Here is a 57,671-nt window from a genome sequence, read left to right on the forward strand (position 1 = left end):
ACATGAGCCGTATACGAGGCCCGTATGTACGGTTCTGTGAGAGGGATGAGGCGGTGACGCCTCACCCTACTCGATGTCTCTAATGGTTGTTTGCTGCTCTTAAGCAATGGCTTAGTTAGTTGGAAATGGCGAATATGCTAATGACTAGGTTTTTTCGCCTTTTTGATGTGCAACAAAACTCAAGACCTTCTTATATTACTTGGTTAAATTATGTCCGGTTGGATTAGTGTGCTATTGTAAATAACGTTTGGCTAACAGTATGCATGAGGCAGGGAGGGAAACTAAGATGGCTTATAAATTTAAGTTTTTTGCACAACCTGTAATCAGTAACATCAGAACGTTCTGTGAAGCTGCGCTGGTTGAATTCACTATTGGTCTGATATGTGCAGTTTTCGCCTATGCAAGTTATGGTGTTTTTATTCACCTTTTTGTTGCTTGCGTTGTTATCTCGATAGCGTGTTTTTGCCTAAGTATCTATAACTTATATAGTCTTTTCTATTATTCATAAAGCAATTCGTTTTTTCGCTACTATTGAGACACACTCGAATACAGCATACATCCATAAAAAAGGGTTAACACAGTGTGTGTTAACCCTTTTTGATATGATTGCTTGTCTTAAATAGCGTTAGTATTTATTCATCAAACCAGCGATTAAGCCGAATCTATAGAATGCTTACGCTTTAAGCTGGTTACCAATAGGTAGCTGGCGAATACGCTTACCGCATGCAGCAAAAATGGCATTGCACAGCGCTGGCGCATACACGGGGGTTGCAGGTTCACCTACACCTGCTGGCGGCGCATCGCTTTCAATTACTTCAACTTCTACCTCTAGTGGTGAATCGCTCATGCGCGGTACACGGTAGTTGTGGAAGTTACTCTGCTGTACACGCCCTTTATCAAACGTTATACCGTCACTGATTGCTGTTGTGGTACCGTAAACCGAGCCGCCTTGGGTTTGGTTTTTAACCGTATCGGTGTTAACTACAGTACCTGCATCAATCGCTACCCATGATTTAATCACGCTAAGATCGCCAGCGTCAGACACCTCAACTTCAACCACAGTAGCAACGTAAGTTAAAAAGCTACGGTGCGCAGCAATACCCAGTCCGCGGCCTTTAGGCATGTTGCGGCCCCAGCCTGCCATGTCAGATACTTTCTCAATTACATTGCGAAGACGACCTGTATCCAAAGGATAAACCGACTTATCACCCCAATAGTTTTGATATTCGGCTTTTTGATCCGTCACATCAATAATTCTATCAGGACCAATTACTTCCAATAGGTAATCTTTAGCGTCTTTGCCTGCTTTGTGGGCTGCTTCATTAATAAACGACTGTACAGCAAACGCGTGAAAGATGTTCGATACTGAACGCATCCATCCAATACGGGCTTTGGCTGGCGCTTCACCGCGCTCTAACTTCATGTTGGGCGTAAGAATAGGGTTATCCGTAAAGCCCAAATCTAACTCAAAGCTAAAGGGTGCGTTCGCGCCCTCTTGGAACGTAGAGGCAATAGGTGAAAACGCGGTTCTGTGAAGATAAGCGTCAATTTTACCGTTTTCATCAAGTGCAGCTTCAACATGTTGAGCGGAAACCGCGTGATAGAAACCGTGCTGAATATCATCTTCACGTGTCCATTGAACGCGAATTGGTTTGCCCGTTTTCATTGATAGGAATGCTGCTTCCGCTGAAAAGTCAGGCTTAGACTTACGCCCGAAAGCACCACCTAGCATGGTAACGTGAACATTGATTTTTTCTTTGTCCATGCCAACCATAGCGCCCACGGTTTCCATATCAGCCTGCGGATTTTGTGTTGCTGCCCATACGTCAACGCGATCTTTATAGTACATGGCAGTAGCACATGGTGGCTCCATTGGGGCTTGTGCTAAATGCGGCACGTAATAGTCAGCAACCAGTTTGTCGCTGGCTTTTTCTAAAACGCTCAACGCATCGCCTTTTTCTCTAACAAGCGCTTGAGGTGCATTTACTGTGTTAAGCAACTGCTCTTTAAAGTTCGCTGAGTTATAGTCGCCATTTGCGCCATCGTCCCAGGTGACGTCTAATGCTTTGCGGCCTTGCCATGCTGCCCATGTGTTGTTAGCTATAATGGCTAGCCCACCTTTTGGTTGGAACTGAGGCGCACCTTTTGGCGCTGGAATTTCAATTACATCAACAACGCCATTAACCGCTTTTGCTTTATCTGCATTGAAGCTTTTCATCTTACCGCCCACTACAGGTGGGCGTTCGATTATAGCAACAAGTGCTTTTGGCTCGCGCACGTCGGCGGCGAAGGTTGCTTTACCGGTAACGATATCTTGAAGGTCGATATGCGCCATACCGGTATTGATGTAACGCCATTCTTTCCTTTCTTTAAGCTTAAGCTTATCTGCTTCTGGCGGCGTAATGGTTAATGCATCGTCTACTAAGTCTTTATAAGCAAGCGTTTTACCTGAAGTGTGTGTTACCACATGCTGCTCGGCAACACAGGTACTTGGCTCAACACCCCAACGCTTAGCTGCTGCATGTTGCATCATATAACGCACGCTTGCGCCCATTTCTCGAAGACGCTGCATATTGAAGCGGATACTACGCGAGCCATCGGTGTTTTGGTCACCGTATTTGGGGTCGCCTTTGCCTTGAATAACAATGACTTTGTCCCACGCAGCTTCCATCTCGTCAGCTACAATTTGCGCAATGGCGGTTCGGATCTGTTGACCCATTTCGCTGCGGTGACACGTTACTTCAACCATGCCGTCAGGGCGAAGTGCAATGAACAAGTTTGCGCGCTTTGCGTTTTCCGCTGGCTTTGCTAATACGCCAGCCATGGCGCGAGGTGCACCACCCATAAAATAGGTACCAAGAACCAGTGCACCCGCCGCTGCTGTCGATTTTAAGAAACTGCGGCGATTCATATCAAAATAGGTATTCTCACTCATGCTTCTTCTCCCGCTTGGGTTGGGTCAAAGTAGCTAACGCCAGCGTTGCTGCTTATTGATTTCGACGCAGACTTAATGGCCTTGTGAATGCGAGGGTACGTGCCGCAACGACAGATGTTGCCCGACATATTCTGAACAATTTCTTCGTCACTTGGCGTTGGGTTGGTTGATAATAGACTGGCAGCTTGCATGATTTGCCCACATTGACAGAAACCACATTGTGGTACTTTGTGTTCTACCCACGCTTTTTGGACAGGGTGATCGCCATTTTCGCTTAGCCCTTCAATAGTGGTAATTTTTCTGCCTTGAACGGCTGATACAGGCAATACGCAAGAGCGTTGTGCCATGCCATCAATGTGAACAGTACAAGCGCCACATTGCGCCATACCACAGCCAAACTTAGGTCCTGTAAGATTTAATTCGTCACGAAGGTACCACAACACTGGTGTTGATGGGTCACCAGAAAATTCGTGTTTGTTACCATTAACGGTAAACGTGATCATGGTCTTGTCTCCATAGGTAAGCGAAAGATATGACTTGGACCAGATTGTTTAAATCTGGCCTACCCAAGCAGCGCAATGCGGGGTCAACGCATTGCACAAAATCATATCGATACGGTTACATTGCCTGATGATACGAACTATCTAAGATGCTGAGCATGCTCAGATAATTGCCACTATTATTATTGTTAAAGGCTTCGCAATTTATACTTTAGTTTACGTTAACACGCATTGCATCATTACGCATTTACATAAGTTTAATTGCTAACACTTTGCGACAAAGTGGTGAGAGATGAAGAGGGGGGCGAAACGCACTATGCGTTATGGCGTGCTCAACTTTCTAAAAGCACACCTGTTAGAACAAAAACAATTAACGCAGCTTTCGCATAAGAAGAAAACGATCAATTCTACGGGCACCACTCGTCATTGTTTTTTGGCTGTATTTGAGCCAGCTTCGCGCTTTTGGCCAGTCGTAACTTAAGAGCACTAAACCGCCTATCACTAACAAGATAGAGCCCGGAAGTAATGTTAGAACAATACCGCCGATAAACAAGATTGCTCCAAGGGTAATTCTTACTATTCGCATGTATAAACACTCGGCTTGGTGAAGTTTTCATCTCACAGTTTCGCCCAAAGATGCACATTTGCCAATATGAAAAATGTAAATGTTTGTGCCCGATCTTTGAATAACTGGGTGTTGGGTATTCTTAAAGATTGTCGAATAAGTAAGCGGTTAACACCTTCGGTGGGCACAATGCCCTAATTGCGGTGGAAAGCAGGGATGAAATAAAGTACAAAGATAAAAAAGGCGTACGCTACGAACTAGTGGCAAAACTGCCTAGAAGGTAACTGAGACATGGGTATCAAGTAGCAGTACTAGTAAGAACAGATAACGATAATAATGAGAGTAAAAATGGCAGAACAACCAGAAAACCAACCAATCAGTGATGAAGAACGCGCAACGTGGGTACGAGAACAGTTTCAAAAGGCAAACAAATTTTTAGCGGAAAATGGCGTGTTGTTTGATTCTGTTATTACCGAAGAAAGTCGTTATTTAATGCCGTACCTTGCAGTTTGGAAAATTAGAGCAATGGACAGTAAACGCTATTGGGTTATTAGTGGTGATTTACCTTCTGATTACACATCAGTCGATAACGCCAAAGACGCCAAGGACGTACTGCGTCACTTTGCTATGCATTGGCAGTTGAAAGCAGAAAATCTCATTAATGCAGAGGGCGCAGACGATACTCAAAAGGCGTTTGGTGCTTTACTAATTAATCGTGCTGAAAGCTTGTTTGCCATGCAGAACGCGCCAGATCTTTGGAACTAATTCCAGGCAATAGCCTGTATTAGTGAGACGTTTTGTAAATACATAGCTTAATGAAGTTGAGTCACGTCCGGAAGAGGAAATCGCTCTGCCGGACATTTTAGGCGCTGTCTTGGAACGCCTGCGTCCATAAATACTTGCCCGTCGGGAATAAAACCAATGGATTGGTGATAGGACACGCTTTCTAAATTGCAGACTACTTTGATAATGGGGACGTTGTTTTGCTTTGCCGTGTTAATCAGCGCTTCAAACAAAGCGCGATAAACAGGCAATGTTCTGTGGCAGCGCTTAACAGCAATTCGGCCTAGTTCGCCTCGTTTGGTTAAGCGCCCAGTGGCAATGGGTTCGTTTTCATCATTGACGATAAGCACATGGCACGCCGAACTGTCGTGTTCGTCGAACTCGCTTGCCTCGGGGACGCGCCACTCTAAAACAAATACATGTTCCCTTAGTGCTTTCAGTCGATGTTTATCCTTTTCCCAATCGACGTTTTGTATCGTAAACGCCATACTTACCTGTTAACCTTCGAACCATTCCCAGTAACCATTATTGATAAGTGTAGTTAAGGTTTCTAAAAATGTAAAAGAAGGCGCGTCTTGGCAACACGTTGCGTTCAAAACGCCTCCTGATGCCAGCACTTCAAACCATTCTTGGTCACTTTTGCCAAATTCGAACTGACTGCCATTTACAAAGAGTGCGCGAGGAAGACCACGCTTACCGTCACATAGTAATGCACGCACACCCGGTGCAGGAACAAAGCTAATGCCTGCGGCAAACTCATTTGAAATTTGCTCTAGCGATACTTCGTCTTCTAGCGGATATTCAGGAATGCCTTGTTCACTCATGGCTTCTAGAAGTGCCAAAGTAAAGTCTTCACCGTTTATCGCATCTATGAGCTGCTGCTTAAGAATGGCAACATCGCTTGGATTTACCCAAGCACGATTGCCTTGCATAGAGCGGCTTGCATCGGTAAAGCGATAATTATGTGCGCCTTTATCCAACATCATCGCCAGGCTTTCCGCTAGTTGCAGATTGTCCGGAGCACGATAACCCACAGAGTAGGTGAGGCTATCTTCAATTGTCGCTCCATCATGAGGCCAGCCCGGTGGTACGTACACCACATCGCCAGGCTCAACCACAACATCTATAACAGGGTCGAAGCCTTCAATTTGTCTTAATTTTGGATGTGGAAAAACTTCTTTATAGTCCGCCGGCTTGCCCACACGCCAGCGTCTTCGGCCCTTACCTTGAACTAAAAATACATCATATTGGTCGATGTGAGCACCAACGCCTGCACCATTGGTGGCGAAGCTCACCATCAGGTCGTCCAATCGCCAATTAGGGATAAAAGAAAAGGGATCTAGTAGAGGGGTTACGTCGGGCACATATTTATCTACGCCTTGAACTAGTAATGTCCATTTGCCCTGACATGCTTTGTCAAAATCGGTAATTGGCCCTTGTTCAACATGCCAGCTGCCTTTCACGTTGCTAATAATACGTGCATCCACTTCCGACTCTTGTGCTAGACCGGCAAGATCGTTCTCATCGATAGGATCTACAAAGTTGTCAAAGAAGTGTTTGATGACTACCGGCTTTTGCTGCCAGTAGTTTTTTAGAAAGGTTTCTGCATTAAAGCCGTTTCCAGATTGTGCATCAATAATGTACGAATTGTCGTTAGTGGGCATAGTGTCTCTTATAGTAAGCCAATTAAATGGGTTTAATCTGTTGATTTAAGTATTGTGCGTGGCGTTACAAATATGCGGTAAGCGTTAGCACTTTGTCAAAAGCGAGGTTGAAGCTTATGCGCGGCATTATCGATTATTGAAACGTTTATTGCTACCTTGCATTTGCTTCACCTGATTCAGTAGGGAGAGCCGAATTCATAACGGTTCGCATAGATAATTACCCACTCAGCGAAACTTAACATGTTCGTACTCGCGGCGAGTTACTGCAGGTGTAATTCATCTAACTTAGAAATCACGTGCTTTTTAGCTCAATGTTTACATGACATGGGTGGTTATCAGATGCGCTAGACAGGAGTTAGCAAACGTATGCGCTCATTAGCATTGTTTTCGTGTGCAGCTGTTTTGGTAGGAATGTGGTTTCTTTGCGATTTTCGCCACACATTTTTGACTCACTGAGTTTCCGCTTGTCGTGTTCACGCGTTGAAAGCTCAGTGTTAGCGTTTATATTTGAACCACAAGTGAAGTACGTATTAAAGGAACAAGGGTTATTCGCACTCGCGCTAGAGCGATGAATAATCTGTCGTTTAACCAGGCTGTAAGACTTCTCACAAATAGCAATTGTATTAGGTGCTGTGTATTGCTCTAACATTGCAGCCCTATTTACCGTAGTCCCCCAAATATCAAAGCCTGCAAGCGGGCGAGAAGATTGGCCGGCAAGTAAAGAGCCTGTCGCAATGCCAACTCGCAGTTGGCTTGAAGATGAAGCTAAAAGGTCGTTGCTATTTACAAGCTCGCGAGCGCGAAATGCGAATTCGATGGCGTTCACCAGAGCGTTCAAAAGCGAGTGTGTTGTACTACTGTGTTCGCCGTTAAAACCAACCGCAATATATTGATCGCCGTTTGTTTTTAATGGCGAAAGGTGTAAATCAGCGGCAAGCACATCGAATTCAGAAAACAGGCTATCTACAAGTCTGGCGCATGTAATGTCGCCATATTTAACTGAGAGTTGTTGGAAGCCTGATAGGTCACAAAAAATGACGACGGCATTTTTTATACAGCTTTTTAAATTCGCGGCACTACTTTTGGTTTCCAGCGTTGTACTTAACACCTTCGAAACCGTGGGGGAAAGCACAACACAGTGTTTTTCCTGCAATGAGAAAGGAGTGTGGTTCGTGTTGCGTAAATCCATTTGCTTGCTCCCACGGGTATGTGAAAATTCAATGTAGAGAAATTTAGGAATAAAAAAAACGCGGTACTAATGACCGCGTTTTTCAGTGTAGTGGAAAGCGTAAGGGCTTATAACTGATCTACAAGCCTGATTGCATCGCCAATGTATGTAGCAGGCGTTAATGCCTTAAGCTCTGCTTTGGCCGCTTCTGGCATATCTAGGTTATCAATAAATTCAGCAATGACCTCAGCGTTTACTTTCTTACCACGGGTCAGTTCTTTTAGCTTCTCGTATGGCTTTTCAATACCGTAACGACGCATAACAGTTTGAATAGGCTCTGCAAGCAGTTCCCAATTGTTGTTTAGCTCGTTAAGTAAGCTTTGCTCATTAACTTCTAACTTGCTGATACCTTTCAAAGTAGCCTGATACGCAATAACCGCATAACCTACACCGACGCCAAGGTTACGTAGTACGGTTGAGTCAGTAAGGTCACGTTGCCAGCGAGAGATAGGAAGCTTAGCTGCTAAATGGTCAAAAATAGCGTTCGCCAGACCTAAGTTACCTTCTGAATTTTCGAAATCGATAGGGTTAACTTTGTGTGGCATGGTAGAAGAGCCGATTTCGCCAGCTACCGTTTTTTGCTTGAAGTGACCCAGTGCAATGTAACCCCAAACGTCACGGTCGAAATCGATAAGAATGGTGTTAAAGCGCGCAATGGCATCAAACATTTCTGCAATATAGTCATGCGGCTCTATTTGCGTAGTGAACGGGTTCCAGGTTAGACCTAGTGAGGTAACAAACTTCTCTGAAACTTCGTGCCAATCTACATCTTTATACGCTGACAAGTGTGCATTGTAGTTACCCACTGCACCGTTAATCTTACCAAGTAACTCAACACCTGCGATTTGGCTACGCTGACGCTTTAGGCGAATAGCCACGTTTGCCATTTCTTTACCCATGGTGGTAGGTGAAGCAGGCTGACCGTGAGTACGTGCCATCATAGGCACGTTCTGGTAGCGCTTAGCAAGCTCTACTAGCGCTTCAATTAATTTGTCACAGTAAGGAAGAATAACGGTCTCGCGGGCTTCGCGAAGCATTAAGCCATGTGAAAGGTTGTTGATGTCTTCAGACGTACACGCAAAGTGGATAAACTCATTTACTGCTGAAAGCTCACTATTGTCGGCAACCTTCTCTTTAAGAAAGTATTCAACCGCTTTCACATCGTGGTTTGTTGTGCGCTCGATTTCTTTGATGCGCATGGCATCTTCAACACTAAATTCAGCTACTATTTTGTCTAGTAGTGCATTTGACGTGTCTGTAAAAGCAGGAACTTCTTCAATTTGTGGGTTAGTAGACAGCATTTGTAACCAACGTACTTCTACTTCTACACGGTATTTTAATAAGCCGTACTCACTGAAAATACTGCGTAATTCTACGCTTTTGCCAGCATATCGACCATCGACAGGGGAAATTGCAGTTAACTGACTCAGTTCCACCTTAAGCTCCTCACTAGTTTATTAATCGTAGTGCTTTAACAGCACTGTTAAGAATGTGTTTGCGTTTAAATAAAATGTTTCTTCGTTTTCCACCCATCTGACGCCACATTACTGCAGCCCTAACACCTGCAAGCAAAAGCGCACGCACTTTATGCTGAGTAGCAGGTTGGCTTAAATAATCTGGGTTACCAGCTACCTGAATACGCGGTGCTAGCGGACTGATGATATCGCTGTAAATGCTCGCTAAAGAGGAGACTATTTGTGGGTTTTGGAAATCGATGTGAGCAAGCTGGCGCTGAACATGGGAAATACGTTCGCCCAGTTCCTGCATTGCTTTAGACTTTCTCGCTAGCTTTCTTTCAAGGCCTAGAATACTAGCTATATAGCGGGTTAATTCCGTATCTTTTGTTGCTTGTTTGTCAGATAGCTGTGCTGCGAGTGTGGTGTAACCGGTTTTTAAGTTAGCGAGCTGGCCGAAAACCTGTTGAGGTGTTTCTGGGTCAGTAACCAGTATGCTCGATAAGCTGGCCTCTATAGCCTCGTTATCGGCAGAACCTCGTCTGGCAAGCTGTTGAACCAGCGCAGCAGCTTGACATACACCTGCAAGTGCTAGGTTATTTTCTATGTCGGTATCTAACATCAGCGAATATAACTCTCAATAATACCGCCGCCAAGGCAAACTTCGTCACTATAGAACACCGCTGACTGCCCCGGCGTTACCGCCTTCTGCGGCTCATCAAACATCACTTCAATGGTGTCGTCTTGAGTTGGCGTTATTGTACATGGGATATCGGCCTGACGATAACGGGTTTTAACTACCGCGCGCACAGGTTCTGTAATTGTTTTTCTATCCACCCAGTGTAGCTGCTTTGCTACCAAGCCTTTCGAGTATAGGCGAGGATGGTCGGCACCTTGGCCCACAATAAGTACGTTGCGTGCAACATCTTTATCTACCACATACCAAGGGTCGTCACCGTATTTGGCTAATCCACCAATGTGTAAGCCTTTACGTTGACCTAGCGTGTGGTACATCAAGCCTTCGTGTTGGCCAATTTCTTCGCCTTCTGCTGTTTCAATAACGCCAGGCTGAGCTGGAAGGTAACGAGCAAGGAAGTCTTTAAATTTGCGTTCACCAATAAAGCAAATCCCGGTAGAGTCTTTCTTATCGTGAGTGATAAGACCTTGCTCCTCGGCAATTTTGCGAACTAATGGCTTTTCGATGTCACCCACAGGGAAGAGCGTTTTAGCAACGTGCTCTTCGCCCAATGTGTAAAGAAAGTAGCTCTGGTCTTTATTGTTATCAAGACCGCGTAGCATTTGCCATTTACCGTCAACTTCTCGGCGACGAACATAGTGACCAGTTGCAATGTAGTCAGCGCCAAGGTCTTCTGCTGCAAATTCAAGAAACGCTTTAAACTTAATTTCTTTGTTGCACATAATATCTGGGTTTGGCGTACGGCCCGCTTTGTATTCCTCTAAGAAATACTCAAACACGTTATCCCAGTACTCTGCTGCAAAGTTAATGGTGTGCAGTTCAATGCCAAGTTTGTCAGCAACCGCTTGAGCATCTTTTAAATCTTCTGCAGCGGCACAGTATTCATCGTTGTCGTCTTCTTCCCAGTTTTTCATGAAAAGACCTTCAACCTGATAACCCTGTTGTTGGAGTAGGTAGGCTGAAACAGACGAATCGACACCGCCGGACATTCCGACGATCACTTTTTTGCTGGCGTTAGATTCAATATCACTCACTATGGATTGCACACTCATTTGATTAATAAAAAAGAAACCGTATTTGTTAAATCAGTCACCAATTAACATGTTGATAAATATGCTAAGGCGCTTACCCACTCAGTGGGCTATACCACTAATCAGCCACTTACAAATCGGCCCGTTTTCGAGGTCGCGGATTTTATCAGATTCCGATAGCTAATTCACATTTAATCCTTATCTGATTAAGTAATTAAATATGTGCCAAGCGGCGGTTGGCCTTTGCTGTAAAAAATTGTCTATATGCAAAGATGAACAGCAACCTTTAACAGCGCTAAAAATCCGTAACGTTTCGGTGCCTCTTTTAGTGTGGCCAAGGAAGGTGATTTCAAGTATTAGAAATTGAATTGCCTTTAAAAGTGAACGTAGCTGCCATTATCAATACCATCAATGGTCCAATTACCCACGCGATATCTGATGAGCCGAAGGGTGGGGTAGCCGACGTGCGCTGTCATACGTCGCACTTGTCTGTTTCTGCCTTCTGTAATGGTAATTTCTACCCAGCTAGTAGGGATCGACTGTCTAAAGCGTACGGGCGGATTCCGCGGCCACACGCTAGGTGCTTCCATGGCCTTTACTTTAGCGGGGCGAGTCATTCCATCTTTTAATTCCACGCCGTCACGCAGCGCCTGCATTGCTTTTTCGTCCATAATACCTTCAACTTGCACCCAATAGGTTTTGCTGGTTTTAGCTTTTGGGTTAGCAAGTTTATGCTGAAGCTTTCCGTCATTGGTGAGTACGAGAAGACCTTCCGAATCTCTGTCGAGTCGTCCTGCGGCATACACACCGGGAACATCAATATAGTCCTTTAGGGTTTCTCTACCGTCTGCATCAGTAAATTGAGAAAGAACTTGAAAGGGCTTATTAAAAAGCACCACTTTAGCGTTTGAAGACATATTACTTCCGCTTGTTTAAATTCAAAATTTCGGGGGGGATTTTACGACAAATGACGATGCTTCGCATGGGAAAATCAACCGCAAATAGTGGTTTGCTCAATGAAGTTTGTCGATAAATTCGGTGATCTTATGAGTTAAGACAATGGTATGACTTGTAACTCAAACTTTCGACCCTATACTAATGGTCGCTCCCATTTTTATAAGAGAGCGCATCTGCATAATTATTAGACAGTTTTAGCAGTGATAAGCGGGCTTGCTTATACATCGTATCTCGAAATTGCGTACGACTAGGTAGTCGAGTGCAAAGCCATGAGATGCATATTGCTAACATAGGGAATTGAATAATATGTAGGGAAGAAAACAGCAAGTGACCTAGTGCTTAATAAAAGCAAAAGGTGGAAAACATCAAATACGTTTCGCAATGACTGTGGGCGTGACATGAACATGTTGCGGGTTGTTGCGACCTAATGGACTAAAGACGACAGTACCCTGTCGAGAAAATTGAGGTATATAATGACCAAGTCTAAGATCATCTACACGAAGACTGATGAAGCGCCAATGCTGGCGACTTACTCACTTCTTCCTATCATCCAGAAGTTTGCTGCGGCTGCAGATATCGACGTTGAGCTAAGCGATATTTCACTTGCTGCACGTGTTTTGGCAAATTTCCCTGAGTATCTTTCTGAAGAGCAAAGAGTGCCAGACGCGCTAGCTGAACTGGGTGAGATGACCCAAGACCCGAACGCTAACATCATCAAGCTTCCAAACATCAGTGCCTCAATTCCACAGCTTCGTGCAACTATCAAAGAATTAAACGCAAAAGGCTTTAACGTACCAGCGTTCCCTGATTCACCTAAAACAGCTGAAGACGAAGAAATTCGCGAGCGTTACGGTAAAGTATTAGGTAGTGCGGTAAACCCTGTGCTACGTGAAGGTAACTCGGACCGTCGTGCACCGACAGCGGTGAAGAACTATGCCCGTAAGCACCCGCATTCAATGGGTGAGTGGTCTCAAGCTTCTCGTTCGCACGTAGCGCACATGCGCGGTGGTGATTTCTACTCTGGTGAGAAATCAGTGACAGTTGAGAAAGACGGTCACGTTAGCATCGAATTTACGGGTAAAGATGGCAGCAAGAAAACCCTTAAACCGCGTGTAGATTTGCTAGCTGGCGAAGTTATCGACGGCATGTTTATGAGCAAAAAAGCGCTGTGTGAATTCTTCGAAGAGCAAATTGAAGATGCGAAAAACACAGGCATTCTTTTCTCACTACACGTAAAAGCGACCATGATGAAGGTGTCTCACCCAATCGTATTCGGTCACTGTGTAAAAGTATTTTACAAAGATCTATTCAACAAATGGGGTGACCTGTTTGAAGAGCTAGGGGTTAACCCTAACAATGGTCTTGGTAGCGTTTACGACAAAATTGCAAGCCTACCTGAGAGCCAACGCTCTGAAATTCAAAAAGATATCAACGCATGTTATGCCGACCGTCCGCCAATTGCGATGGTTAACTCTGACAAAGGTATCTCGAACCTTCACGTACCTAGTGACGTAATTGTTGATGCCTCTATGCCTGCAATGATCCGTAACTCGGGTCAAATGTGGGGACCAGATGGAAAGGCGCACGACACTAAAGCAGTTATTCCAGAAAGTACTTATGCAACCATTTACCAAGAAGTTATCAACTTCTGTAAAACGCATGGTGCATTCGACCCTACAACGATGGGTACGGTTCCTAACGTTGGCTTAATGGCACAAAAAGCCGAAGAGTACGGTTCACATGACAAAACGTTTGAGCTAGAAGCAGACGGTACTGTTTCAATTGTTGACCAAGACGGCAATGTTCTTATTTCTCACGATGTTGAAGAAGGTGATATCTGGCGTATGTGTCAGGTGAAAGACGCACCTATTCAAGATTGGGTTAAGCTAGCGGTAACGCGTTCACGTCAATCTGGTATGCCTGCGGTATTCTGGCTAGATGACGAACGTGCTCACGATGCGCAACTTATCAAGAAAGTTGAAAAGTACCTACAAGACCATGATACCAACGGTCTAGATATTCAAATTATGTCTCCTGTACGCGCTATTCGCTACAGCATGGAACGTGCAATTCGCGGTCTGGATACCATTTCAGTGACGGGTAACGTACTTCGTGATTACCTTACTGATTTGTTCCCAATCCTAGAGCTTGGTACCAGTGCTAAAATGCTATCAATTGTTCCGTTGATGGCTGGTGGCGGCCTTTATGAAACGGGCGCGGGCGGTAGTGCACCTAAGCACGTGCAACAGTTCGTTGAAGAAGGTCACTTGCGTTGGGACTCACTCGGTGAATTCCTGGCACTTGCTGTATCGCTAGAAGATGTTGCTATTAAGCACAGCAACACCAAAGCAAAAGTTATTGCTACTGCACTTGATAAAGCAACGGAAAAACTACTAAACAACGGTAAGTCTCCGCTTCGTAAAGCAGGTCAGTTGGACAACCGTGGTAGCCATGTTTACCTAGGTCTATACTGGGCTGAAGAAGTAGCGAACCAAACGGAAGACGCAGATCTAGCTGCGCAATTTAAGCCAGTGTATGAAGAGTTGTCTGCGAAAATTGACGACATCTTGGCTGAGATTGATGCAACGCAAGGTAGCGCGCAAGAAATTGGTGGTTACTACTACCCTGACGAAGACAAGCTTTTCGCAACCATGTCTCCAAGTAAGACATTAAAAGCTATCTTAGGCGCATAGTATTTTGTGTATATGCGTTAGGCTTATAGGTCTAGCGCATAGAATAGTACTCTCAAACCTGAGAAGCTATTTCAAAACAAGGTTTAAAAGCCCTCTCTTCAAACGAGAGGGCTTTTTTTATGTAGAACCACTATACCTGCGCTAACACGCGGCGATTACGAACATTTTAAGCCTAGCTGAGTAGGCAATGGTCTACGCGGACTGGTATAAGGGGTAATAAGGGGTAGGGCGATATACCTTATGTTTTGGAAACGAATGTATAAGCGGGAGATAAAAGGAACAGGAAAAAAGCTCGTTGATTGTCTAATTTGAACTAGTACGCAACTTTAATACACAACGTTAAGATAACGTAATGCTTATTTTTGTGGGGAAAATTTAAACGCACTTATCCGCACAGGCGCTTTACTGCACCTACACATTTTGAATGGCAAGAAAAGCAAAAGCCCGACGTAAAAGGTCAGGCTTTAAAAATTCTTTTCTTAACGCTCTGGTTCTTCTTTGAAGCCAATGTTCTCAGCGTGAAGACCTTTAGGCCCTTGCTGAACTTCGAACGTTACTTCTTGACCCGCTTTTAGCGAACGGTAGCCTTCCATTTGAATCGTAGAGTAATGCGCGAAAATATCTTCGCCGCCGTCCTCAGGAACGATAAATCCAAAACCCTTTGCGTTGTTAAACCATTTAACTTTGCCAACCGCCATACTTCGACTTCCTCTTAATCCTTGAACTCACGAGTATATGCCCCCATTATAGATCCGGAGACACGGTGGAAAGAGTATTGATTGTAGCTGCTACGCAGTAAGTTATGTCGTAGCTAACGTGCAATACTCAAAACCACTATACAAAATGTAGATTTTTTAACCATATTATGTCAAGGGCAAATGTGAATAAATTTATCCAAAAGTTTGTACACATATGTGCCATTAAACCACTATTATTAAGTTATGAGTAAAGACAACGCTATTAGTATCGAAAAGGAAAAACAGAAAGACGCGCAGCGACAGAAGCCGCAGCCGCCTCCCATGTATAAAGTGTTGTTGAACAATGACGACTATACACCGATGGATTTTGTCATTGAGGTACTCATGCAGTTTTTCAATATGGACGCTGAGAAAGCCAACCAACTTATGCTGACCGTTCATTATCAAGGAAAAGCCGTGTGTGGCATTTTTACTGCTGAGATAGCAGAGACAAAAGTGATGCAGGTTAATCAGTACGCACGCAAACATCAGCACCCGTTGATGTGCACGATGGAGCAGGCATAAGGTTTTTTGTAGAGGGCGAGCAATATGTTAAATAAAGAATTAGAACAAACGTTAAATAACGCGTTTGTATTTGCCAGAGAGCATCGTCATGAGTTTATGACGGTTGAGCACTTGTTGTTGGCATTGCTTGATAACTCAGCTGCTCGCGATGCGCTCAAAGCATGTGGTGCCGATATTGAGGCAATTAAAAGCGAACTGTTAGCTTTTGTTAAAGATACTACGCCTCTCATTTTAGATGACCAGTTAAACGAACGCGAAACTCAGCCCACGCTCGGTTTCCAGCGCGTGCTGCAGCGTGCGGTATTCCACGTTCAGTCGTCTGGTAAGGACGAAGTCACTGGCGCCAACGTACTTGTTGCTATATTCAGCGAGCAAGAGTCTCAGGCCGTTTATATTCTCAAGAAGGCGGATGTAACGCGCTTGGATGTGGTGAACTTCATTAGCCATGGCGTAAGCAAAGCGGATGATGATGAGCCTGTAAACCCTGAAGCGTCGGAAGAGGCTGAAGCAGGCGAAGAAGGTGGCTCAGCATTAAGCAAATACGCAACTGATCTAAATCGTCATGCGAAAGACGGCAAAATAGACCCGTTGATTGGCCGCGATTCGGAAGTAGAGCGCACTATTCAAATTCTATGTCGTCGTCGCAAAAACAACCCGCTGCTTGTGGGTGAAGCGGGCGTAGGTAAAACGGCGATCGCAGAAGGTCTTGCATACAGAATCGTTAACGAAGACGTGCCTGATGTTATTGCTGAAAGTACCGTTTATTCACTGGATTTAGGTGGCCTTCTTGCTGGTACCAAATACCGTGGTGACTTTGAGAAGCGTTTGAAAGCAATTCTGAAAGAGCTTGGCAAAGACAAGAACGCCATTTTGTTTATTGATGAAATCCATACCATTATTGGTGCTGGCGCTGCGTCGGGCGGTGTAATGGATGCGTCAAATTTACTTAAGCCTAAGCTATCAAGCGGTGAACTACGCTGTATCGGCTCAACTACATATCAAGAATATCAAGGTATTTTTGAGAAAGACCGCGCCCTTGCACGTCGTTTCCAGAAAGTTGACGTTACTGAGCCTAGCGTCAGCGATACCACAAAGATATTGCTTGGCCTTAAGAGTCGCTACGAAGAGCACCACAATGTGCGTTTCACTCAAAAGGCGATTCAAGCTGCGGCGGAATTGTCGGCTAAATACATCAACGAGCGTCATCTTCCAGATAAAGCCATTGATGTAATGGATGAGGCAGGCGCAAGCCAGCGCTTGTTGCCGCCTTCTAAGCGCAAAAAAACGATAGGTGTGGGCGACATTGAGCAAATTATTGCAAAAATGGCGCGTATCCCTGAGAAGTCTGTATCAGCTTCTGACAAAGAGGTGCTTAAGAACCTTGGCCGCAACCTTAAAATGGTTGTGTTTGGTCAGGATAAGGCTATAGAGACGCTTAATGACGCTATATTGCTATCACGTTCTGGACTTGGAGCTGAAGCAAAACCAATTGGTAGCTTCTTATTTGCCGGTCCAACCGGTGTTGGTAAAACAGAAGTAACCCAACAGCTGGCTAAAATCATGGGTGTTGAGCTTGTACGTTTTGATATGTCTGAGTACATGGAACGTCATGCAGTTAGCCGCCTCATTGGTGCGCCTCCTGGTTACGTTGGTTTTGATCAAGGCGGTCTGTTAACAGATGCGGTAATCAAAAACCCGTACTCAGTAGTGCTGTTAGATGAAATTGAGAAGGCGCATAGCGATATCTACAATATTCTTCTTCAGGTTATGGACCACGGTACGCTCACTGATAACAATGGACGTAAGGTTGACTTTAGAAACGTGGTGTTAGTGATGACCACCAACGCAGGTGTTCAAGAAACCGTACGTAAATCTATTGGCTTTAAGCAGCAAGATCACAGTCACGATGCGATGTCTGAAATCAATAAGGTGTTTACACCTGAATTCAGAAATCGCCTGGACGGTATTATTTGGTTTAACCATCTTGATCCTGAAATTATCTTGCAGGTGGTAGATAAGTTCATTATTGAGCTTCAGGCACAGCTTGACGTTAAAGGCGTGTCGCTAGAGGTCACCAGTGCAGCCCGCGCTTACATGGCTGAGAAAGGCTATGATAAGGCAATGGGAGCACGTCCTATGGCGCGCGTCATTAAAGATGACCTGAAGAAAGAGTTAGCGAACGAGCTATTGTTTGGCGAGTTATCTAAAGGCGGAAACGTTAAAGTAGACTGCGTTGATGACAAACTTACCTTTGAGTACACAGGTGTAGGTGCAACGTCTGAAGAAGCAGAGCCAACCTAATGTAATAAAGCATGTAGCGCTAGGTAGAAAGACTAATGTCGTCTATCAAGCGCTATATCTTCGTTAGTAACTTTGTTTTTAGCGATAGTGCTTCGAGGATGAAATAGGTAAAACTCAGATACGAAAAAGCCCGATCTTAATCGGGCTTTTTTTATGCGTTACCGCTTAAATGGCTCATTATCTTGCGCGATAAACGATACGACCTTTGGTCAAATCGTAAGGAGTCATCTCAACGGTGACCTTATCGCCAGTAAGAATACGGATATAGTTCTTACGCATTTTACCAGAGATGTGTGCAGTCACTACGTGACCGTTTTCTAGTTCAACGCGGAACATAGTGTTAGGTAGCGTGTCTAACACAGTACCTTCCATTTCAATACAATCTTCTTTTGCCATGTAAAGCAGTTACCTCAGTAATTCAAAATTTTTGCCGCGCAGACCTTACCCAATCTTGGGTTCGGTGTAAAGCAATTAAGTGGGTATTTTACTATTTTTGCTAAATAGATGCCATTCATTGTCACTAAACTGCTCAAATGGCAAAAATTTGTGTTTATAAGACATTTTTTGACAACCCTCTACGTAATAGCCCAAATAAACATAGTGGTGGCCTAAACGCCTCGCTTCCTCAATTTGCATGAGTATCATCCATGTACCTAAAGATGCAGAGCTATACTCAGGGTCGAAAAACGTGTAGAGCGCAGAGAGTGCACCCATATGTTCGTTAGCATCGACAACGTCAGTGACAGCCACTGCAATGAGCTTGTCGCCATCATAGGCCTCTAGGTAATGGGTTGTCATCCAATCACACAAAACGAAATTGTCGAACTGGGTTCGTGACGGCGGATACATACTACCGTCGGCATGTCGCTCCGTAATGTAGCGTTCATACAACGGGTAGTATGTGCTTTTAGTTTCACTAACTAGCTGAACGCGAAACCCTTGGTTGGCCTTTAACAGCCTTTTTTGACTGCGAGAGGGGGTATAAGCATTCACCGGAATTCGCACCGACTTACACGCCTTGCAGGCTGGGCAGTGTGGACGGTAAATTTGTTCACCGCTTCGTCGAAATCCCACTTGAATAAGTTGCGAGTATCGCCACGCCTGAAAATCATTGTTTTCGGCGTATACTAATAATTGCTCTTGCTCATCGGGCAAATAGCTACATGAAAATGATTGGGTTATACCAAACTTCACGGAGTAATCACTCTTGGCTTCCAACTATTAAGGTAGTCTTCTGACAGCCTACCGTCTTCAGTTAAAGTGTGGTTGTTGTTTTCCAGTTTTTCAATAAAGTTTTCACGGGATAACACATTCGCACCAAGGGATGCCAAATGATCGGTAGGAAGCTGGCAATCAATAAAGGCCATATCGTGAGACTTCATGTGCTCAACCAACGCCATCATAGCAAGTTTTGACGTATTACTTTCCCGGTGAAACATCGATTCACCGCAATATACCTTGCCAATTCCAACGCCATATAGTCCACCCACCAATGTTTCGCCGTCCCAAACTTCCACAGAGTGTGCTAAACCCAAACCATTGAGCTGCCGGTAAGCCGCAATCATGTCATCGGTAATCCATGTTTCGCTATTGAGTTCACCTGTGTTTGGGTTTTTACGAGGGGTTGATGAACAGGCTTCAATGACACGGTCGAACGCGTAATTTAGCGTTACCGTGTATTTTTGTTTTCGAGCAAGCTTCTTAAGGCTTTTCGATGCGACAAAATTGTCGAGATCAATAATGGCTCTGGGGTCGGGAGACCACCACAACAGGGGTTCGTCATCACTGAACCAAGGAAAAATGCCCTGTGAGTAGGCAGAAAATAAACGTGCAGGGCTGAGGTCGCCACCAAATGCTAGCAGGCCGTTAGGTTCGTCTAATGCAGTGTCGACTGGAGGGAAGGGCGCGCCTTCTTCGATGTAATGTAACGCTATCATAATCGGGCCAGAAAAAAGCCCCACTGAACAGCAGGGCTTGGGAAACAGTATTAACCTTGTTCAGGCATCGTACCATCTAAGTATTTTTCAGCATCTAGCGCCGCCATACACCCTGTACCTGCTGATGTAATGGCCTGACGATAAATATGATCGCTCACGTCACCTGCAGCAAACACACCTTCAACGCTTGTTTGCGTCGCATTGCCGTTTGTACCGCTGTTTACAACGATATAGCCATCTTTCATTTCAAGCTGCCCATCAAAGATATCGGTATTCGGTTTGTGACCGATAGCAACGAATAGACCCATAACATCAAGCTCTTCAGTGGCATCACTGTTCGTATCTTTAATACGGACTTTGGTTACACCCATTTCGTCACCGAGCACTTCATCTAGTGTACGGTTTAAGTGTAATACCACGTTACCGTTTTCTGCTTTATCACGAAGGCGTTGCTCAAGAATTTTTTCACTTCTAAAGCTATCTCTTCTGTGAATAACATGTACTTCTGATGCAATGTTTGAAAGGTAAAGCGCCTCTTCAACAGCGGTGTTACCACCACCAATTACCGCTACTTTTTGATTGCGGTAGAAGAAACCGTCACAGGTTGCACAAGCAGATACACCTTTACCCATAAACGCTTGCTCTGATTCAAGACCAAGGTATTTAGCCGAAGCACCTGTAGCAATAATTAGTGCGTCACACGTATAAGTACCGCTATCTCCGTAAAGCGTGAAAGGGCGCTTCGAAAAGTCGGTCTTATTGATGTGATCGAAAATAATTTCAGTATCGAACTTTTCAGCATGCTTTTGCATACGAACCATTAGATCAGGACCAGTAAGGCCTTCAGGATCGCCCGGCCAGTTTTCTACTTCTGTCGTGGTAGTAAGCTGTCCGCCTTGTTGAATACCAGTTAACAGTACAGGTTTAAGGTTTGCACGTGCAGCATAAACCGCTGCTGAATAACCTGCAGGGCCTGAACCCAAGATAAGTAGACGGACGTGTCTGCTTTCTGCCATTTTCCTCTCCAAATAATTCACCCAATAGGGTTACTTATAAAATTTCTCTTAGAAAGCTAGGTAGGGGCGAAAATCTGTAAATCAAGCTCAACACCTAGTTACTTTTATTATAGTAATTTGCCAGCGCAACATCTGCAGGTCGTTATTCACTTGCTTTAACAAAAGTAACAACAAAGCCATGCAGGACAATGTTTAGGCTTAAGCGCTATATGATGCCTTTAAGCGAGAAAAATGTCACTTAAAGATAGATTGAACTTATACCTTTTAATTATTAACGTACGGTGTGTTAGTTACACAACGCCGATCTTCACAGCAGACCATAAGGCAGCCGCCACATCAACGAAACTTAATTAACTACAGTGCAATCGTATTTGATAAGATCGATGTTGATAGTTTATTGCTGTAATTACGTACTGATTTAGAAGAACCAGTTTGTATTAGCCAAAAAGCGGATTACAATTTAGTTATAACTATCGAATAATGACGTGAGTGATATCAGTATTAATGCTGATAGTAAGGTTTATCAAAGAGGTGAGGCATGTCTCAATCAATAATGACAATGTTGAAAAACGGTCAGCAGTACATGAAGACATGGCCTGTAAGAAAAGAACTCTATGCCTTTTTCCCAGAGTGTAGAGTTGTAGCAGCGACTAAGTTTGCAATTAAAACCATGCCGCCAGTGGCAATGGTTTCATGCGCGCTGCTCTATCAGAATTTAGGCGCCGATTATCTACCTCAAACCATTACCATAGGTGCTTTCTTCTTAAGTCTGCCTATGCAAGGTTTGCTTTGGCTAGGACATCGCTCTGACCAATACCTTCCACCACAACTGAAAAGCTGGTACCAAGAAATCCACTCAAAAATGCGCTCGCAAGGTGTGGCTATGACCAATGCTAAATCAAAACCAAAATATAAAGAGCTAGCGCAACTTCTTAAGACAGCGTTTAACGATTTAGACAACGCATTTACTAAACACTGGTTTAATTAACAGCACGTATCCTGTAAATACCGCTCGCCAGACAGCGTCTTGGGTCAATTGGCTTTTAGGCTGCCAACGTCTGGTGCGCGAAGCAAGGCCTGACACTTCCTACATTTGTATTGTGCCCCTTTTAAAATATTATTGTGTCTGCGTGTACTTAGCGCATAAGTGTCACAGTCACACACATAATGAAAAGTGCGGGCTACCCGTTTCACGTCAAATTGATGGGTAGCATTAGGCGTGCAGTTAAATACGCTGCGCATTATCGACTGCCATTCTTTGCCGTGGGGCTGAACTCTGCCAAACAGAACCCATACCAACAAATGGCTGACTTCGTGTGGTACCACGTCACTTAAAAAGGCATCGATATTATCTTTAAACAGAAGTGGGTGAAAATTCACGCGGTTTTGCTGTAAAAACGCAGTGCCCGCATTTTTCCCCGACCGTCTAAAAGTGATGGTAGGGCGCTTGAACGTTTGCTTGAAGTATTGCTCTGCTTGCTCATAGCAATAAAAAACAGCGTCGGTAATAACGCGACGCTGTTCTTGAGTTAAGTCATTTGAAGCGATGTTGCTGCCTCTGTCTTTTTACTGTTTCTACTTATTTGCTGCGCGTATTATTTAACGTCACAAGGTAAACATAGCACGTAGGTACCCTTAGGGTCGTTTAGTTGGTTTACTAAACTGAACTCTTTAAGTACGCGCTTAAATTCATTTACCAGTGCAGAGTCGGCATGGGCAAATTGCCATTTGCCCACAAACGTCATTGCCTGGCCAAAGAATTCCTTCCAGAAAATTTCCTGGGCACTCAGCGTACGTTGTACGTAGAACGTATCATAATTCTCTAGCTCGGCGAGCTCGGCCGCAGCAACTACAGCATCGTCAACCGTACCAAGCTGGTCTACCAAGCCAAGTTCAATGGCATCTTCGCCAATCCACACGCGTCCTTGGGCAACACTATCCACTTCTTCTACCGACATACCACGAGCATTTGAAACCAACGACAAGAAGTTTCCGTAAGTGTTTTCAACGTTGCGCTGAAGAATTTGACCGAATTCTGGTGCTAGTGGACGCACAGTAGAGAAGCCTGCAAGCTCTGTAGAGCCCACACCGTCACTGTGAATACCTAAATAATCCAGTGAATTCTCGTAGGTCATAAACATACCAAACACGCCAATCGAGCCTGTAATTGTGCTAGGGCTTGCAATTATTCTATCGGTACTTGCTGCAATCCAATAACCGCCTGAAGCTGCATAGGTGCTCATAGAAGCAATAACGGGCTTACCTGCTTGTTGTAGCTGCAACACTTCCTGACGGATAATTTCAGAGGCGAATGCGCTGCCTCCAGGAGAATCAATCTGAAGAACCACTGCTTTTACGTTGTCGTCTAGACGTGCCTTTCTTAAAAGACGAGCGGTGCTGTCTCCACCTATAGTACCGGCTTTTTGATTACCGTCTAAGATGGTGCCCTTGGCAACTACAATCGCCACTTTATCCATATCTGACTCGATAACCGGCATAGGCGGGTTAACAACTTTAAGATAGGTATTGAACGAAGTGAGGTTAACGCCGTGATTGTTTTCATCTTCACCGACTAACTCAGTAAGCTCCAACCTTACTTCTTCGCGGGTCTTCAATGCGTCTACCCAATTATTCTCAAGCGCATACTGTGCGAAATCGCCGCCTGCCGCTTCAAACTTTGCTAATAAACCTTCAAGGGTCTCGTCAAAGTTTGCTTCATCGATACCGCGAGCTGCTGCTACATCCGCTTTGTATTGTGCCCAGTAACCATCTAACCACTGTTTCTCCGCTTCTTTTGCTTCTTCAGACATATCATTTCGCATGATAGGCTCAACAGCAGATTTATAAGTACCAACCCGGAAGATATGTGTGGTTACTTTTAACTTTTCTAGCATGTCTTTGAAGTACATGCCATAACGGCCGTAGCCTTCAAACATTAACCCGCCCATTGGGTTCAGATAGATGCTATCAGCGTGTGCTGCCAAGTAATATTGGTCTTGGGAAAAGTAATCGCCAATGGCATAAACGGGCTTTTCAGACTCTTTAAATGCGTCAATAGCATTAGCTACGGTGCGCAACTTGTCTAAACCACCGCCGGTAAGACCTTGAAGGTCAAGAACCAAAGCTTTAATACGGCGATCCTTTTGCGCATTTTCAAGCACTTTCACTACATCGCGTACCAATACTTCTGGGTTTTCAGGTTCACTGCCTAGCGATTCTTGTAAGAACTGTTCGAAAGGATCAATGCTTTCTTTTTCTATAACTAGCTTGCCGTTAAGCGTAAGAAACAAAGCACTGTCTTTGTTTACGGTAAACTGTTCATCGTCCTGACCAGTTATTGCGATTATCAATCCAACAAAAATAACAATGAATATCAAATTAAAGAAAAGTTTGCGGGTGAAGTTAAGCACCGTCCACAAGCCAATAAACAAGGATTTAGTCCAATTTCCTTTGGCTGCCATTTTAATCACTACCTTTTTTTGAATTAACTAACCAGAGCAAGATAGATCAGGCATATCTTACTCACGTACTGCATTCTATTATGTTACCTAAATCGAGTAAGATCGCGAACTTAATTGTAATTTTTTGTGAGTGTCTTTGTTTTCGGCGACTTACGATGACTTTTATTCTGCGTTCTTTTTTTCGTCTTGTTCCAGCCACTTTCGAATGAGGGAGGCAATACGTTTGTGACTATCCTCGCTCATCGTCATAAGAAATTTTCCATTCTTTGCTTTATAGCCGGTTTTTCCATGGCCCTTTTTCATTAGTCGTAAAAACGGTGAGGGCTTATTTTCGCGCGATGAAATTTTTTTCATAAAGTGCCGTTCTTATTTCTTAATCACACAAAGTAGGCAAAACAATGAACCACATTTACCAACAAATCGTAGCCCGACTGCAAGTGGCAGATGGCATTCCTTTACTTTTATTACGCTTGTATTTAGCACCAGTGATGATACAGGCTGGCTGGAATAAAGCATCCAGTTTCGACAGTATTGTAGATTGGTTTGGTAACGATGATTATGGGCTTGGTTTACCAATGCCTTTGGTAATGGCGTTCTTAGCTACAGCCGCAGAACTCGTGGGCGGTGTTCTATTGTTATTGGGTGCATTGACGCGCTTGGTGAGTATTCCATTAATGGTAACCATGATAGTCGCTATGATGAGTGTTCACGCTAAGAATGGATGGCTCGCTATTGCTGATGCGTCTTCATGGTTAGCCGACGGTACAATATTACTGAATGAAAGCATTATGGCTGCGCCAGAAAAGCTTGCGGCAGCTAAATCATTGTTACAAGAGCATGGCCATTATGACTGGCTTACATCCAGCGGTAACTTTGTGGTACTTAACAACGGCATCGAATTCGCTGCGACCTATTTTATTATGCTTTTAGTTTTGTTTATCTATGGTGGTGGACGCTTCTTTAGTGTCGATTACTATGTGAATAAAGCCATGCGTTCTAAAAGTAATTAGGGACGCTCCATTTCCTGTACAAAAGGCCGGAATTTTCTGGTCTTTTTCGTTTATGAACCGTAGGATCTAGCAATCAGGTTAGGTAAATTATTGTTGTTGGCACGCTTTTCTCGATTATGAAAATCGAAGCGTGATAACAGCAACGCGAAAAAATAAAGTAGGGACGTAAATGGACGCATTAACATTGTTACTCAACAGAAGTTCTCAGCCTCGATTGGAAGCGCCAGCACCTAGTGGAGATGCCTTAGAGAATATTATGCAGGCTGCACTACGTGCCCCAGATCATGCTTGTCTTACTCCGTGGCGTTTTATCGTGTGCACAGGAAAAGGGCTTGATAAGCTAGGTGCACTCTATGAGCAATCCGCTATTGAAAATGAAAAGTCGCAGAAAGAAATTGAACGTGCCGTGCAGCTTCCTCACCGCGCACCTATGGTTATCGTAGCCATCGCAAAGCATGTGGAACATGAAAAGGTACCGCGTGTTGAGCAGATAGCGTCGGCAAGCTGTGGCGTTATGGCGATGCAAATGGCAGCAGTAGCACAAGGGTTTAACGGCATGTGGCGCACCGGTGGCTACGCACACTGTGAGACGGTAAGAAACGGATTAGGTTTAAGTGAAGAAGACGAGCTGGTAGGTTTCTTATATTTAGGAACACCAGCGTTTGAGCCTGCACCTAAACCGCAAAGAAATAGTAACGACTACTTTGAATTCTGGCAGTAGTTGATACCTATTCGAATAAACTGCCGTATTAGATAGCTAGCGACGGGTAAGAAGGGTCTTATTTTTATAAGTAAGCTAAAATAAGACCCTAACATTTAGCCTAGAAAGATAGGTCTACATTATAACCAGCGAACTTCCTGATATTAATAACGCGATCGCCATCTAGCATCCAGTATTGCCCTTTGATACCTTGCAATACACCAGTAAATGACGGTGTCTTATCTAAGTTTAAAGATTTTATCTTTACCGGATAATCTTCAACAGGGTAATGAATATCATGGATAGGCGTAGTCACTTCTGATACTGCTTGAAGCCCTTTTTCTTGCTTCAGCGCTTCTAGCTCACTTTCAATTTTATCCATTAATTCGGTTTTGACCTGTTCTAAATCAACCTCGTCAGGTTTGCCCTTTAACATTGTTCGCCAATTGGTTTTATCTGCAATGTGATCTTTGCATAACGTTTCAACCAAACCACTGGTAAGCCTGTCAGGAACTCGCAGCATTACGGTAGCTTGCGTAGCTCCTTGATCCATCCACCGCGTAGACACGCCTTCGGTGACTTGACGAGTGATGCCCACTTTTACCGTACCTGTGTTAGCCAAATAAACAAAATGCTCACTAAAGCAATGTTCTTCACCCCACTGAGGTTCTCTGCACGTCCCTTCGTGGTAATGGCACTTTTCTGGCTTAATAATGCAGCTATCGCATTGTGCCAGCGATATCAAACACGGGTAGCAGTATCCTTGGTTGAAGCTTTTTTTGGTTTTGCGGTTGCAGTGAACACAGTTGATTTCACCAGAGTAGGTTACCGTTACTTCCTTGCCGATAAGAGAATTGATATCTACCAACTCATCACCAATTGGAAGCGAGTAGTGCACGGTATTGTTTTCATCGGCGGAGGTACGCATTTTTTTAAGCATACCCGAATATGTTGTTGTCACTTGTTGAAACCTTTTTCTTAAAAACTTTATTTGTAACGCTGTTAGTCGCTTAATTCGCCGCGCAAGTTTTGCGTTAATAGATGGCTTATTTCCTCAAAAGGAAGCCCTTTACTTAATAAGTAGTGCAGTTTCGCGAGGGCAGCCTCGGGCGTCATATCGCTACCCGATAAAACTCCTACTTCTTGTAGGCCATGGCCAGTGGCATAACCACCCATGTTTACGCGACCGCGCATACACTGGGTACAATTCAAAACAGGAATTTCTCTGGCTTTTGCGTATTTTAACTGTGCAATAAGCTCAGGGTTCTGAGGTGCATTGCCCACACCATAACTCAGTAAAATCAGTGCATTCACCGGTTGCTGCAGCGTGTTTTTAATGACCTCTGGCGCAATACCGGGATACAAACTAACCATGCCGATCGGTTGGGCTTTGACGTTCGATACCGTTAAGGTGTTATTTGGTGTCTTCGCTAATTCACCGGCTTTCAGACGAATATTAATGCCAGCTTCTAACAGTGGAGGAAAGTTAGGGGAGTCAAAGGCACTGAATCCATCTGCATCTACTTTGCGGCTGCGGTTGCCACGAAGTAGTCTGTTGTTGAAGAACAGTCCGACTTCGGCAATGGGGAAGTTCGCGGCAACATATAACGCGTTTAGAAGGTTGACTTGACCATCTGAGCGAAGCTCTGCCAGTGGAATTTGAGAACCGGTAACAATGACAGGTTTTGACAAATCCTCAAGCATGAAACTCAACGCCGAGGCGGTGTATGCCATGGTGTCTGTACCGTGCAAAATAATGAAGCCATCGTACTTGTCGTAGTTGTTGGCGATATCATCGGCAATACGCTGCCAGTCAGACGGATCCATGTCTGATGAATCGATAAGATTGTCGTATTCATGCAGTGTAAAAAGGGGCATTTCAGAGCGGTGAAACTCCGGCATCTTTTTCAGTGTGTCTGACAAGAAGCCTGCAGCGGGTACGTAGCCTTGCTTAGACGGCTTCATACCAATAGTTCCACCTGTATAGGCAATGTATATATGTTTGCGCATGAAATGACCTTACCCTTAATTTGGGAATACTTTTCAAAAGGGGATAGCGTAATTTGACGGGCATTCTAACAATACCCACGGGTTTGTCACCCTGAAATACGAAGGCACAAAAAAGCGGTGAAGATCACCGCTTTTATTCTGTATCAACTTTTTAGCAACGTTAGGCTGAGCCCTATGCTGAGGTTCGGTACTACTTAACTTCTTTACCCGCTGCTTGTTGGTCTGCATGGTAGCTCGAGCGGACCATAGGGCCACATGCTGCATGCGTGAAGCCAATTTCTTTTGCGTAGTCACCAAGGGCGTCGAATTCCTTAGGGTGTACGTAGCGCTTAACCGGGTAGTGGTGACGGCTTGGCTGAAGGTATTGACCCAGCGTAAGCATGTCCACATTGTGAGCGCGCAGATCATCAAGTACGCCTTGAATTTCTTCGTTCTCTTCGCCCATACCCATCATCAGACCAGATTTGGTCATCACGTCAGGGTGTTGCGCTTTAAACTTTTTAAGCAAATCTAACGACCATTGGTAATTCGCACCAGGGCGACATTCACGGTATAAACGCGGGATCGTCTCTAAGTTGTGGTTGAACACATCAGGCACGCCGTTTTTGAAAATCTCAAGTGCACGATCCATACGTCCACGAAAATCGGGTACTAATACTTCGATTGTCGTTGTTGGACTGTGTTCGCGAATGGAGTTAATACAATCTACGAAATGCTGAGCGCCACCGTCGCGAAGGTCATCGCGGTCAACAGAAGTAATAACCACATAGCGCAAATTCATTTCTGCAATGGTTTTAGCCAGCTTCTCTGGCTCTTCTGCGCTCGGAGGCAGTGGCTTACCGTGGGCTACGTCACAGAAAGGACAACGACGGGTACAAATATCACCAAGAATCATAAAGGTGGCTGTACCGTGGTTGAAACACTCGGCAAGGTTAGGACAACTCGCTTCTTCACACACAGAGTGAAGGTTGTTTTTGCGAAGTGTCTGTTTGATGTGATCAATTTTCTCGGTAGTACGAGGAAGCTTGATTTTAATCCACTCCGGCTTGCGCAGCATTTCTTCCTTTTCAGTAGGAATAATAGTGACGGGAATGTGTTTTACTTTTTCATCATCACGGAGTTTTATCCCCGCTTGAGGTCGTGCATTACTCATCAAAACCTTCTTTGTATGTTGGCTGTGCAATGGAAAGCGCTTCTAGCAACAAATGCGTTAATTCATTACCAGCGGTCTCAAGCGTAGTTGGACCATTGAGGCGCGCGGTATCGATCATTTCCATACCGGCATAACCGCAAGGATTAATACGCTGAAACGGTGATAAGTCCATATTAACATTTAAAGCTAAGCCATGAAACGAGCAGCCATTACGTATTCTTAAACCTAATGAACAAACTTTCTTCTCATCGACGTATACGCCAGGCGCATCGGGCTTTGGATACGCGGTTACGCCGTATTTTCCAAGTAGTCCGACCACTGCTTCTTCCATAGCAGTGACTAAATGGCGAACACCTAGCTTTCTGCGCTTTATGTTTAGCATCAGATAAATTACTTGTTGGCCTGGACCGTGATAGGTCACTTGGCCACCTCGGTCAACCTGAACAACAGGAATATCACCAGGCATAAGTATGTGTTCAGCTTTGCCTGCTTGTCCTTGCGTAAAGACGGCATCGTGTTCAACAAGCCAAATTTCATCTTGGGTGTTTTGGTCTCGCTCATCGGTGAAGCGTTTCATTGCCTCGAAGATAGGCTCATACGGCTGACGCCCTAACTGACGCACTATAACGCCGTTTGCGTCAGACGCTATCGACTGCTCATTCACTTAAAGTACAACCCTAACCAGCTCTAATTTGGCAAGTTCAGTGTAAATGGTTTCCATGTGCTCTTTACTGGTTACACGCACACTGATAGACACCGAGTGGTAAGTACCTTTACTACTTGGTTTTACGTTAGGCGAGTAATCACCTGGCGCGTGTTGCTGAAGGCAGCTCACTACCTGTTGAGGTAGGTCTTCATGAGCAACGCCCATGACTTTAAACGTTTGGTTTGTTGGAAAATCTAGTAATTCGTCGAAACGGGTATCCATGCGATATCCTTGGTACTTAAAATATCATATAAAAAAACGGCCAGATTGTAACAAATCTGGCCGCTTCACAACTAGCTTTTTAACGTATTCAGTAAAGGTGTTTACTCGTCGTCAAATCCTAGCTGAAGCATAATGTAGTCTTTCATGCGATTAAAGAAGCTGCCTTCTTTTACTTCTTGAAGGGTAACTAGGGGATAACTAGCCACATCTTCACCGTCTAGTTGTAGATAAAGTTTTCCAACAACCTGACCTTTTGCAAGTGGTGCTTCAAGCTTGTCATCAAGTTCGAAGTTAGCTTCTAAATTAGCCGCCTGACCGCGTGGAATAGTAATGGGGGTAGATTGATTAATTCCAAGGTCTACTGTCTCTCTATCACCCATATAGATGCGGTGAGCAACGAAACTATGACCGGCTTGGTATGGCGTAAGTGTCTCGTAAAAACGGAAGCCATACTTAAGTAGCTTTTTGTTTTCAACTTTACGTGCACGTTCGCTATCAGTCCCCATGACTACAGAGATTAGACGCATACCGCCTTGCTCTGCAGAAGTGATTAGGCTGTAGCCCGCATCAGACGTGTGGCCAGTTTTAATGCCATCAACGTTTAAGCTTTTGTCCCACAACAGGCTATTGCGGTTGTATTGCTTAATGCCGTTGTAGGTGAATTCCTTCTCGCTATAAATCTTGTACATTTCTGGCGTTTCTGCGATAAGCGCGCGAGACAGAATCGCCATGTCACGAGGGGTAGTGTAGTGGTCAGGGTCGTGAAGACCGTGAGCATTAACCCAGTGAGAACCACTCATGCCAAGTGATGCCGTGTGTGCATTCATCATGCTGGCAAAAGCAGATTCTGAACCTGCTACGTGTTCTGCCATAGCAACACAGGCGTCGTTACCTGACTGCACAACAATGCCACGTAGTAAGTCACGTACTGAAACTTGTGTACCTACTTCAATAAACATTTTTGACGAGTCAGGGAATTTCTTCGCCCATGCGTTTTCCGAGATAGTCACTTCGTCGTCTAAGCTGATGTTACCGGCCTGTAGTTCTTTGCCAATAACATAAATAGTCATTATTTTCGTTAAGCTCGCAGGAGCAAGCTGCATGTCCGCATTTTTAGATGCAATCACATGACCCGTTTCAAAGTCGGTTAGAAGAAAACCTTCTGCGGCAACTGAAGGAGCAGGCGGAGTGACTACGGCAGCATTTGCTGTGTGTAGTAAAGTGCCTATAACCAAAAAGGCAAATGAAAGTAATGACGGTTTAGCGCGTTGAATTATTCTGAGCATGGTTCTAATTTCTTTGACCGTTTTATCCGTGTGAGTTAAAGCTTACCCTATTGTTGCGATGACCGCGAAACGATGACCGCAAAACATGGCTACCCAATTTTAGCTTTTGTCCAGTTCGTAACCGAATTCTGTTGTTTCACCTACTTATTAGCTGAGGTGACGAGAGATCTTAACGAAAGGCTGCTTATAAGACTAGGTTTTATCAAAAAAGTTTACGTGATTGTAGGTATTAGGCGAAGAAACCGTTATATTGCCTGCTGAATGACACAATGCTGCCACAATGTCGTTGTTTTTATGAGCGTGCGACAACCCAACTAACTACATGGTCTGCGTAATCGCGTAAGCGTTGGGATAGCCATTTTGCTTTAGTTGTTCGAGAACCTCCGCGACGACTGCTTCATCGTGGATAGGGCCTAACTGTAGTTTATAAATGTTATCTGCTACTGGCAGGTGAGCGGGAATTTGATATAACGCCGATAGCACGTTAGAGATAGATTTTGCTTTCTCGGCGTTTGAAAGCGCAGCAACTTGAATATAAATCGCATCACTTACCGCGTTGCTACTTTTCTCACTGCCGCTTGAGTTGGTATTCGCGGTGTTCGAAGAGGGGGCTAATGGCGGGGTGGGTGAAGTTGCTGCCAAGGCCGGTGCGGGTACTACCGCAATACCCAAGTATTCATCGTAAGTAACAGTTGGACTGTTTCCCACCGTCACATTGTTTTGTTCGTCAAAGTGGATAACTTCAAGTTTGACTCGCGCTGTGCCTTTGCTGTGGTAGCCTAGTTTTACTGCGGCTGCATACGACAAATCGATAATTCTATCATCGTGAAAAGGGCCGCGGTCGTTAACGCGGACGATCGCTTGTTTGTTATTTTCCAAGTTAGTAACACGCACGTAAGAGGGCAGTGGCAATGTTTTGTGAGCCGCGCTCATGGCAAACATATTGTACGTTTCGCCATTTGAGGTTAAGTGACCGTGAAACTTCTGGCCATACCAACTGGCGTAGCCGACCTCTTCATAGCCCTTACCACTATCCATTGGCGTGTATTGCTTGCCCAGTACCTTGTAGGGCCTGCTGTTAAACATGCGGTAGGCTTCGTATTTTGGCACAGCATCAAGTGTTTCTGGTTTCTTGGCAACGTGCTTAGGCGCTGAGTCTTGCTTTTGAGTATAGCGACCAGATTGTGTAGGTGCACTTTGGCATCCCACTAATGCCAAAACTATAAAAACAGCTGAGCCATAGCGAAAGAACTGTCCGTTTGCCAGATTCTGGTTAACAAGACCCGCATTAACTAAACCCGCTTTTACAAAATCAAGTACCGAAAAAAGGCGCTGCAACATACAAGTTATCTAGACATTAAACGTTTCTGAGTGGCAATGGCCATAAGAATGCCAAAACCTGCCATTAAAGTCACCATAGATGTTCCTCCAAAGCTCACTAGAGGAAGGGGAACACCCACCACGGGAAGTAATCCGGACACCATGCCCATGTTTACAAATACATAAACAAAAAAGGTAAGGGTAATACTGCCACCAAGCAATTTTGCATAGGCGTCTTGTGCCCGGCTAGAAATTATAAGGCCGCGCATAATTATAAAAATGTATATTGCCATTAAACACATTACACCGGTAAGACCAAACTCTTCACTGAATACTGAAAAGATAAAATCGGTGTGACGTTCGGGTAAAAACTCGAGTTGTGACTGCGTACCCTGTAACCAGCCTTTGCCGTCTACACCACCGGAACCAATGGCAATTTTAGATTGGATTATGTGGTAGCCAGAACCTAGCGGGTCGCTTTCCGGGTTCAAAAAAGTAAGAACCCGCTGCTTTTGGTAATCCTTCATTAAAAAGAACCACATCACAGGCGCAAACGCGCCAATGAGGCCGCCCACTACTGAAATAAGACGCCAGCTCATACCTGCCAGGAATATGGCAAAGATACCTGAACTGGCGATGAGTAACGAGGTCCCTAAATCAGGCTGCTTTGCAATGAGAATGGTGGGCACGACCACCAAACCAAACCCAACGATAATGTGGGTCGTGCGTGGCGGCATAGTGAATTTACTGATATACCATGCAACCATCATAGGCACGGCAAGCTTCATCAGTTCAGAGGGCTGAAAACGGATAAAGCCCAGGTCTAGCCAGCGCTGTGCGCCTTTGCCCATATCACCAAATAATAAAACGGCAATTAGCATGAGCAGGCCTGCACCATAGGCATAGGTTGAGAAAAACCTAAACACGCCCAAAGGGGCTTGGGCTAATCCGAACATAACGATAAAGCTAAATCCCAGCCTGATAAACTGGCGCTCCATTTGCTCCATATCCTGACCTGACGCCGAGTACAGAGTAAATAGCCCAACACAACTTAGCACGAGTAGCCCGACTAACAGCCAGCCATCGATATGAATGCGCTGAAGAAAACTTACTTTATTAGGGTTTATGGTGGTTCTCTTCACTAGTTTGTCCCTAATTCATTGTCAGTGTTTGCCGAGTCAGCTTCGGCAGTTTCAAAAACTCGGTCTCTGAAATAGAAATCCATGATTTGACGGGCGACAGGTGCTGCGTTCTTACTACCACCGCCTACGTTTTCAAGGACCACGGTTACCGATATCTCTGGATCATTGAAAGGGGCAAAGCCAACATACATGGCATTGTCTCGAAGACGCTCATCAATTTTAGTAGCGTCATATTTTTCATTTTGGCCAACGGTAAACAACTGCGCTGTTCCTGTCTTACCCGCAGAGTCGTAAGGGGTATCTGCAAATGCATGACGCGCGCCGCCTTCTTCGCCACTCACAACATCGCGCATGGCGTTTAACACCACATCCAAATTGTTACGGTTCTTAATCTCTATAGGCCGCAGCGACTTAAGCGGGATAAGGTCGACAGAACTATCGGTGTTCATATAACCGCGAATGATTTGTGGAATATAGCGTTCGCCAGCATTGATCAGCGTGTTAACCGATGTATTTAACTGTACCGGCGTGGTAGTCCAATAGCTCTGTCCTATACCAACGGGGATGGTGTCACCAATATACCAAGGTTGATTAAAGCGAGCGCGTTTCCAGCCTCGGCTAGGCATGTTGGCATCTGATTCTTCATAAAGATCGATACCCGTGAAATCTCCGAATCCGAATTCGTACATAGATTCACTGATTTTATCGATACCCAATTTATACGCTAGCTCGTAATAATAAGTATCGCACGACACTTCTATTGCTTTTGATACGTTAACTTTGCCATGTCCCCATCGACGCCAATCGCGCCACACGTGCGACACATTTGGCAATTGATAGCGACCTGTATCGTTAATGGTGTAGTCTTTGGTGATAATGCCTTCTTCTAGTCCAACAAAACCAAGGTGCGGTTTAATGGTAGAAGCGGGAGGGTATTGTCCTTGTGTCGCTCTGTTAATTAGCGGGCGGTCTGGCGAATTCAGTAGCGCAGAGTAATTCTTGCTGCTGATACCGTGCACGAATAAATTGGGGTCGTAACTAGGGTTAGAATATAGTGCCAGTACGCCACCTGTTTTAACATCGGTAACCACTACAGCGCCGCGCATGCCTTCTATTATTCGCTGGGCTTCCAACTGAAGCTCTAAATCCAGGTTAAGTACGATATCTTTGCCCGGTGTTGGTGGCTCAACACTGAGTACACGAATAATTCGGCCTTGGTTGTTTACTTCGACCTGCTGATAACCCACTTTTCCATGAAGCAGCTCTTCGTGATATTTCTCTATGCCTAGCTTACCGATATCGTGGGTTGCGGCGTAATTATCTTCTTGGCCTGCTTCAACGAGTTTTTGTAAGTCTCGCTTGTTAATGCGTGCAACATAACCCAGTGCATGGGTAAGCGTTTCTTTATAAGGGTAATGACGAGCTAAACGCGCTTCAATTTGAACACCCGGAAACTTGTGTTTGCTGGCAGAGAACAGAGCAACTTCTTCTTCGCTTAGCTGAGTGCGAAGCGCAACGGGTTTAAATCTCCGCGTTCCTTTTAGCGTAGATTGAAAGCGTTCAATTTCATCGCTGGTGATGCTCATTAATTCGGTCAGATCTGCAAGGGTTTGTTCAATATCATCCACTTGCTCTGGAATAACTTCCAAACTGAAAACCGGACGGTTCTCGGCTAAAAGCACGCCGTTACGGTCATAAATGAGACCGCGGTTAGGCGCTACGGGCAGCACTTTAATTCGGTTACCGTTAGACCGGGTTTGATAATCTTCAAATTGGGTGACCTGCAAAGAATAGAGGTTGTTAAGTACAATGCCCAACATGGCCACAACAATAATAAAAGCAATGGTCGCTCGGCGCGCGAACAAGTTCGCTTCAGCGGAGTGGTCCCGTATTGCTTGACGTTTTCGTTGCATTGACTTCCTTTGCATTAATAAAGCGACCAATTACTCACGGTGATAAGGGTGATTTTGCGTCACCGACCACGCGCGGTATAAGCTTTCTGTAAGAATGATCCTAACAAGTGGATGGGGTAGAGTTAAGGCTGATAAGGACCACTTTTGTTCCGACGCAGCAATACATTCTGGTGCTAACCCTTCTGGACCACCAATAAGCAGGCTTACGTCGCGCCCGTCCATTTTCCAATTGTCGAGTTGTTTAGCAAGCGTGGGAGTGTCCCAGGGTTTACCTGTTACTTCTAACGTAACAATGCGATTTCCTTTGGGAATAGCGGCTAGCATTTGCTCGCCTTCTTTTTCCAAAATGCGCTTAATATCCGCGTTTTTGCCTCGCTTTCCGGCGGGTATTTCAGTAAAGGACACTGGCATGTCGCTAGGGAAACGACGAATAAACTCATCCACGCCTGTACTTACCCAGCTTGGCATTTTTGTTCCGACCGCGACGATTTGTATACGCACTTCTTTTACCCTTACCGCAGGAATTAGTATTTCACTTATACAATAAAGGCCATACGCATTTGAGTATGGCCTTTATTGACCGTGTTACTGCATGTTTATAGCAAGCATTTACGCCACTACGACCACAGTTTCTCTAGCTGGTAGAAATCACGGGTTTCATCTTGCATAACGTGCAAAATAACATCACCAAAATCAACCAGAACCCATTCGCCGGTTTCCTTACCTTCCACACTTCCAGGTGCGTGGCCCGCTTTCTTCGCTTCTACCATGACATTTTCTGCAATAGATGAAACGTGGCGCTTTGAGTTACCTGAACAAATGATCATGGTATCTGTAATACTTGATTTGCCGCGAACGTCTAGTTCAATAACATCACGGCCTTTCATATCGTCAATTTTGTCTTTAACAAACTGTTTGAGCTGTTGACTCTTCAAGAGTTTTCCTCACTTACTTAACTTTTATATAACTGATGTTCGTTTATGTAATCTAAAACGCTTTCTTCTAACCATAAGTTAGATAGGTCAGCATTTGAACTGTTTGGCGTACCCGATTTCTCGGACGTGGCAGCACTTGCTAGTACGTCACGAATTTCAGTAGATGAAACATTAAAAAGCGGTGTGTTGGTTAACACTACATGGCCTGCAGGCTTTGCGTGAATAACATTTTTATCGTTAGTCACATGACAATCTAACCAAGCTTGTATTGCGGGAGGAGGCGAAAATCTCTCATCGTCTCTGCGCATAACCACTAAGTGACAATAATCGAGCAGGTGTTCCCACTCGTACCATTTGTCCAGATTATACAGTGAATCTGCGCCAATGAAAAAACAGATTGTGTCATCGCTTTTCTCTTTAAGTGCACGCAGTGTTTTAACTGTATAAGAGGGGGACGGAAGCGTCAGTTCAATTAACTCTGGAATAAGTCTGTCATTGTTTTGGGCGCAAAGTTCAATCATTTTTACCCGATGGATTTCTGACACACCTACTGACTTATGCGGCGCTAATTTACAAGGCATGAGATGAACGTGGTTTACGCCAATTTCATCTGCCGCTTTTAGTGCCGCACCAATATGGCCTTTATGCGGCGGATTAAACGTACCACCAAAAATGGCTTTCACCGTTGAATTTGCTCGAGAAGCGCCGGAAAGACTCACTTAGACTTGCCCATTATGCCTGTAACAGAGGAATGTCGCGAAGGTCCATACCCATGAACATCATGCACAAGTGACACATTTCGACGTAAGGGCGGGCAATGACATTTTGTTTGAATGCGTGATCTGACTGAGTCAACGCTTTTTGGATGTCTTCTAGCTGCGCGACGCTCAGACGATTCAAGGCACTTTGATAAAAACCTTGTCTATTACGCCAAATACCGAATTTTTGCCACTGAATGGGGGCGCCGCTTTGCTGCGCTAGTTTTAGTTTCCATAACTGCTCCCACTCTCGAATCAGCGCCCAAATAATGATGTTAGGCTCCAGACCCTCACTCTCTAATCGATATAGCATTTTTATGCAGCGGGTACTGTCGCCGTTAAGCATAACGTCAACCAGTTGAAACACGTTGAAGCGCGACTGATCGACCATCGCCTTTTCAATTTGTTCGTCTGAAATAGACTGGTGTGGATAGAGTAGGGCGAGCTTGTCAATTTCTTGCTTAGCAGCAAGCATGTTGCCTTCGCAGAAATCAGCAATCATCTTAGCACCCGATGCTGATACGGAGAGTTGGTGAGCATTTAACTGCTGGTTTAGCCATGCATTGAGCTGCTTGCCTTCCAGCGGGTAACACAATACCGACGCGCCCATATCATCAAGCACTTTAAACCATTTGCCGCGCTGCACGTCTTTGCCAATTTTGGGGCCGTGAACCAGCAACAAAATATCGGGGTTTAATGATGCCGCGACTTCTTGCAGCATTTTACTGCCTTCAGTGCCCGGTTTTCCCGTAGGTAGCTCTAATTCAATAAACTGTTGGCTTGAGAAAAGCGACATGCTTTGTGTGGCTTCAATCAACTGATTCCAGTTAAAGCCCGTTTCAGCGACTAGTACTGTACGCTCTTCAAAGCCATTGGCTTTTGCTTTAGCGCGTATTTGCTCAATGACATCAAACTTCTGCTGGGGTTCATCTCCAAACACCAGATAGCACGGGCGAAGTGCCTTGGTGATATCTTGGCTAAATTGGTTTGGATAAATCTGCATGAAAAATTCTGATGTTTACTGACTAATGGAAGTCGATGCATTTGGTGCAGCGGCTGCCTGACTGGAAAGGCGTCTGATCATGATATCAGCGGCTTCATCGCGCATTTCACTTAGCATCAATTCAAGTTCGCGAGACTTTGCCAACACTTGGTCAGGGTCGTCTTGATAGTCACGTACTACTTCAAATTGCACCATTACCGCTTCCTTACCAGGAAACTGCACGCGGTAACGCACAACATAAATCAGTTCATATTCAGCAACTTGACCCGAAGGGTAAACCGACAGCAGCTGACGTTCTAATTTTTCTGGAAGCAAATAGATGTTTATGTTTTGGTTAGAGCGCGATGTTTTATCTACGCTAACACTGGATAAACCGTAAACGTTTAAGCGTTTATCAAGCGCACGCGCTAACGGCGCGTGTGCTCGGGCACTTTCAATAGCAACGGTGTTTATGTCGTCAGGTAGGCTAGGGCTACTTCGCAAATGAAAGCCACAGCCAGTAACCAATACGGTTCCCAACACAGCGACTGCGAATTGTAAGTGCTTTTTCATCAGTATCTGACCTAGTTAGCTACAATGTTTACAAGCTTGCCAGGCACAACAATCACTTTACGAATGGTTTTACCTTCGATGAATTGCTGAACGTTAGGCTGTTCTTTCGCAGATGCTTCAATGCTCTCTTTGCTAGCATCAGCAGCAATTGTCATCTTAGCGCGAACCTTGCCGTTAACCTGAACAATGATAAGCTTCTCGTCTTCAACCAATGCGGCTTTATCAGCCTGTGGCCATGGCGCTAAATCGATATCTTCACTGTGACCCAACACTTTCCATAGCTCGTGAGCGATGTGCGGCGTAATAGGGTTTAGAAGCAACAAGATAGATTCACAGGCTTCGCGCATAATTGCGATGTCCTGCGCGTTGTCTTGTGGCGCTTTTTGAAGGTGGTTTAACAATTCCATCACCGCTGCAACCGCAGTATTAAAGGTTTGACGACGGCCTAAGTCATCAGACACCTTTTCAATGGTCTTATGTACTTCACGGCGAAGAGCCTGTTGGTCTTTCGACAGTGCCTTAACATCAATCGCTTCTGGCGTGCCTTTTTCAACGTGTTCGGTCACTAATTTCCAGATACGACGTAAGAAACGGTTTGCGCCTTCAACACCAGAGTCTACCCACTCAAGGGTTTGCTCCGGTGGCGCAGCAAACATGGTAAATAAACGCACTGTATCGGCACCGTATTGGTCAATAACTTCTTGCGGGTCGATACCGTTATTCTTCGACTTAGACATTTTCGTCATACCGCCGTGAATAACTTCTTCACCGTCAGCGGTTAGCCATGCTTTAACAATACGGCCTTTATCGTCTTTTTCAGTGCTTACTTCGGTAGGCGAGAACCAGGTTTTCTTACCCGACGCGTCTTCACGATAGTAAGAGTCGGCTAATACCATGCCTTGACACAGCAAACGCTTGAACGGCTCATCAGAGTTTACCAAGCCTTCATCGCGTAACAACTTGTGGAAGAAACGCGAGTAAAGTAAGTGCAAGATAGCGTGCTCGATACCACCAATGTACTGATCTACTGGTAACCAGTAGTTAGCTGATGTTGGATCAAGCATGGCGTCGTTGTTAGTAGCACAGGTATAGCGCGCGTAGTACCACGATGACTCCATAAAGGTGTCGAAGGTATCCGTTTCACGTAACGCGGCTTCGCCATTGTATGTGGTTTTTGCCCACTCAGGGTCAGCTTTAATTGGCGAGGTTACGCCATTCATTTCTACGTCTTCAGGCAAAACAACCGGTAGTTGATCAGCAGGAACCGGAACAGATTCACCGTTTTCCAAATTTAGCATTGGAATAGGTGCGCCCCAGTAGCGCTGACGGCTTACGCCCCAGTCACGAAGACGGTAATTTACTTTGCGCTTTCCACAGCCTTTGCTTTCAAGTTCATCAGCAATACCATTAAATGCGGCATCGAACTCAAGACCGTCGAACTTAGCTGAATTGATCAAGCTACCTTTTTCAGTAAATGCAGAGGCGGTAAGGTCGCACTTGTCTTCATCACCTGCGTTTGGCGCAATGACTTGTTGAATAGGTAGGTTGTATGTAGTCGCAAATTCCCAATCGCGCTGGTCGTGGCCAGGAACGGCCATTACCGCGCCTGAACCGTAGTCCATCAACACGAAGTTAGCGACCCAAATTGGAAGCTTTTCACCGGTTAGTGGGTGAACAACCTCAAAGCCCGTGGCGAAACCTTTCTTCTCCATGGTTGCTAATTCAGCTTCAGCAACTTTGGTGTTTTTACATTCGTCGATAAAGGCCGCTAAATCTGGGTTCGATTTTGCTGCGAATTCGGCAAGAGGGTGCTGCGCAGCCACTGCAACGTAAGTAACGCCGTAGAAGGTATCTGGACGCGTGGTATATACCGTCAAATCGACAATGTCGTTAACCGCTGACGCTAAATCGAAGGTAATTTCAACACCTTCAGAGCGGCCAATCCAGTTTGCCTGCATTGCGCGTACTTGGTCTGGCCATTCTTCAAGCTGTTCTAAGTCTTGTAAAAGTTCTTCGGCGTAGTCAGTAATTTTAATAAACCACTGAGGGATCTCTTTTTGCTCAACCAGCGCACCAGAGCGCCATCCGCGACCGTCGATTACCTGCTCATTAGCCAAAACAGTTTGGTCTACAGGGTCCCAGTTCACAGTAGAGTTTTTCTTGTAAACAAGACCTTTTTCGTAAAGGCGTGTGAAGAACCACTGTTCCCAGCGATAGTAATCTGATTTACATGTGGTTACTTCGCGATCCCAGTCGTAACCGAAACCCAACGAGCGAAGTTGGTTTTTCATGTAATCAATATTTGAGTATGTCCATTTCGCAGGTGCAGTGTTGTTGTTAATTGCTGCATTTTCAGCCGGAAGACCAAAAGCATCCCAACCCATAGGCTGCAATACATTTTTACCCTGCATGCGCTGGAAACGGCTGATCACGTCACCAATGGTGTAGTTGCGCACGTGGCCCATGTGAAGTCGGCCACTAGGGTATGGGAACATAGACAGGCAGTAGAACTTTTCTTTTTCTACGTCGTCATTTGCTTTAAACGATTGGTTTTCTTCCCAGTATTGCTGAACGCGTTGTTCAATGTCTTTCGGATTGTACTGATTATCGGCCATGAAACTTAGGCTTCCGCATTAAAAGTTAAAACGTTTATGGGGCGGCATAAGGCGAGTTTGTAGCAACGCCAACTAACCGCGCGTGGGATTCACCCACTTAACATACATATAGCCCAATAGAATAACCCAGCGCTAAGCCATGCCTCAATAGCTTAACACCGAACTTGGCAATATTTATTGTTGCTTGCTTGAAAAGTGAGCATTAATGACACAGTTTACGCCGATTGAACACCAGAACTCGCCCCATTTGCTCATCTTACTTTGTCTTGGCGCCATCTTATCTTGTCGATAAACAGGCCTCGGTGTCACATCTAATTATTGTCACTAAACGCGGTTAGCGCATTTAGTTGTTGCGCCTGCACTTTGTCGACTACTCGAACTAAATTGGCGGCGTCTTCGTTAGATGCTTTTTGGCCATTAAAGTGAATATTACCTGAGGCGTGGTAGGTAAGGGTGACTTTAGTTTTCGGTATGCGACCGTCTTGTGTATTTGCATCCGGTGATGTGCTCGATGCTATTGTGCTGAATTCCCATGTCAGTGCACCTGACATACCCATCTCTTGAAGCGGCCCTAAGCCACCTGTCATCACCACTTTTTTGTTCGGTTCAACATAGCTTACCTGCATATGCGCTGCACTCGCCGTGTCAGTCGTCTCACAGAAACAGCCCCCAGCCTGCTCATCTATGCGCAAAGCACCTTTCCACCATGTGTGGTCTTTCGGCCACCACATATCCACATGTTGAATAAAATGAGAGTACACGACTTCAACTGGCGCATAGCTTTCACTCTCATTGGTGATAGAAAACCCTGAGTTATCTGCATAGTTTACGTTAGCGATACTCATTGAAGAAAATGCCGTACCCAGAAAGGTAGCAAGGAAAGCGGAGGTGAGCAGAAGGGGTGAGCGAGTTTTCAATTTTTTTGTCATTGTTATTACCCTGTTTTTGTTCATTGGTTATTGCGCGCGAAACCTGGTCTCGTCGCCAAAACGAATTTCGGTTCTTGTGTTTTCTAAGGTAATTGAAAGCAGCTTGCGTTGCTACCTACTTTAAAGCCTTACTGTTACAGGATTCTTCAGAGCTTTGTCTTGACCACATTGTCCTTACGGCTCAGACCTTGGCGCGCTTTTCTTAACGCTGTGATTTTAATGCTCTGATCCAAATTATGCGGCAGAAATAAATGCAGCGGTTAAATTGAAGTAAGTTCTTTCGTACTTAACTCCTTTTCGGCTTTTATTAGATGCTACACCTTGTGTCGCAAGGTATCAGTTCTAATGAAGACCACAAAAAGCTCGTAGTGCTTGCCAATTCCTCTCTAAAATCATGAAGGTGGTTGTTTGTTGTGCAATTAGCGATGCAAAGCTGCCTTATTCAGGATAAGCGTTTGACACTAATGTTAATTAGGGTTTCACTTAAGTAAAGAAACAAAGATAGAACAGACATGTCTGTAGACAGTAAATTATATGCGTTAGATGTAGACGCGCTTTCACCTACCATAAATCGCCGAGCTATAAACAGTGCCTTAAAAGATGATGAAGCGCTAAATGCGACCTTCATTGGGCAAGAGCGTGCGCGTGAAGCACTTACGTTTGGGTTAGGTATTAACACCAAAGGCTACAATCTTTACGTGATGGGTGAGCCCGCTACGGGGCGCTTCACTCTAGTGAAGGATTACATTGAACGCCAAGTTGCCCAGCTACCGGCGCCTGATGATTGTTGTTATATCAACAATTTTGACGAAGAGCGCGAACCTGTTGCGCTAAAATTTCCTCCCGGAGGTGGAAAAGCATTCCACAAGGACATGGCTGCGCTTATAGACGATGTCTTAGACTCACTGCCCATTGCTTTTGATAACCCGGGATATCAGCGCCGTCGCGCGTCAATTTCCAGAGAATTCGAGCAAAAGTACGATGCGGCTATCGATGCGGTAGAGCGTTACGCACAAGCGAATGATGTTGCGCTTTACGAAGAGGGTGGCTCTATTACGTTTTCACCTATCGTTAACGGCAAGCCAATAAGTGACACAGAGTTTGCGTCATTAACTGACGCACAACGGGAAGGGTTTTATACTCTTATTGACGAGCTAGAAAATAGGTTAAGCGAAGGCCTGTTAAGCCTGCCTACGTGGAAACGCGAAAACTCTGAGCGTCTTCGTGAGCTTGACAAAAAGACCGCAGAGCAGGGAATTAAGCCGCTGCTAAAAGTGCTTGAGCACAAATACGCGTCTGAGCTAGGGGTAATGAAGTACCTCAAGCAGCTTAAAACTGCATTGGTCAACGCTATCTTAGTCATTCACAGTGAAGAGCAGAAAGAAGAGAAGAGTGATGACTTCGACAAGAAGATATTTTTAGAAGAGCAATTTCTTCCTAACGTTTTGGTGTCGAATAAACTCGATGACGCAGCCCCTGTTATTTATGAGCCGAACCCTACTTATCAAAATTTGTTTGGCAAAATAGAGTACACCAACATTCACGGCAGCGTGTTTACAAACTATCGCATGATTCAGCCCGGTGCGCTCCATCGTGCAAATGGCGGTTATTTGTTGTTGGATGTCGACCAACTTATTGAACAACCTTTCGTGTGGGATACTCTTAAGCTTGCCATCAAGTCGCAGCGCTTGCGCATGGACTTACCCCAGCAAGATGTGGGTATGGTGAACAACATTACGCTCAATCCACAGCCCATCGACTTAAATGTGAAAATCGTTCTGTTAGGCTCGCGTGATCTATACTACACGCTGCAAGATTACGATGACGAGTTTGATGAACTGTTTAGAGTGTTGGTGGATTTTGATTTGGAAATTCCCGTCACCAGACAGGCGCTTTTTGATTTCGTGGGCAAAGTACGTGCGCATCTTATTCAGTTAGGACTTAAAGGCATTACCGCTAACGCGATGTGCAGGCTAGTTGAGTACTCGTTAAGAATGGCTGAACATAAAGAAAAGCTATCTGCGCACTTCGCTGAAGTTATTGAGCTAGTTAATGAAGCCTATTATTTCTGTCAGAAATCTAATGCCGACACACTAGAACTCGATCATTTAAAAACCGCATTAAGTGCCAAGAAGCGTCGCACCGGCCGCGTCAGTCAAACACTATTAAACGATATTAAAGAAGGGCACGTGCTAATTGCCACTGAAGGAAAAGCGGTAGGCAAAGTAAACGGGTTAACGGTATTGGATATTGGTGACACTGCATTTGGTACGCCTGCACGCATTACGTCTACTGTATTTGCCGGCGCAAGTGGTGTAGTTGATATTGAGCGTGAGGTAGAGCTTGGACAGCCTATTCACTCAAAAGGCGTCATGTTGTTAAACGGCTACTTGGGCAACAAGTATGCCCAACATTTCCCGTTAACCCTATCGGCAAATATAGCGCTAGAGCAGTCATACGGACATATTGATGGCGATAGTGCATCCCTTGGTGAACTGGTTGCGCTTATCTCTGCGTTGACTGAAATCCCTTGCTTACAAACCTTGGCTATCACGGGTTCCATAAACCAGTATGGTGAAGTGCAAGCGGTTGGCGGTGTGAACGAAAAGATAGAAGGCTTTTTCGACTTGTGTCAACACCGTGGCCTCACCGGCACGCAAGGCGTGATTATTCCTAAATCAAATGCGATTAATTTGGTATTAGACGCCACTGTTATCGATGCTGTGAAAAAAGGGCTGTTCCATATTTACACTGTAGAGACCGTTGATGACGCGCTATCTATTTTGATGGAACAGGAAGCGGGTAAAATAAGCAGTAAAGGTCGTTACCCCAAAAATTCAATCAATTACCATGCCGTAAACCGTCTATACAATATTGCGCTTATTGTTAATGGTGGCGATGGCGAATAGATAAAAACGAAGCGCGTACTTGCAGTGTCGAGACGCGCTTCTTGATTTTTGCATTAATCTTGATTGATGCGCTAATAAAGAAGCGTTTTTTCAGTAGAACGTGCACACAGCCATTCAATGTTAAACGCAAATACCAGAGCGCGCTAATTGCGGGTGCTGATGACCAGAGTCTCTGAAATTTTATCTTGGATAGCTTGTCGGTTAGGATCCCAGTAAATTTGCACAAATCCTAACAAGCCAGTTGCTAAACCCGCACCATAACCGCCATAACGGCCAAAGCTCTCCCATAGCGACAGTCCAGAACCATCGAGTTTGAGTACTTGTATGTTTAGCAGTCGTTTACCTGGAGTTTTTCCGTTAAACCAAGCGGTAAACACGCTGTAATAAAGCGCGGCCCAACCAAAGCCTAAGCCAAGCTCAGTAATTAAACCTTTAATCCATGCGACAATGCTGTAAGTGTTTGCTGAGGGCTCTGAAGTTGCGTCATCGAAATCTGCTAGGTCACTTTCCATACCTTCAGCTTCCTGTAGGCCATCTTCATGCACACCTTTATTTTGAGCTTCCTCATTTACTCCAATATCATCGTTCGCACCATTTTTCTCACCTGAGCGACTAGGCGAGTCGATCACGTTGCTGACAGTTGCATCGTCACGAAAGTAATTAGCCTCATTGGCAGCATCTAACGTAAGTAACACTGTCCAAAAGAGCATGAACGCTCCACCTATTCGAAGAAATGAACGCGTAGTTTTTTTATGGCACTGATTGGCTAGGTCATGGTTGGCTAAGTTGCGGCTAGCTTTATAAAACGTCACTGTAGCAATAATCGCCAAAAACAGTGCATCCAGTGAGCTCAAAATGGCGACAAATAGTAGGTCAACACACTGAGCCAACCCTCGTTGAAAAGGTGTAGCCAGACGCTTGCCTAACAGTGAGTTAGCTACGCCAAACGCATAGGGCGTGACTATATCCTTTGTTTCAACGGTTTCTAATTTATCTGCAGTATTATTTTCGACATCACTACTAAGAGGTGGCGTATCAATATGTTGATGAGGGTGAGACATTTGCCGTCCACTGTGCTTAACCTAATTCCATAACACTACTTTACACAGTAAGGCGTATTATTTTAACTCTTTTATCTGAAGGGTAAGCACCTCACAAATACGCATGCAAGATACAGTGTAATCTCTTCAATAGTCGGAATATTTTTCTTTTTAGCAAATAGATAATTTAAGTGTATTTCACTTAAGTTATTGATTTATATGCGCGGCATTGGGTTTGCATCAGAGATTATCGAATGAATAACAATGATGCCTTTAAGGAGGTTACGATGTTTAACTCAAAACGAACGATTACAGCAACTCTGGTTTCATTCGCTATGATGGGCTCATCTGCAATGGCACAAGCTAATGTTGACGAGATGAAAACTGCGCAAATGCAAGCAGCTTCAGCGTCAGTTCAACCTGAGTCCAGAACATCTGAGTCTGGTGATACGTGGATTACGTTGACCGGTGAGGTGTCTGCTGTAGATTCAAAATTCTTTACGTTAGATTACGGTGACGGGAATATCTTCGTTGAGTTAAGAGACACCGACCTTGACAGTAATGCCTATGCAAAAATGAAAGGCGAAGAAGTCATGGTAACGGCGCGTCTTGATGATGGCATGTTTTCGAGCGAAAGGTTAGTTGCTCAGAGTGTGATTGTCGATGGTATGGATACTGTTTATTTAGCTGAGTCAGTTAAAAAGGCTTCGGCAGATCTTTATTTAAGTACAGCAAGTAACATTGAGTTTGACGATGAAGAAATGGTTCTTGTAGGTACCGTTAAATCAATTGGCAAAGAAGCGTTACAAATTGACGTGGGCGATACCACCCTCACGGTAGAGCTTGATGAGTTAGAGGACGCACCCGTGGATGCGGATGGTTACCTCACGCTAATGAAAGGCGAGCGCGTACGCATCACTGGCGAACTAGAAGACGATTTCTTTAATCGTTTCACCGTAGAAGCTGATACGCTAATTAAAATGAAAAGCTAACTATTAACAATAGATAACGCTTTAAATAAACCGCCGAAAGGCGGTTTTTTTTGATTAAAGCATTAATGCACTTAATCACTACTTTGGAGGCATGCGCAGCCCGCCGTCTAAGCGGATTGTCTCACCATTTAGGTAGCTATTGTTCGCCATATGGATAACTAACTTAGCAAATTCTTCTGGTAGCCCAAGGCGCTTAGGAAACTGAACGTTAGCAGAAAGGGCGTCTTGCACTTTTTCTGGCATAGCAAGTAGCATTGGCGTGCCCATTACACCCGGTGCAATAGTGTTAACACGAATACCCAACGGGGCTAAGTCTCGAGCCATTGGAAGGGTTAGGCCGATAATACCACCTTTACTCGCGGCATAAGCGGTTTGCCCTATTTGACCTTCGTAGCCAGCAACTGAAGCAGTGTTTACGATAAGACCGCGTTCGCCTTCCTCGTTAACTGGCGATTGCTTTGCCATTGTCGCTGCAACTAAGCGAGAAACATTAAAGCTTCCTACTAAGTTTATATCGATAGTTTTCTGGAAGTCACCCAACGTCGCCGGATTGCCTTCTTTGTCGAGCAGTCGCTTAGCTGGGGCAATGCCTGCACAATTAACCACTAAAGAAATGGCGCCAAACCTTTCGGTTGTCGCGTCTATAGCTGCTTGAACAGAAGCTTCATCGCGTACATCGACTTTGGTGAAAAGTGTGTTGTTATTGCCTAATTCTTCTACACGCTGTGCGCCAAGCTCTTCATTTAAGTCAAAAAGGCTGACGTTAGCACCTGCATCTCGAAGTGCGATAGCAGTGGCGTGACCAAGTCCGGAGCAACCGCCAGTAACAATGGCAGTAAGATTATTTAGCGTCATAGATTTCCCTTAAACCCTAGTTTTTCACTATTATTAACGTGATGTTAACGGGAAGTAAGAAGAAAAACTACGGTGCCGACGGGGATCGGCACCTTATATTCAGCTATTTTGGCAACTGAATTTTACAGTCTTCGCTTTGACGGTAGATAATTAGCGTGTGGCCGATTACCTGTAGCTTAACTGAGTTTGTTTCACGAACAATGGCATCCATGATTAGCGCTTTTTCTTCGCGATCGTCTGTTGGCACCTTAACTTTAATTAATTCGTGATGGCTAAGGGCGTTGTCAATTTCGGCAACCACACCTTCTGTCAGGCCGTTCCCACCTAGCTGCACAACAGGTTTTAAAGGGTGTGCAAGGCCTTTTAGGAATTGTTTCTGTTTATTTGAAAGTTTCATGAAGTAATATTTCTTACAATTAATCTGTTAGTTTATGCTTGAAATAACGTATTCTAACGCCATCTTCTCTACAATCCTAATGACATTGTATTGGAATGACAAAAAAGAAACACTCCGCCAGCAGTAAGCGCTGGCTACAAGAACACGTTAACGACCATTATGTGCAAAAAGCAAATAAGGAAGGTTGGCGCTCGCGAGCTATCTATAAACTGGAAGAAATTCAGAAAAAAGATAAGCTTATTAAACTAGGAATGACACTTGTAGACCTTGGTGCTGCACCGGGGGGCTGGTCACAGCTAGCCGCACAGCTCGTTGGCGACAATGGTCAAGTTATCGCGTGCGATATTTTGCCCATGGACCCAATCGTGGGCGTAGACTTTTTACAAGGTGATTTCAGAGAGGACGCTGTTCTCGACGCACTATTGAACAGAATCGGTGGGAACACCGTAGATATTGTGTTGTCTGATATGGCACCGAACCTTGCAGGTAACGCGTCGGTTGACCAATCTCGCTCTATGTACCTTTGCGAACTAGCGCTTGATATGTGTCACCAAGTGTTAAAGCCTGGTGGTTCGTTTGTCATAAAGGTGTTCCAAGGTGAGGGGTTTGTTGAGTTCATGAACGCACTTAAACAATCTTTCACAACCATAAAGACGCGTAAGCCTGACTCGTCCAGATCACGTTCGCGAGAGGTGTATTTGGTGGCTTGTGGGTATAAAGTGTAGTACGCTTTGAGATAAGCGGTTTTCGTTGCGAGTTGTGTCGTTTATTCAATAAACAACTTGTTGAATATACAAGCAATTCGGGTTTATAGAGGTTAGTAGCATTGAGCGATATGGCAAAAAATTTAATCTTATGGTTAGTCATCGCCGTTGTTTTAATGTCGGTTTTCCAGAGCTTTTCACCGAGTGAATCGTCTCGTTCGCAAACTGACTACACAACGTTTTTGAGAGAAGCAGAACAGGGAAATATTCGAGAAGTTCGCATCAATAATAGTGGCGAAATTCGAGGTACTAAGCGTTCAGGCGAAACTTTCCAAACATTCGTACCTTACTTCGATGACAAGTTAGTATCTGACTTGGTTAAGAACGACGTAAGAGTGTACGGTGAACCACCAGAAGAGCAGTCTCTTCTGACGTCTATTTTCATTTCATGGTTCCCCATGTTACTGCTTATTGGTGTATGGATTTTCTTCATGCGTCAAATGCAGGGTGGCGGCGGCCGTGGCGCGATGTCATTCGGTAAAAGCAAAGCTCGCTTGCTTGGTGAAGACCAAATTAAGACAACATTTGCTGACGTAGCAGGCTGTGACGAAGCGAAAGAAGATGTATCTGAATTGGTAGACTTCCTGCGCGACCCGTCTAAGTTCCAAAAGCTAGGCGGTAAAATTCCGAAGGGCGTACTTATGGTAGGTCCTCCTGGTACAGGTAAAACGTTGCTTGCAAAAGCCATTGCCGGTGAAGCGAAAGTACCATTCTTTACTATCTCTGGTTCTGATTTCGTTGAAATGTTCGTGGGTGTAGGTGCATCTCGTGTGCGTGACATGTTTGAGCAAGCGAAAAAAGCGGCGCCTTGTATCATCTTTATCGATGAAATCGATGCGGTAGGCCGTCAACGTGGTGCTGGTCTAGGTGGTGGTCACGACGAACGTGAGCAAACCCTTAACCAGATGCTTGTTGAAATGGACGGCTTTGAAGGTCATGAGGGTATTATCGTTATTGCGGCAACTAACCGTCCTGACGTACTAGACCCTGCGCTTCTTCGTCCTGGTCGTTTTGACCGTCAAGTAGTGGTTGGCCTTCCTGACATCCGCGGCCGTGAACAAATTCTTAAGGTTCATATTCGCAAAGTACCAGTGGCTGATAACGTAGAACCGTCAGTTATCGCTCGCGGTACACCAGGTTTCTCAGGTGCTGACCTTGCTAACCTAGTAAACGAAGCTGCATTGTTCGCTGCTCGCGGCAACAAGCGCCTTGTTTCTATGGAAGAGTTTGAGAAAGCGAAAGACAAAATCATGATGGGCTCTGAGCGTAAGTCGATGGTGATGTCTGAGTCTGAAAAAGAAATGACTGCGTATCACGAAGCGGGGCACGCTATTGTAGGTCGTTTAGTGCCAGAGCACGATCCGGTATACAAAGTGTCTATCATTCCACGCGGTCGCGCACTGGGTGTGACAATGTACTTACCAGAGCAAGACCGAGTGAGCCACTCTAAACAGCACTTAGAAAGTATGATTTCTAGCTTGTTTGGTGGGCGTATTGCTGAAGCCATTATTTATGGTGACGACAAAGTAACCACGGGTGCATCTAACGACATCGAACGTGCAACTGAAATTGCACGTAAGATGGTGACCCAATGGGGCTTGTCGAGCAAAATGGGCCCAATGCTTTACGCTGAAGACGAAGGTGAAGTGTTCCTAGGCAAGTCTATGTCTAAGGCAACAAACATGTCTGATGACACAGCACGTGCCATTGATGCGGAAATTAAGTCACTGATTGACCGCAACTACGAGCGTGCTCAAAAGATCCTTGAAGACAACATCGATATTTTACATTCAATGAAAGACGCACTGATGAAGTACGAAACCATTGATGCTAAGCAAATTGATGATCTGATGAACCGCACTGACGTTCGTCCTCCTGCTGACTGGGATGACAGCAAGCCATCGGGTGGCGACAAGCCAAGTGGTGGTGCACCGGTTCGCGAAGGTGAAATTAAAAATGACGGTGTAGACAAACCGTCGGTAGGTAAGCCGGGCGATATTCCAAGCTAACCTTTTACTTCCATTAAAAAACGCCAGTTTAACTGGCGTTTTTTGTTAGAGCTGATTGATTTTAATCTGGGAATTTGACTTACAGTTTATGTCACTGTGTTAGCTGAGTTATTTATTTCGTTACGTTCTACACTGTTCTTTGCAAAGAACAATGAAAAAAACACGGCGAAGAACTAACCAAAGAATTCAGCAAGCAACAAGGCAAAGAGCATGCATTTTTAAGTAGGTTTCATTGCTAAGACAGCGGGTCAAAATCAGTTTGCTTTAAAGCTTCATTTCTCAACATATTTTCTGACTAAGAAATACGGTAATTTCAAAACAAAGATAATGCAGGTAATTCATGCAGTTTGGTAAGTACTTCATAGATCTGTCACAGCCTCAGGTAATGGGCATTTTAAATGTTACTCCTGATTCATTTTCTGACGGCGGCAAGCACACAAATGTATCTCAAGCCCTTGACCATGCGCTTCGCATGATTGATGAAGGGGCAACTTTTATTGATATAGGTGGTGAATCGACAAGGCCAGGCGCGCCCGACGTATCGCTGCAGGAAGAGCTTGACCGCACAATACCCGTTATTGAAGCCGTAGCTAAAAATACCTCATGTGTTATTTCTATTGATACCAGCAAGGCCGACGTTATGCGGGAAGCGGTGAAAGCCGGCGCGGGGCTAATCAACGATGTACGCGCTTTACAAGAGCCTGGTGCATTGCAAGTAGCAGCTGAAGCACAAGTACCTGTTTGTTTAATGCATATGCAGGGGCAACCCAGAACCATGCAGCAAAGCCCTGAGTATGATGATGTAGTGAATGATGTGGGTCAGTTTCTACTCGCGCGTACCAAAGTGTGTGAAGAAGCGGGCATTGCTAAAGACAAGATTTTGTTCGACCCTGGCTACGGTTTCGGAAAGTCACTGGAACACAATTATACGTTGGTGAAACACTTGCCATCGCTTATGAAGCTGGGTTACCCAGTGTTAGTAGGCATGTCTCGCAAGTCGATGATTGGCAATTTGCTAAATAGAAAAGTGGATGAGCGCTTGGCGGGAAGCATAAGCCTCGCTACAATTGTCGCCCAAATGGGCGCACATTTAATTCGCGTTCACGACGTGAAAGAAACAGCTGATGCTGTCAATATCGTGAAAATGCTGAATTCAGTAAAATAAGGAATAATAATGACGCAGCGCAAATATTTCGGCACCGACGGTATCCGCGGAAAGGTAGGCGAGAGCAATATCAACCCAGAGTTTGTTACAAAACTGGGGTGGGCAGCAGGCAAGGTCCTTGCCGGACGAGGGACGAACAAAGTACTTATTGGTAAAGACACGCGTATTTCTGGCTACATGCTAGAGTCGTCTTTAGAGGCTGGTTTATCAGCTGCTGGTATCAATATCGGCTTGCTAGGCCCCATGCCAACGCCAGCCATCGCTTATCTCACCAAAACATTTCGCTCAGAAGCAGGGATAGTGATTAGTGCGTCACATAATCCGTTTTATGATAACGGCATTAAATTTTTCTCAGCACAAGGCTTTAAGCTTGATGATGATATCGAGTTAGCGATTGAAGATATGCTTGAGCGTCCAATGACATGTGTGGCATCTGATAAGCTGGGTAAGGCTACGCGTATAAATGACGCTGCGGGTCGTTATATTGAGTTTTGTAAGGGGACATTCCCTTCAGAATTATCGCTGACAGATCTTAAAATTGTTGTGGACTGCGCACATGGCGCAACGTATCACATTGCCCCCAATGTATTGAGAGAGTTAGGTGCTACGGTTATCGAACTTGGTACAGCGCCAAACGGTTTAAACATTAACGACGGTGTGGGCGCAACCTCAATGGATGCGATTGTTGAAAAGGTTAAGGAGACCGGCGCTGATCTTGGCTTTGCCCTAGACGGCGATGGCGATCGCATTATGATGGTAGACCACCTTGGTAATGTGCTTGATGGTGACCAGATTGTTTACATCATTGCCCGCGACGCGCTTAAGAACGGCAAAATGCAGGGTGGTGTCGTTGGCACGTTGATGAGCAATTTAGGCCTTGAAAATGCGTTGTCAAAGCTTGGTGTTCCTTTCGCAAGAAGTAATGTTGGCGACCGTTATGTGATGGAGCTGCTACAGCAAAAAGGCTGGTCTATTGGCGGTGAAAACTCTGGTCATGTTCTCAATCTTAATATGAGCTCTACAGGTGACGGTATTGTAGCCGGGCTTCAGGTGCTTGCCGCAATGCTTCGTTCGCACATGGACTTACACGACTTAGCAAGTGGGTTTGAAATGTACCCGCAAACGCTAGTTAACGTGAGGTACGCTAACCAAGAAGTGGATTATTTAGCACACAGCAATGTACAAAATGCTAAGAAAGAGGCTGAGTCTGCGTTAGGTAAAACGGGCAGGGTACTTCTACGTAAAAGTGGTACTGAGCCGTTAATTCGTGTGATGGTTGAGTCGAATGACGAAAGCCAATCTCACAAATGGGCAGAGCATATTGCTGAAACTGTTCGTAATCTCGCCAATTAGTTGGCGTAGCAGGAAATTTTGCTTTTTGTGCTTGTATCTTCTCAATTAAATAGTTAATATCACGCCCGCTTTGAAGACAGGGCTAAGGTCTGCGTTGTGAGTAAAAATCTTAGAAAGCCATTCGTGGCTGGCAACTGGAAAATGAACGGAAATTTGGCATTAGTTGCTGAATTTAATCAAAAACTGGCGAATGTAAAAGCTGATTCGGAAATCGTAATTTGCGCTCCTTCACTTCTTTTACACGCATTTGAAACCCATTCGTTTGCCATTGGTGCTCAAAACGTAAGTCATCTTAATAACGGCGCTCACACTGGTGAGTTGTCAGTTGAAATGCTTAAAGAAGCAGGTTGCGGTTACGCAATTGTTGGGCATTCAGAAAGACGAGAAGACCAAGGCGAGTCAAGCGAACTTGTTGCATTAAAGGCAAAGCAATGTGTTTCTTCAGGTGTCGTACCCATCATTTGTGTAGGTGAGCCACTTGAAGTGAGAGAAGCAGGTGATGTTGAATCGTTTGTTGGCGAGCAACTAGATGCACTAGTTAGCGCCATGTCGGTAGACGAACTCAGCAAAACTGTTATTGCATACGAGCCGATTTGGGCAATTGGTACTGGTAAAACAGCCAGCCCTGAGCAAGCACAAGAAGTACACGAATTTATTCGCGGCTACTTTAATAAAGTAGACGCACAATTGGCTCAAGGCCTTCGTATTTTGTACGGTGGTAGTGTAAAGCCAGATAATGCTGAAACCCTATTTGCGCAAAAAGATGTAGATGGCGGTCTAATTGGCGGAGCCAGTTTAAAAGCTGAAGATTTTATTTCAATTTGCCAAGCGGCAAACTGACGAGGTATTTATGATTTACGAAGTGCTATTAGTAGCATACCTAATTGTAGCGCTATTACTTATTGGATTTGTATTGATCCAACAAGGTAAAGGTGCAGATATGGGCGCTTCATTTGGCTCAGGCGGTTCAAACACTGTTTTCGGTTCATCAGGTTCGGGTAACTTCATGACTCGTACGACCGCTATATTAGCAGGCTTGTTCTTCTTAATTAGCCTTTCTTTGGGTGCAATGACTGCAAACCGTGAAAGCGCAGAAGATGAGTGGAACAACCTAGAAGTTCCAGCGGCAGTAGAAGAGCCAGTAGAGCTACCAGCTGATCAAGACGTACCAGTTATTGAAGATGCAGCTCAAAGTGACGTTCCTGTTGTTGAAAGCGATGTAACAGACGTACCAAAGTCTGACGACGCTGAAGGTTCAAACTAAAAAGTTTTCGCGGAAGTGGTGGAATTGGTAGACACGCCATCTTGAGGGGGTGGTGAGCATAGCTCGTGCGGGTTCAAGTCCCGCTTTCCGCACCAAATAAATGTAAAGGCCAGCGCAATGCTGGCCTTTTCTGTTTTTACACCGTGAAATTCTTGATAAGGTGACCCTGTACGCTCACTTTTAACTAGCCTTGTTAATTGTAACAAAGCGTTAAAATCTAAAATTTACAGGATGTTATGTCTGTTCCTATTTTTATTATTCAGCTATGCTTTTCAATACTTAGTCATACTGTCCGCGACATAAACAAAACAACTTTTACGAGGCACTATAGTGCAAAAAACACTTAGTCAGAGTTTGTTCCAAACCCTATTCATAGGGATTGTGATAGCATCACTTCTGATAATTGGAGCAGTGTGGCGCTCAGCCAATACTCTCGTTGTTCAAAACATTGACCACAATATTGTTTTAGCAGAGAAAGTATTCGATAAAGTGGTTGCGGATCGTCAAGCTGTCATACGCAACGTTTCAAAAGTACTGTCTCGCTCATTTGATTTCAGGCGTGCGGTTGGCACAGAGAATATACCCTCTATTGAAGCGGCGTTTACCAGTTACGCGCAGAGACTAAACACCGATATCATCGCTCTGGTAAGTCTAGATCATCAAGTAGTTGTAACGCGTACAGACCTATTTGAAGTCGGTCAAAATGTGGAAAGTAGCCTTGCATTGGTTGCTAAAGGGAAAGACAGCGGTTTCTTCGTAGTCGATAATAAATTAGTACAGTTAAATCTAATTCGCGTAGAAATACCTACGCTTAGATATTACATGCTAATAGGCGTTGAGTTTGATAGCAGATTATTAGAAGAGCTAAAAGCGCTCGTAGACGCTGAAATTATTATCTCAAGAATTGATACCAATGACGTTCTTACGACTACCTTAAAAGAAAATGATGCGCAACGGATCCTCGCGTCAGAACACGACCCTTCGTGGATAGATGTAACGTTTAAAGACGAGCTTACTTACTTTGCCCGTGAGGTGAATATCGCCTCTGATGGCAATTTGCCGGTTAAGATAACTCTAGCAGTAGATACAACGTCTTCATTTAGTGCTTTCACACGTATTCAATTGACGATTCTTGCATTTTGCTTAGTCGCAATATTCATTGCTCTGGGTCTTTCTCTGCTGCTTGCCAGGAACGTGAGTCGACCAGTGTCTACCTTGGTAAAAGCAGTGAATAAGGTCGCGTCAGGAAGCTATGGCGCAACCCTTGACGCACCGTCGAACCTCAAAGAGATTACCGAACTTGCCAACGCAGTCGACAGCATGCAAGCAAGTATTAAAAGCCGTGAAAATCATATTCGTTATCAAGCAGAACACGACGTGCTTACCGGGCTTTTCAATCGGAACTATGTTGAAGGCTTCTTTGAGTCACAACTTCAAGAAGAAAGAGAGTTACAGGTTGTTGCCATTACCGTAATCGGATTTCGAACCATTAACGACCTCTACGGTTACTCTAACGGCGATAATACACTGAAAGCATTGGCCGAGAGGCTTCAGCGTTGGCCTGGTACTTCCGCAAGATTAGCTGGCGGTGAGATTTTATATATTACGCAAGATTCACTTAATGATGACCAGCTCGAAACGCTCAAGCACATATTAGAGCAACCAGTGGAAAGTAACCTGATTGCAATTCCAGTAAAAGTCGCAATGGCGGTTATCCAGTGCCCGCAAGATGCAACAACATCGGAAGAATTATTCAGAAAAATGAATATTGTTACAGATGAAGCGATACACAGCGACAGCTGGTGCGTTCGCTATAGGACAGAACTAGAAGATAAATACAATCGAAGACTATCAATTACCACTGAACTAAAACGTGCACTGGCTAGCCAGCAAAACGAACTGTCCATGGTTTACCAACCAAAAATAGATCTGCAGACAATGAAAGTATGCAGCATGGAAGCGCTTATTCGCTGGAATAATAGTGTTCTGGGCTTTGTTCCACCTGATGAGTTTATTACCATTGCTGAGCAAGCAGGGTTAATTGAGCAAGTTACGACTTGGGTAATGAAGCAAACCATTTCAGACTTAGCTTATTTTAGAGGCATGGGGTATGGGTTCACCGTTGCGATGAACTTATCTACTCAGGATATTCAAAATAAGGTACTTCTAGGGAAGCTAGTGTCGC

At 44.7% G+C, this 57,671-nt stretch carries 53 protein-coding genes and 1 tRNA gene (1 of these 54 running past the window's edge); 17 read left to right on the forward strand and 37 right to left on the reverse strand.

Going from position 1 to position 57,671, the window contains the following annotated elements; translation table 11 throughout:
- Positions 1 to 673: 673 nt before the first annotated feature.
- The 3 genes from NO989_RS12235 to NO989_RS12245 all read right to left on the reverse strand — a co-directional run bounded on the left by NO989_RS12235 (position 674) and on the right by NO989_RS12245 (position 4,021).
- Complete coding sequence (locus NO989_RS12235; protein WP_061485789.1) at positions 674 to 2,935, reverse strand: molybdopterin cofactor-binding domain-containing protein; 2,262 nt, start codon at positions 2,933 to 2,935, stop codon at positions 674 to 676.
- On the reverse strand, positions 2,932 to 3,438 hold the full coding sequence (locus NO989_RS12240) for a (2Fe-2S)-binding protein (RefSeq protein WP_014976393.1): 507 nt from the start codon (positions 3,436 to 3,438) through the stop codon (positions 2,932 to 2,934). Before NO989_RS12240 ends, NO989_RS12235 begins: the two co-directional genes overlap by 4 nt.
- Positions 3,439 to 3,805: 367 nt before the next feature.
- Positions 3,806 to 4,021 carry a PGPGW domain-containing protein gene (locus tag NO989_RS12245; protein WP_061485790.1) on the reverse strand — a complete coding sequence of 72 codons (216 nt, stop codon included), beginning with the start codon at positions 4,019 to 4,021 and terminating at the stop codon, positions 3,806 to 3,808.
- A gap of 327 nt (positions 4,022 to 4,348) precedes the next feature.
- On the opposite strand from NO989_RS12245, the gene NO989_RS12250 reads away from it, so the two are divergent.
- Positions 4,349 to 4,765, forward strand: a complete 417-nt coding sequence (locus NO989_RS12250) for a DUF4826 family protein (protein WP_014949321.1) — start codon at positions 4,349 to 4,351, stop codon at positions 4,763 to 4,765.
- A gap of 47 nt (positions 4,766 to 4,812) precedes the next feature.
- Here the strand turns inward: NO989_RS12250 and NO989_RS12255 are convergent, their stop codons facing one another.
- The 7 genes from NO989_RS12255 to NO989_RS12285 all read right to left on the reverse strand — a co-directional run bounded on the left by NO989_RS12255 (position 4,813) and on the right by NO989_RS12285 (position 11,774).
- Complete coding sequence (locus tag NO989_RS12255; RefSeq protein ID WP_014949322.1) at positions 4,813 to 5,271, reverse strand: GNAT family N-acetyltransferase; 459 nt, start codon at positions 5,269 to 5,271, stop codon at positions 4,813 to 4,815.
- Positions 5,272 to 5,280: 9 nt separating this feature from the next.
- The gene (locus NO989_RS12260; RefSeq protein WP_039229486.1) at positions 5,281 to 6,447 is read right to left on the reverse strand and encodes a JmjC domain-containing protein; all 1,167 of its coding nucleotides are present in this window, start codon (positions 6,445 to 6,447) and stop codon (positions 5,281 to 5,283) included.
- Positions 6,448 to 6,802: 355 nt separating this feature from the next.
- On the reverse strand, positions 6,803 to 7,636 hold the full coding sequence (locus NO989_RS12265; RefSeq protein ID WP_061485791.1) for an adenylate/guanylate cyclase domain-containing protein: 834 nt from the start codon (positions 7,634 to 7,636) through the stop codon (positions 6,803 to 6,805).
- 107 nt (positions 7,637 to 7,743) lie between these two features.
- Complete coding sequence (gene purB, locus NO989_RS12270) at positions 7,744 to 9,111, reverse strand: adenylosuccinate lyase (RefSeq protein WP_039229483.1); 1,368 nt, start codon at positions 9,109 to 9,111, stop codon at positions 7,744 to 7,746.
- Between the two features lie 13 nt (positions 9,112 to 9,124).
- Positions 9,125 to 9,751, reverse strand: coding sequence for a high frequency lysogenization protein HflD (hflD, locus tag NO989_RS12275; RefSeq protein ID WP_061485793.1), 627 nt, complete (start codon positions 9,749 to 9,751; stop codon positions 9,125 to 9,127).
- Positions 9,751 to 10,878, reverse strand: coding sequence for a tRNA 2-thiouridine(34) synthase MnmA (mnmA, locus tag NO989_RS12280; protein ID WP_044556785.1), 1,128 nt, complete (start codon positions 10,876 to 10,878; stop codon positions 9,751 to 9,753). Before mnmA ends, hflD begins: the two co-directional genes overlap by 1 nt.
- A 353-nt stretch (positions 10,879 to 11,231) precedes the next feature.
- Positions 11,232 to 11,774, reverse strand: coding sequence for an rRNA large subunit pseudouridine synthase E (locus NO989_RS12285; RefSeq protein WP_014976399.1), 543 nt, complete (start codon positions 11,772 to 11,774; stop codon positions 11,232 to 11,234).
- 513 nt (positions 11,775 to 12,287) lie between these two features.
- Here NO989_RS12285 and NO989_RS12290 point away from each other — a divergent pair.
- Entirely contained in the window at positions 12,288 to 14,507 is a 2,220-nt protein-coding gene (locus NO989_RS12290) for an NADP-dependent isocitrate dehydrogenase (RefSeq protein ID WP_075176505.1), read from the forward strand.
- 479 nt (positions 14,508 to 14,986) lie between these two features.
- Here the strand turns inward: NO989_RS12290 and cspD are convergent, their stop codons facing one another.
- Positions 14,987 to 15,205 carry a cold shock domain-containing protein CspD gene (cspD, locus tag NO989_RS12295; protein WP_014949330.1) on the reverse strand — a complete coding sequence of 73 codons (219 nt, stop codon included), beginning with the start codon at positions 15,203 to 15,205 and terminating at the stop codon, positions 14,987 to 14,989.
- Positions 15,206 to 15,448: 243 nt separating this feature from the next.
- Here cspD and clpS point away from each other — a divergent pair, with 243 nt between their 5' ends.
- A complete protein-coding gene (gene clpS / locus NO989_RS12300) occupies positions 15,449 to 15,769 on the forward strand; it encodes an ATP-dependent Clp protease adapter ClpS (RefSeq protein ID WP_014949331.1) in 321 nt (106 codons plus the stop codon).
- A gap of 24 nt (positions 15,770 to 15,793) precedes the next feature.
- On the forward strand, positions 15,794 to 18,070 hold the full coding sequence (gene clpA, locus NO989_RS12305) for an ATP-dependent Clp protease ATP-binding subunit ClpA (protein WP_014949332.1): 2,277 nt from the start codon (positions 15,794 to 15,796) through the stop codon (positions 18,068 to 18,070).
- A 177-nt stretch (positions 18,071 to 18,247) separates the two neighbouring features.
- Here the strand turns inward: clpA and infA are convergent, their stop codons facing one another.
- From infA to trxB, 4 genes are all read right to left on the reverse strand, one after another.
- Positions 18,248 to 18,466 (reverse strand): translation initiation factor IF-1, encoded by a 219-nt coding sequence (infA, locus tag NO989_RS12310; RefSeq protein WP_014949333.1) that lies wholly within the window; start codon positions 18,464 to 18,466, stop codon positions 18,248 to 18,250.
- A 75-nt stretch (positions 18,467 to 18,541) separates the two neighbouring features.
- The gene (locus tag NO989_RS12315) at positions 18,542 to 19,264 is read right to left on the reverse strand and encodes an arginyltransferase (protein ID WP_014979201.1); all 723 of its coding nucleotides are present in this window, start codon (positions 19,262 to 19,264) and stop codon (positions 18,542 to 18,544) included.
- Entirely contained in the window at positions 19,261 to 20,007 is a 747-nt protein-coding gene (aat, locus tag NO989_RS12320) for a leucyl/phenylalanyl-tRNA--protein transferase (protein ID WP_321825403.1), read from the reverse strand. The genes NO989_RS12315 and aat overlap by 4 nt, the downstream gene beginning before the upstream one ends.
- Before the next feature lie 50 nt (positions 20,008 to 20,057).
- Positions 20,058 to 21,023, reverse strand: a complete 966-nt coding sequence (gene trxB / locus NO989_RS12325) for a thioredoxin-disulfide reductase (RefSeq protein WP_014949336.1) — start codon at positions 21,021 to 21,023, stop codon at positions 20,058 to 20,060.
- 538 nt (positions 21,024 to 21,561) lie between these two features.
- Between trxB and yfbV the strand changes: the two genes are divergently transcribed.
- Complete coding sequence (gene yfbV, locus NO989_RS12330) at positions 21,562 to 22,011, forward strand: terminus macrodomain insulation protein YfbV (protein ID WP_321825404.1); 450 nt, start codon at positions 21,562 to 21,564, stop codon at positions 22,009 to 22,011.
- A gap of 44 nt (positions 22,012 to 22,055) precedes the next feature.
- Here yfbV and NO989_RS12335 read toward each other — a convergent pair whose 3' ends face one another.
- The 3 genes from NO989_RS12335 to NO989_RS12345 all read right to left on the reverse strand — a co-directional run bounded on the left by NO989_RS12335 (position 22,056) and on the right by NO989_RS12345 (position 24,838).
- Positions 22,056 to 22,571, reverse strand: coding sequence for a SprT family zinc-dependent metalloprotease (locus NO989_RS12335; RefSeq protein ID WP_039232687.1), 516 nt, complete (start codon positions 22,569 to 22,571; stop codon positions 22,056 to 22,058).
- Between the two features lie 47 nt (positions 22,572 to 22,618).
- Entirely contained in the window at positions 22,619 to 24,484 is a 1,866-nt protein-coding gene (gene sppA, locus NO989_RS12340; protein ID WP_014949339.1) for a signal peptide peptidase SppA, read from the reverse strand.
- A 162-nt stretch (positions 24,485 to 24,646) separates the two neighbouring features.
- Positions 24,647 to 24,838, reverse strand: coding sequence for a hypothetical protein (locus tag NO989_RS12345; protein ID WP_014949340.1), 192 nt, complete (start codon positions 24,836 to 24,838; stop codon positions 24,647 to 24,649).
- Between the two features lie 44 nt (positions 24,839 to 24,882).
- Here NO989_RS12345 and NO989_RS12350 point away from each other — a divergent pair, with 44 nt between their 5' ends.
- Both NO989_RS12350 and NO989_RS12355 read left to right on the forward strand, forming a co-directional pair.
- The gene (locus NO989_RS12350; protein WP_371342658.1) at positions 24,883 to 25,494 is read left to right on the forward strand and encodes a DoxX family protein; all 612 of its coding nucleotides are present in this window, start codon (positions 24,883 to 24,885) and stop codon (positions 25,492 to 25,494) included.
- A gap of 169 nt (positions 25,495 to 25,663) precedes the next feature.
- Positions 25,664 to 26,215 (forward strand): NAD(P)H nitroreductase, encoded by a 552-nt coding sequence (locus NO989_RS12355; protein ID WP_014949342.1) that lies wholly within the window; start codon positions 25,664 to 25,666, stop codon positions 26,213 to 26,215.
- A 100-nt stretch (positions 26,216 to 26,315) separates the two neighbouring features.
- Here NO989_RS12355 and NO989_RS12360 read toward each other — a convergent pair whose 3' ends face one another.
- The 16 genes from NO989_RS12360 to NO989_RS12435 all read right to left on the reverse strand — a co-directional run bounded on the left by NO989_RS12360 (position 26,316) and on the right by NO989_RS12435 (position 42,738).
- Complete coding sequence (locus NO989_RS12360; RefSeq protein WP_371342659.1) at positions 26,316 to 27,155, reverse strand: DUF2797 domain-containing protein; 840 nt, start codon at positions 27,153 to 27,155, stop codon at positions 26,316 to 26,318.
- Between the two features lie 41 nt (positions 27,156 to 27,196).
- On the reverse strand, positions 27,197 to 28,204 hold the full coding sequence (gene ansA / locus NO989_RS12365) for an asparaginase (RefSeq protein ID WP_039229460.1): 1,008 nt from the start codon (positions 28,202 to 28,204) through the stop codon (positions 27,197 to 27,199).
- A gap of 190 nt (positions 28,205 to 28,394) precedes the next feature.
- Entirely contained in the window at positions 28,395 to 29,357 is a 963-nt protein-coding gene (lipA, locus tag NO989_RS12370; protein ID WP_371342660.1) for a lipoyl synthase, read from the reverse strand.
- Complete coding sequence (gene lipB / locus NO989_RS12375) at positions 29,350 to 30,021, reverse strand: lipoyl(octanoyl) transferase LipB (RefSeq protein WP_014949346.1); 672 nt, start codon at positions 30,019 to 30,021, stop codon at positions 29,350 to 29,352. The genes lipA and lipB overlap by 8 nt, the downstream gene beginning before the upstream one ends.
- Positions 30,022 to 30,285 carry a DUF493 family protein YbeD gene (gene ybeD / locus NO989_RS12380; protein ID WP_014949347.1) on the reverse strand — a complete coding sequence of 88 codons (264 nt, stop codon included), beginning with the start codon at positions 30,283 to 30,285 and terminating at the stop codon, positions 30,022 to 30,024.
- A gap of 101 nt (positions 30,286 to 30,386) precedes the next feature.
- Complete coding sequence (locus NO989_RS12385; RefSeq protein WP_014949348.1) at positions 30,387 to 31,571, reverse strand: D-alanyl-D-alanine carboxypeptidase family protein; 1,185 nt, start codon at positions 31,569 to 31,571, stop codon at positions 30,387 to 30,389.
- 318 nt (positions 31,572 to 31,889) lie between these two features.
- The gene (locus NO989_RS12390; protein ID WP_371342661.1) at positions 31,890 to 32,912 is read right to left on the reverse strand and encodes a septal ring lytic transglycosylase RlpA family protein; all 1,023 of its coding nucleotides are present in this window, start codon (positions 32,910 to 32,912) and stop codon (positions 31,890 to 31,892) included.
- 5 nt (positions 32,913 to 32,917) lie between these two features.
- A complete protein-coding gene (rodA, locus tag NO989_RS12395; protein ID WP_014949350.1) occupies positions 32,918 to 34,033 on the reverse strand; it encodes a rod shape-determining protein RodA in 1,116 nt (371 codons plus the stop codon).
- Positions 34,033 to 35,946, reverse strand: coding sequence for a penicillin-binding protein 2 (gene mrdA / locus NO989_RS12400; protein ID WP_014949351.1), 1,914 nt, complete (start codon positions 35,944 to 35,946; stop codon positions 34,033 to 34,035). The genes rodA and mrdA overlap by 1 nt, the downstream gene beginning before the upstream one ends.
- Before the next feature lie 30 nt (positions 35,947 to 35,976).
- A complete protein-coding gene (gene rlmH / locus NO989_RS12405) occupies positions 35,977 to 36,447 on the reverse strand; it encodes a 23S rRNA (pseudouridine(1915)-N(3))-methyltransferase RlmH (RefSeq protein WP_014949352.1) in 471 nt (156 codons plus the stop codon).
- A gap of 116 nt (positions 36,448 to 36,563) precedes the next feature.
- Entirely contained in the window at positions 36,564 to 36,881 is a 318-nt protein-coding gene (gene rsfS, locus NO989_RS12410) for a ribosome silencing factor (RefSeq protein WP_371342662.1), read from the reverse strand.
- Between the two features lie 17 nt (positions 36,882 to 36,898).
- Positions 36,899 to 37,600: a nicotinate (nicotinamide) nucleotide adenylyltransferase gene (gene nadD, locus NO989_RS12415; protein ID WP_371342663.1), complete on the reverse strand. Its 702-nt coding sequence runs from the start codon at positions 37,598 to 37,600 to the stop codon at positions 36,899 to 36,901.
- Positions 37,601 to 37,613: 13 nt separating this feature from the next.
- Positions 37,614 to 38,642 (reverse strand): DNA polymerase III subunit delta, encoded by a 1,029-nt coding sequence (gene holA / locus NO989_RS12420; protein ID WP_371342664.1) that lies wholly within the window; start codon positions 38,640 to 38,642, stop codon positions 37,614 to 37,616.
- Between the two features lie 15 nt (positions 38,643 to 38,657).
- Positions 38,658 to 39,194, reverse strand: a complete 537-nt coding sequence (gene lptE / locus NO989_RS12425) for an LPS assembly lipoprotein LptE (protein ID WP_371342665.1) — start codon at positions 39,192 to 39,194, stop codon at positions 38,658 to 38,660.
- An 11-nt stretch (positions 39,195 to 39,205) separates the two neighbouring features.
- Entirely contained in the window at positions 39,206 to 41,809 is a 2,604-nt protein-coding gene (gene leuS / locus NO989_RS12430) for a leucine--tRNA ligase (RefSeq protein WP_371342666.1), read from the reverse strand.
- 311 nt (positions 41,810 to 42,120) lie between these two features.
- A complete protein-coding gene (locus tag NO989_RS12435) occupies positions 42,121 to 42,738 on the reverse strand; it encodes a hypothetical protein (RefSeq protein WP_371342667.1) in 618 nt (205 codons plus the stop codon).
- 512 nt (positions 42,739 to 43,250) lie between these two features.
- On the opposite strand from NO989_RS12435, the gene NO989_RS12440 reads away from it, so the two are divergent.
- On the forward strand, positions 43,251 to 45,647 hold the full coding sequence (locus NO989_RS12440; RefSeq protein ID WP_014976416.1) for a Lon protease family protein: 2,397 nt from the start codon (positions 43,251 to 43,253) through the stop codon (positions 45,645 to 45,647).
- A gap of 143 nt (positions 45,648 to 45,790) precedes the next feature.
- On the opposite strand, the gene NO989_RS12445 is transcribed toward NO989_RS12440, so the two are convergent.
- Positions 45,791 to 46,708, reverse strand: a complete 918-nt coding sequence (locus NO989_RS12445; protein WP_061485806.1) for an RDD family protein — start codon at positions 46,706 to 46,708, stop codon at positions 45,791 to 45,793.
- A 266-nt stretch (positions 46,709 to 46,974) separates the two neighbouring features.
- On the opposite strand from NO989_RS12445, the gene NO989_RS12450 reads away from it, so the two are divergent.
- Entirely contained in the window at positions 46,975 to 47,679 is a 705-nt protein-coding gene (locus tag NO989_RS12450) for a hypothetical protein (RefSeq protein ID WP_061485807.1), read from the forward strand.
- Between the two features lie 78 nt (positions 47,680 to 47,757).
- On the opposite strand, the gene NO989_RS12455 is transcribed toward NO989_RS12450, so the two are convergent.
- A complete protein-coding gene (locus NO989_RS12455; RefSeq protein ID WP_061485808.1) occupies positions 47,758 to 48,534 on the reverse strand; it encodes a 3-hydroxyacyl-CoA dehydrogenase in 777 nt (258 codons plus the stop codon).
- 103 nt (positions 48,535 to 48,637) lie between these two features.
- On the reverse strand, positions 48,638 to 48,931 hold the full coding sequence (yhbY, locus tag NO989_RS12460) for a ribosome assembly RNA-binding protein YhbY (protein ID WP_014949363.1): 294 nt from the start codon (positions 48,929 to 48,931) through the stop codon (positions 48,638 to 48,640).
- A 95-nt stretch (positions 48,932 to 49,026) separates the two neighbouring features.
- Between yhbY and rlmE the strand changes: the two genes are divergently transcribed.
- The 8 genes from rlmE to NO989_RS12500 all read left to right on the forward strand — a co-directional run.
- A complete protein-coding gene (gene rlmE, locus NO989_RS12465; protein WP_338853590.1) occupies positions 49,027 to 49,656 on the forward strand; it encodes a 23S rRNA (uridine(2552)-2'-O)-methyltransferase RlmE in 630 nt (209 codons plus the stop codon).
- A 101-nt stretch (positions 49,657 to 49,757) separates the two neighbouring features.
- Positions 49,758 to 51,704 (forward strand): ATP-dependent zinc metalloprotease FtsH, encoded by a 1,947-nt coding sequence (ftsH, locus tag NO989_RS12470; protein WP_371342668.1) that lies wholly within the window; start codon positions 49,758 to 49,760, stop codon positions 51,702 to 51,704.
- Between the two features lie 340 nt (positions 51,705 to 52,044).
- A complete protein-coding gene (gene folP / locus NO989_RS12475; RefSeq protein WP_371342669.1) occupies positions 52,045 to 52,869 on the forward strand; it encodes a dihydropteroate synthase in 825 nt (274 codons plus the stop codon).
- Positions 52,870 to 52,878: 9 nt separating this feature from the next.
- Positions 52,879 to 54,222 carry a phosphoglucosamine mutase gene (gene glmM, locus NO989_RS12480; protein ID WP_014949367.1) on the forward strand — a complete coding sequence of 448 codons (1,344 nt, stop codon included), beginning with the start codon at positions 52,879 to 52,881 and terminating at the stop codon, positions 54,220 to 54,222.
- 96 nt (positions 54,223 to 54,318) lie between these two features.
- Positions 54,319 to 55,062, forward strand: a complete 744-nt coding sequence (gene tpiA, locus NO989_RS12485) for a triose-phosphate isomerase (RefSeq protein ID WP_039229431.1) — start codon at positions 54,319 to 54,321, stop codon at positions 55,060 to 55,062.
- A gap of 10 nt (positions 55,063 to 55,072) precedes the next feature.
- On the forward strand, positions 55,073 to 55,486 hold the full coding sequence (gene secG / locus NO989_RS12490; RefSeq protein WP_039232721.1) for a preprotein translocase subunit SecG: 414 nt from the start codon (positions 55,073 to 55,075) through the stop codon (positions 55,484 to 55,486).
- A gap of 9 nt (positions 55,487 to 55,495) precedes the next feature.
- A tRNA-Leu gene (locus tag NO989_RS12495) sits at positions 55,496 to 55,581 on the forward strand.
- A 235-nt stretch (positions 55,582 to 55,816) separates the two neighbouring features.
- A protein-coding gene (locus tag NO989_RS12500; RefSeq protein ID WP_371342670.1) for a putative bifunctional diguanylate cyclase/phosphodiesterase crosses the window boundary here: on the forward strand, positions 55,817 to 57,671 show its 5' portion. The gene runs 440 nt beyond the window's last position; 1,855 of the gene's 2,295 nt are visible here — the first part of the coding sequence; its start codon is at positions 55,817 to 55,819; its stop codon lies beyond the right edge, outside the window.

This window comes from Alteromonas sp. DY56-G5 (genome assembly GCF_041414725.1).
Taxonomy (GTDB): Bacteria; Pseudomonadota; Gammaproteobacteria; order Enterobacterales; family Alteromonadaceae; genus Alteromonas; species Alteromonas macleodii.

Bases quoted from the DNA above. Each gene is read 5' to 3' on its own strand.
- yhbY (WP_014949363.1), bottom strand. From the start codon at position 48,931: ATGAAACTTTCAAATAAACAGAAACAATTCCTAAAAGGCCTTGCACAC.
- lptE (WP_371342665.1), bottom strand. From the start codon at position 39,194: ATGAAAAAGCACTTACAATTCGCAGTCGCTGTGTTGGGAACCGTATTG.
- hflD (WP_061485793.1), bottom strand. From the start codon at position 9,751: ATGTTAGATACCGACATAGAAAATAACCTAGCACTTGCAGGTGTATGT.
- NO989_RS12245 (WP_061485790.1), bottom strand. From the start codon at position 4,021: ATGCGAATAGTAAGAATTACCCTTGGAGCAATCTTGTTTATCGGCGGT.
- glmM (WP_014949367.1), top strand. From the start codon at position 52,879: ATGACGCAGCGCAAATATTTCGGCACCGACGGTATCCGCGGAAAGGTA.
- infA (WP_014949333.1), bottom strand. From the start codon at position 18,466: ATGGCAAAAGAAGATTGTATTGAAATGGAAGGTACTGTGTTAGACACG.
- ybeD (WP_014949347.1), bottom strand. From the start codon at position 30,285: ATGGATACCCGTTTCGACGAATTACTAGATTTTCCAACAAACCAAACG.
- folP (WP_371342669.1), top strand. From the start codon at position 52,045: ATGCAGTTTGGTAAGTACTTCATAGATCTGTCACAGCCTCAGGTAATG.
- NO989_RS12240 (WP_014976393.1), bottom strand. From the start codon at position 3,438: ATGATCACGTTTACCGTTAATGGTAACAAACACGAATTTTCTGGTGAC.
- NO989_RS12260 (WP_039229486.1), bottom strand. From the start codon at position 6,447: ATGCCCACTAACGACAATTCGTACATTATTGATGCACAATCTGGAAAC.
- ansA (WP_039229460.1), bottom strand. From the start codon at position 28,204: ATGCGCAAACATATATACATTGCCTATACAGGTGGAACTATTGGTATG.
- NO989_RS12355 (WP_014949342.1), top strand. From the start codon at position 25,664: ATGGACGCATTAACATTGTTACTCAACAGAAGTTCTCAGCCTCGATTG.
- rlmE (WP_338853590.1), top strand. From the start codon at position 49,027: ATGACAAAAAAGAAACACTCCGCCAGCAGTAAGCGCTGGCTACAAGAA.
- clpA (WP_014949332.1), top strand. From the start codon at position 15,794: ATGTTAAATAAAGAATTAGAACAAACGTTAAATAACGCGTTTGTATTT.
- lipA (WP_371342660.1), bottom strand. From the start codon at position 29,357: ATGAGTAATGCACGACCTCAAGCGGGGATAAAACTCCGTGATGATGAA.
- NO989_RS12450 (WP_061485807.1), top strand. From the start codon at position 46,975: ATGTTTAACTCAAAACGAACGATTACAGCAACTCTGGTTTCATTCGCT.
- NO989_RS12445 (WP_061485806.1), bottom strand. From the start codon at position 46,708: ATGTCTCACCCTCATCAACATATTGATACGCCACCTCTTAGTAGTGAT.
- clpS (WP_014949331.1), top strand. From the start codon at position 15,449: ATGAGTAAAGACAACGCTATTAGTATCGAAAAGGAAAAACAGAAAGAC.
- NO989_RS12390 (WP_371342661.1), bottom strand. From the start codon at position 32,912: ATGTTGCAGCGCCTTTTTTCGGTACTTGATTTTGTAAAAGCGGGTTTA.
- leuS (WP_371342666.1), bottom strand. From the start codon at position 41,809: ATGGCCGATAATCAGTACAATCCGAAAGACATTGAACAACGCGTTCAG.
- mrdA (WP_014949351.1), bottom strand. From the start codon at position 35,946: ATGCAACGAAAACGTCAAGCAATACGGGACCACTCCGCTGAAGCGAAC.
- holA (WP_371342664.1), bottom strand. From the start codon at position 38,642: ATGCAGATTTATCCAAACCAATTTAGCCAAGATATCACCAAGGCACTT.
- NO989_RS12235 (WP_061485789.1), bottom strand. From the start codon at position 2,935: ATGAGTGAGAATACCTATTTTGATATGAATCGCCGCAGTTTCTTAAAA.
- trxB (WP_014949336.1), bottom strand. From the start codon at position 21,023: ATGGCAGAAAGCAGACACGTCCGTCTACTTATCTTGGGTTCAGGCCCT.
- NO989_RS12290 (WP_075176505.1), top strand. From the start codon at position 12,288: ATGACCAAGTCTAAGATCATCTACACGAAGACTGATGAAGCGCCAATG.
- NO989_RS12385 (WP_014949348.1), bottom strand. From the start codon at position 31,571: ATGCTCAGAATAATTCAACGCGCTAAACCGTCATTACTTTCATTTGCC.
- secG (WP_039232721.1), top strand. From the start codon at position 55,073: ATGATTTACGAAGTGCTATTAGTAGCATACCTAATTGTAGCGCTATTA.
- yfbV (WP_321825404.1), top strand. From the start codon at position 21,562: ATGTCTCAATCAATAATGACAATGTTGAAAAACGGTCAGCAGTACATG.
- NO989_RS12265 (WP_061485791.1), bottom strand. From the start codon at position 7,636: ATGGATTTACGCAACACGAACCACACTCCTTTCTCATTGCAGGAAAAA.
- NO989_RS12250 (WP_014949321.1), top strand. From the start codon at position 4,349: ATGGCAGAACAACCAGAAAACCAACCAATCAGTGATGAAGAACGCGCA.
- NO989_RS12435 (WP_371342667.1), bottom strand. From the start codon at position 42,738: ATGACAAAAAAATTGAAAACTCGCTCACCCCTTCTGCTCACCTCCGCT.
- mnmA (WP_044556785.1), bottom strand. From the start codon at position 10,878: ATGAGTGTGCAATCCATAGTGAGTGATATTGAATCTAACGCCAGCAAA.
- sppA (WP_014949339.1), bottom strand. From the start codon at position 24,484: ATGGCAGCCAAAGGAAATTGGACTAAATCCTTGTTTATTGGCTTGTGG.
- cspD (WP_014949330.1), bottom strand. From the start codon at position 15,205: ATGGCGGTTGGCAAAGTTAAATGGTTTAACAACGCAAAGGGTTTTGGA.
- NO989_RS12345 (WP_014949340.1), bottom strand. From the start codon at position 24,838: ATGAAAAAAATTTCATCGCGCGAAAATAAGCCCTCACCGTTTTTACGA.
- NO989_RS12285 (WP_014976399.1), bottom strand. From the start codon at position 11,774: ATGTCTTCAAACGCTAAAGTGGTGCTTTTTAATAAGCCCTTTCAAGTT.
- aat (WP_321825403.1), bottom strand. From the start codon at position 20,007: ATGATAGCGTTACATTACATCGAAGAAGGCGCGCCCTTCCCTCCAGTC.
- NO989_RS12255 (WP_014949322.1), bottom strand. From the start codon at position 5,271: ATGGCGTTTACGATACAAAACGTCGATTGGGAAAAGGATAAACATCGA.
- NO989_RS12440 (WP_014976416.1), top strand. From the start codon at position 43,251: ATGTCTGTAGACAGTAAATTATATGCGTTAGATGTAGACGCGCTTTCA.
- NO989_RS12350 (WP_371342658.1), top strand. From the start codon at position 24,883: ATGAACCACATTTACCAACAAATCGTAGCCCGACTGCAAGTGGCAGAT.
- NO989_RS12455 (WP_061485808.1), bottom strand. From the start codon at position 48,534: ATGACGCTAAATAATCTTACTGCCATTGTTACTGGCGGTTGCTCCGGA.